At 64.5% G+C, this 56,709-nt stretch carries 54 protein-coding genes, 1 tRNA gene and 1 pseudogene (2 of these 56 running past the window's edge); 41 read left to right on the top strand and 15 right to left on the bottom strand.

Annotation, left to right across the window (positions count from 1 at the left end; translation table 11 throughout):
* Together H9Q09_RS15175 and H9Q09_RS15180 are read left to right on the top strand one after the other, a co-directional pair.
* A protein-coding gene (locus H9Q09_RS15175; protein WP_187391724.1) for a PAS-domain containing protein crosses the window boundary here: on the top strand, positions 1-1,228 show its 3' portion. It extends 704 nt beyond the left edge of the window; only the last 1,228 of its 1,932 coding nucleotides appear in the window; its start codon lies off the left edge, out of view; it ends in the stop codon at positions 1,226-1,228.
* A gap of 39 nt (positions 1,229-1,267) precedes the next feature.
* Positions 1,268-2,002 carry a response regulator transcription factor gene (locus tag H9Q09_RS15180; protein ID WP_187391725.1) on the top strand — a complete coding sequence of 245 codons (735 nt, stop codon included), beginning with the start codon at positions 1,268-1,270 and terminating at the stop codon, positions 2,000-2,002.
* Between the two features lie 22 nt (positions 2,003-2,024).
* Here the strand turns inward: H9Q09_RS15180 and doeB are convergent, their stop codons facing one another.
* From doeB to H9Q09_RS15205, 5 genes are read right to left on the bottom strand one after another with little or no spacing between them, the layout of a single operon-like run.
* Positions 2,025-3,029: a N(2)-acetyl-L-2,4-diaminobutanoate deacetylase DoeB gene (gene doeB / locus H9Q09_RS15185; RefSeq protein WP_187391726.1), complete on the bottom strand. Its 1,005-nt coding sequence runs from the start codon at positions 3,027-3,029 to the stop codon at positions 2,025-2,027.
* Between the two features lie 3 nt (positions 3,030-3,032).
* Complete coding sequence (gene doeA, locus H9Q09_RS15190; protein WP_187391727.1) at positions 3,033-4,214, bottom strand: ectoine hydrolase DoeA; 1,182 nt, start codon at positions 4,212-4,214, stop codon at positions 3,033-3,035.
* A gap of 23 nt (positions 4,215-4,237) precedes the next feature.
* On the bottom strand, positions 4,238-5,230 hold the full coding sequence (gene eutC, locus H9Q09_RS15195) for an ectoine utilization protein EutC (protein WP_187391728.1): 993 nt from the start codon (positions 5,228-5,230) through the stop codon (positions 4,238-4,240).
* Positions 5,230-6,216 (bottom strand): hydroxyectoine utilization dehydratase EutB, encoded by a 987-nt coding sequence (gene eutB, locus H9Q09_RS15200; RefSeq protein ID WP_187391729.1) that lies wholly within the window; start codon positions 6,214-6,216, stop codon positions 5,230-5,232. Before eutB ends, eutC begins: the two co-directional genes overlap by 1 nt.
* 4 nt (positions 6,217-6,220) lie before the next feature.
* Positions 6,221-6,997: an ectoine utilization protein EutA gene (locus tag H9Q09_RS15205; protein WP_187391730.1), complete on the bottom strand. Its 777-nt coding sequence runs from the start codon at positions 6,995-6,997 to the stop codon at positions 6,221-6,223.
* Between the two features lie 617 nt (positions 6,998-7,614).
* Between H9Q09_RS15205 and dctP the strand changes: the two genes are divergently transcribed.
* The 7 genes from dctP (at position 7,615) to H9Q09_RS15240 (ending at position 14,907) form a co-directional block, all read left to right on the top strand.
* Entirely contained in the window at positions 7,615-8,667 is a 1,053-nt protein-coding gene (gene dctP / locus H9Q09_RS15210; protein WP_246716166.1) for a TRAP transporter substrate-binding protein DctP, read from the top strand.
* A 107-nt stretch (positions 8,668-8,774) separates the two neighbouring features.
* Positions 8,775-9,434, top strand: a complete 660-nt coding sequence (locus H9Q09_RS15215; RefSeq protein ID WP_187391731.1) for a TRAP transporter small permease — start codon at positions 8,775-8,777, stop codon at positions 9,432-9,434.
* A 63-nt stretch (positions 9,435-9,497) separates the two neighbouring features.
* Positions 9,498-10,775 carry a TRAP transporter large permease gene (locus tag H9Q09_RS15220; RefSeq protein WP_024351109.1) on the top strand — a complete coding sequence of 426 codons (1,278 nt, stop codon included), beginning with the start codon at positions 9,498-9,500 and terminating at the stop codon, positions 10,773-10,775.
* A gap of 55 nt (positions 10,776-10,830) precedes the next feature.
* Positions 10,831-11,274 carry a universal stress protein gene (locus H9Q09_RS15225; RefSeq protein WP_187391732.1) on the top strand — a complete coding sequence of 148 codons (444 nt, stop codon included), beginning with the start codon at positions 10,831-10,833 and terminating at the stop codon, positions 11,272-11,274.
* Positions 11,275-11,353: 79 nt separating this feature from the next.
* Entirely contained in the window at positions 11,354-11,848 is a 495-nt protein-coding gene (locus H9Q09_RS15230) for an Lrp/AsnC family transcriptional regulator (protein WP_187391733.1), read from the top strand.
* 127 nt (positions 11,849-11,975) lie between these two features.
* Positions 11,976-13,463, top strand: coding sequence for an NAD-dependent succinate-semialdehyde dehydrogenase (locus H9Q09_RS15235; RefSeq protein WP_187391734.1), 1,488 nt, complete (start codon positions 11,976-11,978; stop codon positions 13,461-13,463).
* Positions 13,464-13,524: 61 nt separating this feature from the next.
* The gene (locus H9Q09_RS15240) at positions 13,525-14,907 is read left to right on the top strand and encodes an aspartate aminotransferase family protein (protein WP_187391735.1); all 1,383 of its coding nucleotides are present in this window, start codon (positions 13,525-13,527) and stop codon (positions 14,905-14,907) included.
* Positions 14,908-14,990: 83 nt separating this feature from the next.
* Here H9Q09_RS15240 and H9Q09_RS15245 read toward each other — a convergent pair whose 3' ends face one another.
* The 5 genes from H9Q09_RS15245 to H9Q09_RS15265 all read right to left on the bottom strand — a co-directional run bounded on the left by H9Q09_RS15245 (position 14,991) and on the right by H9Q09_RS15265 (position 20,321).
* Positions 14,991-15,767, bottom strand: coding sequence for an ABC transporter ATP-binding protein (locus tag H9Q09_RS15245; RefSeq protein ID WP_009209845.1), 777 nt, complete (start codon positions 15,765-15,767; stop codon positions 14,991-14,993).
* On the bottom strand, positions 15,764-16,519 hold the full coding sequence (locus H9Q09_RS15250; protein WP_024351115.1) for an ABC transporter ATP-binding protein: 756 nt from the start codon (positions 16,517-16,519) through the stop codon (positions 15,764-15,766). Before H9Q09_RS15250 ends, H9Q09_RS15245 begins: the two co-directional genes overlap by 4 nt.
* Positions 16,520-16,530: 11 nt before the next feature.
* Positions 16,531-17,616, bottom strand: coding sequence for a branched-chain amino acid ABC transporter permease (locus H9Q09_RS15255; RefSeq protein ID WP_246716171.1), 1,086 nt, complete (start codon positions 17,614-17,616; stop codon positions 16,531-16,533).
* A gap of 144 nt (positions 17,617-17,760) precedes the next feature.
* Positions 17,761-18,774 (bottom strand): branched-chain amino acid ABC transporter permease, encoded by a 1,014-nt coding sequence (locus tag H9Q09_RS15260; RefSeq protein WP_187391736.1) that lies wholly within the window; start codon positions 18,772-18,774, stop codon positions 17,761-17,763.
* A 188-nt stretch (positions 18,775-18,962) separates the two neighbouring features.
* Positions 18,963-20,321: a substrate-binding protein gene (locus tag H9Q09_RS15265; protein WP_187391737.1), complete on the bottom strand. Its 1,359-nt coding sequence runs from the start codon at positions 20,319-20,321 to the stop codon at positions 18,963-18,965.
* Between the two features lie 432 nt (positions 20,322-20,753).
* Here H9Q09_RS15265 and H9Q09_RS15270 point away from each other — a divergent pair, with 432 nt between their 5' ends.
* Genes H9Q09_RS15270 through H9Q09_RS15300 form a run of 7 tightly spaced genes read left to right on the top strand, consistent with a single transcriptional unit; the run spans position 20,754 to position 28,070 of the window.
* Positions 20,754-21,917, top strand: coding sequence for an isovaleryl-CoA dehydrogenase (locus tag H9Q09_RS15270; RefSeq protein ID WP_024351119.1), 1,164 nt, complete (start codon positions 20,754-20,756; stop codon positions 21,915-21,917).
* Positions 21,918-23,525 (top strand): carboxyl transferase domain-containing protein, encoded by a 1,608-nt coding sequence (locus tag H9Q09_RS15275; RefSeq protein ID WP_187391738.1) that lies wholly within the window; start codon positions 21,918-21,920, stop codon positions 23,523-23,525.
* Between the two features lie 19 nt (positions 23,526-23,544).
* Positions 23,545-23,712, top strand: a complete 168-nt coding sequence (locus H9Q09_RS15280) for a hypothetical protein (RefSeq protein WP_187391739.1) — start codon at positions 23,545-23,547, stop codon at positions 23,710-23,712.
* Positions 23,709-25,727, top strand: coding sequence for an acetyl/propionyl/methylcrotonyl-CoA carboxylase subunit alpha (locus H9Q09_RS15285; protein ID WP_210315383.1), 2,019 nt, complete (start codon positions 23,709-23,711; stop codon positions 25,725-25,727). The genes H9Q09_RS15280 and H9Q09_RS15285 overlap by 4 nt, the downstream gene beginning before the upstream one ends.
* Entirely contained in the window at positions 25,724-26,386 is a 663-nt protein-coding gene (locus tag H9Q09_RS15290) for a glutathione S-transferase family protein (RefSeq protein ID WP_187391740.1), read from the top strand. The genes H9Q09_RS15285 and H9Q09_RS15290 overlap by 4 nt, the downstream gene beginning before the upstream one ends.
* Positions 26,383-27,255 (top strand): hydroxymethylglutaryl-CoA lyase, encoded by an 873-nt coding sequence (locus tag H9Q09_RS15295; RefSeq protein ID WP_187391741.1) that lies wholly within the window; start codon positions 26,383-26,385, stop codon positions 27,253-27,255. The genes H9Q09_RS15290 and H9Q09_RS15295 overlap by 4 nt, the downstream gene beginning before the upstream one ends.
* A gap of 32 nt (positions 27,256-27,287) precedes the next feature.
* Positions 27,288-28,070, top strand: coding sequence for a crotonase/enoyl-CoA hydratase family protein (locus H9Q09_RS15300; RefSeq protein ID WP_187391742.1), 783 nt, complete (start codon positions 27,288-27,290; stop codon positions 28,068-28,070).
* A 49-nt stretch (positions 28,071-28,119) separates the two neighbouring features.
* Here H9Q09_RS15300 and H9Q09_RS15305 read toward each other — a convergent pair whose 3' ends face one another.
* Positions 28,120-29,196, bottom strand: a complete 1,077-nt coding sequence (locus tag H9Q09_RS15305) for a zinc ABC transporter substrate-binding protein (RefSeq protein WP_187391743.1) — start codon at positions 29,194-29,196, stop codon at positions 28,120-28,122.
* Positions 29,197-29,310: 114 nt separating this feature from the next.
* Here H9Q09_RS15305 and H9Q09_RS15310 point away from each other — a divergent pair, with 114 nt between their 5' ends.
* The 9 genes from H9Q09_RS15310 to H9Q09_RS15350 all read left to right on the top strand — a co-directional run bounded on the left by H9Q09_RS15310 (position 29,311) and on the right by H9Q09_RS15350 (position 34,805).
* Entirely contained in the window at positions 29,311-30,228 is a 918-nt protein-coding gene (locus H9Q09_RS15310; protein WP_187391744.1) for a metal ABC transporter ATP-binding protein, read from the top strand.
* Positions 30,218-31,042, top strand: a complete 825-nt coding sequence (locus H9Q09_RS15315) for a metal ABC transporter permease (RefSeq protein WP_187391745.1) — start codon at positions 30,218-30,220, stop codon at positions 31,040-31,042. Before H9Q09_RS15310 ends, H9Q09_RS15315 begins: the two co-directional genes overlap by 11 nt.
* Complete coding sequence (locus H9Q09_RS15320; RefSeq protein ID WP_187391746.1) at positions 31,039-31,452, top strand: Fur family transcriptional regulator; 414 nt, start codon at positions 31,039-31,041, stop codon at positions 31,450-31,452. The genes H9Q09_RS15315 and H9Q09_RS15320 overlap by 4 nt, the downstream gene beginning before the upstream one ends.
* Before the next feature lie 137 nt (positions 31,453-31,589).
* A tRNA-Pro gene (locus tag H9Q09_RS15325) sits at positions 31,590-31,666 on the top strand.
* A gap of 145 nt (positions 31,667-31,811) precedes the next feature.
* Complete coding sequence (locus H9Q09_RS15330) at positions 31,812-32,090, top strand: hypothetical protein (protein WP_187391747.1); 279 nt, start codon at positions 31,812-31,814, stop codon at positions 32,088-32,090.
* Positions 32,091-32,165: 75 nt separating this feature from the next.
* Positions 32,166-33,776, top strand: a complete 1,611-nt coding sequence (locus H9Q09_RS15335; protein WP_187391748.1) for an AAA family ATPase — start codon at positions 32,166-32,168, stop codon at positions 33,774-33,776.
* Positions 33,773-33,961 carry a hypothetical protein gene (locus H9Q09_RS15340; protein WP_187391749.1) on the top strand — a complete coding sequence of 63 codons (189 nt, stop codon included), beginning with the start codon at positions 33,773-33,775 and terminating at the stop codon, positions 33,959-33,961. The genes H9Q09_RS15335 and H9Q09_RS15340 overlap by 4 nt, the downstream gene beginning before the upstream one ends.
* On the top strand, positions 33,958-34,131 hold the full coding sequence (locus H9Q09_RS15345) for a hypothetical protein (RefSeq protein WP_187391750.1): 174 nt from the start codon (positions 33,958-33,960) through the stop codon (positions 34,129-34,131). Before H9Q09_RS15340 ends, H9Q09_RS15345 begins: the two co-directional genes overlap by 4 nt.
* Entirely contained in the window at positions 34,128-34,805 is a 678-nt protein-coding gene (locus H9Q09_RS15350; protein WP_187391751.1) for a metallophosphoesterase, read from the top strand. The genes H9Q09_RS15345 and H9Q09_RS15350 overlap by 4 nt, the downstream gene beginning before the upstream one ends.
* Positions 34,806-35,116: 311 nt before the next feature.
* On the opposite strand, the gene H9Q09_RS15355 is transcribed toward H9Q09_RS15350, so the two are convergent.
* Complete coding sequence (locus H9Q09_RS15355; protein WP_188077115.1) at positions 35,117-35,389, bottom strand: hypothetical protein; 273 nt, start codon at positions 35,387-35,389, stop codon at positions 35,117-35,119.
* Between the two features lie 145 nt (positions 35,390-35,534).
* Here H9Q09_RS15355 and H9Q09_RS15360 point away from each other — a divergent pair, with 145 nt between their 5' ends.
* The 5 genes and pseudogenes from H9Q09_RS15360 to H9Q09_RS15380 all read left to right on the top strand — a co-directional run bounded on the left by H9Q09_RS15360 (position 35,535) and on the right by H9Q09_RS15380 (position 39,010).
* Positions 35,535-35,999: a hypothetical protein gene (locus H9Q09_RS15360; RefSeq protein WP_187391803.1), complete on the top strand. Its 465-nt coding sequence runs from the start codon at positions 35,535-35,537 to the stop codon at positions 35,997-35,999.
* Positions 36,000-36,343: 344 nt separating this feature from the next.
* Positions 36,344-36,727: pseudogene (locus tag H9Q09_RS15365) on the top strand (copper oxidase); the annotation flags it as partial.
* Positions 36,728-36,776: 49 nt separating this feature from the next.
* Complete coding sequence (locus tag H9Q09_RS15370; RefSeq protein WP_228240817.1) at positions 36,777-37,265, top strand: plastocyanin/azurin family copper-binding protein; 489 nt, start codon at positions 36,777-36,779, stop codon at positions 37,263-37,265.
* Positions 37,266-37,305: 40 nt separating this feature from the next.
* A complete protein-coding gene (locus tag H9Q09_RS15375) occupies positions 37,306-37,587 on the top strand; it encodes a copper-binding protein (protein ID WP_187391753.1) in 282 nt (93 codons plus the stop codon).
* 697 nt (positions 37,588-38,284) lie between these two features.
* Complete coding sequence (locus tag H9Q09_RS15380) at positions 38,285-39,010, top strand: L,D-transpeptidase (protein WP_187391754.1); 726 nt, start codon at positions 38,285-38,287, stop codon at positions 39,008-39,010.
* Positions 39,011-39,443: 433 nt separating this feature from the next.
* On the opposite strand, the gene H9Q09_RS15385 is transcribed toward H9Q09_RS15380, so the two are convergent.
* The 3 genes from H9Q09_RS15385 to H9Q09_RS15395 form a co-directional block, all read right to left on the bottom strand.
* A complete protein-coding gene (locus H9Q09_RS15385; RefSeq protein ID WP_187391755.1) occupies positions 39,444-40,721 on the bottom strand; it encodes a hypothetical protein in 1,278 nt (425 codons plus the stop codon).
* A gap of 73 nt (positions 40,722-40,794) precedes the next feature.
* A complete protein-coding gene (locus H9Q09_RS15390; protein ID WP_187391756.1) occupies positions 40,795-41,847 on the bottom strand; it encodes a type II glyceraldehyde-3-phosphate dehydrogenase in 1,053 nt (350 codons plus the stop codon).
* 185 nt (positions 41,848-42,032) lie between these two features.
* Positions 42,033-42,920 carry a DMT family transporter gene (locus tag H9Q09_RS15395; protein WP_187391757.1) on the bottom strand — a complete coding sequence of 296 codons (888 nt, stop codon included), beginning with the start codon at positions 42,918-42,920 and terminating at the stop codon, positions 42,033-42,035.
* A gap of 770 nt (positions 42,921-43,690) precedes the next feature.
* Between H9Q09_RS15395 and H9Q09_RS15400 the strand changes: the two genes are divergently transcribed.
* From H9Q09_RS15400 to H9Q09_RS15450, 11 genes are all read left to right on the top strand, one after another.
* Positions 43,691-44,038: a hypothetical protein gene (locus tag H9Q09_RS15400; RefSeq protein ID WP_187391758.1), complete on the top strand. Its 348-nt coding sequence runs from the start codon at positions 43,691-43,693 to the stop codon at positions 44,036-44,038.
* Between the two features lie 135 nt (positions 44,039-44,173).
* Positions 44,174-44,434 carry a DUF2933 domain-containing protein gene (locus tag H9Q09_RS22785; RefSeq protein WP_187391759.1) on the top strand — a complete coding sequence of 87 codons (261 nt, stop codon included), beginning with the start codon at positions 44,174-44,176 and terminating at the stop codon, positions 44,432-44,434.
* Positions 44,400-45,119 (top strand): isoprenylcysteine carboxylmethyltransferase family protein, encoded by a 720-nt coding sequence (locus H9Q09_RS15410; protein ID WP_246716167.1) that lies wholly within the window; start codon positions 44,400-44,402, stop codon positions 45,117-45,119. The genes H9Q09_RS22785 and H9Q09_RS15410 overlap by 35 nt, the downstream gene beginning before the upstream one ends.
* On the top strand, positions 45,116-45,769 hold the full coding sequence (locus tag H9Q09_RS15415; protein WP_187391760.1) for a hypothetical protein: 654 nt from the start codon (positions 45,116-45,118) through the stop codon (positions 45,767-45,769). The genes H9Q09_RS15410 and H9Q09_RS15415 overlap by 4 nt, the downstream gene beginning before the upstream one ends.
* A gap of 50 nt (positions 45,770-45,819) precedes the next feature.
* Positions 45,820-48,099 carry a heavy metal translocating P-type ATPase gene (locus tag H9Q09_RS15420; protein ID WP_187391761.1) on the top strand — a complete coding sequence of 760 codons (2,280 nt, stop codon included), beginning with the start codon at positions 45,820-45,822 and terminating at the stop codon, positions 48,097-48,099.
* Positions 48,100-48,265: 166 nt separating this feature from the next.
* The gene (locus H9Q09_RS15425; protein WP_187391762.1) at positions 48,266-48,922 is read left to right on the top strand and encodes an isoprenylcysteine carboxylmethyltransferase family protein; all 657 of its coding nucleotides are present in this window, start codon (positions 48,266-48,268) and stop codon (positions 48,920-48,922) included.
* An 8-nt stretch (positions 48,923-48,930) separates the two neighbouring features.
* A complete protein-coding gene (locus H9Q09_RS15430; protein ID WP_187391763.1) occupies positions 48,931-50,280 on the top strand; it encodes an APC family permease in 1,350 nt (449 codons plus the stop codon).
* 146 nt (positions 50,281-50,426) lie between these two features.
* Positions 50,427-50,690 (top strand): hypothetical protein, encoded by a 264-nt coding sequence (locus H9Q09_RS15435; protein ID WP_187391764.1) that lies wholly within the window; start codon positions 50,427-50,429, stop codon positions 50,688-50,690.
* The gene (locus H9Q09_RS15440) at positions 50,687-53,917 is read left to right on the top strand and encodes a beta-phosphoglucomutase family hydrolase (protein ID WP_348646310.1); all 3,231 of its coding nucleotides are present in this window, start codon (positions 50,687-50,689) and stop codon (positions 53,915-53,917) included. Before H9Q09_RS15435 ends, H9Q09_RS15440 begins: the two co-directional genes overlap by 4 nt.
* A complete protein-coding gene (locus tag H9Q09_RS15445; protein ID WP_187391797.1) occupies positions 53,917-55,137 on the top strand; it encodes an acetate/propionate family kinase in 1,221 nt (406 codons plus the stop codon). Before H9Q09_RS15440 ends, H9Q09_RS15445 begins: the two co-directional genes overlap by 1 nt.
* A 4-nt stretch (positions 55,138-55,141) precedes the next feature.
* On the top strand, positions 55,142-56,709 hold the 5' portion of the coding sequence (locus H9Q09_RS15450) for a phosphoketolase family protein (RefSeq protein WP_187391765.1). 817 nt of this gene lie beyond the right edge of the window; the window shows 1,568 of its 2,385 coding nt (coding positions 1-1,568); it begins with the start codon at positions 55,142-55,144; its stop codon lies beyond the right edge, outside the window.

Genomic DNA, 56,709 nt, shown 5'->3' on the forward strand with positions numbered 1-56,709 from the left:
GATCGCCTTTCCGGACGGGCGGATTCTCGACACGCGCACCTTCCTCCGGCCCGACCGCGACCCGGACGGCACGCCGCGCGGCTTCTACGTGCTGACGGTGAACGTCACCAAGGAGAAGGAGGCCGCGGCGGCGCTCCTGCAGGCCCAGAAGATGGAGACGCTCGGCCAGCTTTCGTCCGGCATCGCCCACGACTTCAACAATCTCCTGACCATCATTCTCGGCAATCTGACGCCGCTGGTCGCGAAGATCGACGATCCTGCCCTGAAAGCGGAGATGCTGGAGCCGGCCATCCGCGCCACGCGGCGTGGCGCCGACCTGATGCGGCGGCTTCTGGCCGTCGCCCGACGCCAGCCGCTGGAGCCCGCCGTGGTCGATATCGGCGAGACGATCCGCACGATCGTCGAACTGGTGCGCCCGTCGCTGCATGACGGCACCTGCATCGCGGTGGAGATCGACTGCACGCCTTACGCCTTCGTCGACCCCGCCCAGCTCGAAGCCAGCCTGATCAATCTCGTGGTCAACGCCGCCGATGCCTGCCTGGCCGGCGGCCGTATCCGGGTGGCGGCGGAAAGCGACGCGGCGAGCGGCACAGTCGTGATCGTCGTCGCCGACGACGGCAAGGGCATGGACGAGGCCACGCGGCGGAAGATCTTCGAACCCTTCTTCTCCACCAAGACCGGCACCGAACGCTCCGGTCTCGGCCTGACCATGGTGCAGGGCTTCGTCACCGCCTCGCATGGCACGGTGGCGCTCGACACCGCCCCCGGCGAGGGCACGATTTTCACCCTGCGTCTGCCCGCCGCGGAGGTGCCGGCAGAAGACGGGACGGCGGCCGGAAGCGATGCGGCCCTGGACTGCACCGAGGGGCTGAAGGACCGCTTCGTGCTGCTGGTCGACGACGACGAAGAGGTGCGCACGGTGCTGCGGCGCGATCTCCTCGGCTGCGGGGCCCGTCTGATCGAGGCGAGCGGCGGGGCCGAGGCATTGCAGCTTCTCGAAGCGGTGGACGGCATCGACTTCGTCCTCAGCGACATCACCATGCCGGGCGGCATGTCGGGCGTCGACCTCGCCGCCGAGATCGAGCGCCGCCATCCGGGCAAGCGGATCGTCCTGATGACCGGCTTCGGCCAGGACGGCGTAAGGGCCGATCTCTCGCCGCGGGTGCGCGTCCTGCAGAAACCGTTCGAGCGGCGGGCCATCGTCTCCGCCTTCACGGCGGGAGCCTGACGATGCCGGACGCGAGCCGTCCCCGCAGGGTGCCGACGGATGCATGAGCGCATCTTCATCCTCGAGGACGACCGCGATCTTGCCGCCGTCTTCGCCCGCGAGCTGACCGAGCAGGGCTTCGTGGTCGCAACCTTCCAGCGGATCGCCGAGTTCCGCCGCCAGCTCGGCGCCGCGCCGCCGGATCTGTGCATCGTCGATCTCGGCCTGCCCGACGGCGACGGCCTGGCGCTCCTGAAGGACGAGCTCGGCCGGCACGGCCTGCCGATCGTCATCGTCAGTGGCCGCGGGGCGCTGGACGACCGGTTGCAGGGGCTGGAGAGCGGCGCCGACGATTATTTGACCAAGCCTGTCGAGCCCTTGGAACTGGCGGCCCGTATCCGCAGCGTCCTGCGGCGCACGTCGCGCAACCGGGAGGCAACCCCGACGCCGCGCGCCAGCGCGACGGCGCGGACCGACATTGCCGAATTCGCCGGCTGGCGGGCCGACTTCGGCTCCCTGACCCTGCGCGCGCCCGGCGGCGCCGAGCAGCCGCTGTCACGCTCCGACGCCGAGCTCCTGCGCGCCTTCCTGGAAGCGCAGGGCAGGGTGCTCAGTCGCGACTTCCTGCTGGAGCTGTTCTCCGCCAGCGGCGAAGAGGCCTTCGATCGCAGCGTCGACGTGCGGGTCTCGCGGCTTCGCAAGAAGCTGGACGAGGATCCGAAGAGGCCCGTCCATGTGCGCACCGTCTATGGTGCGGGCTATGTCTTCGCGACGCGGGTCGACTGGATCGGCTGATCGCGGGGCCGTTCGCGCGCCCTCAGTCGGTGACGCCGAGCACCGCAATGCAGTCGCCCGCCTTGACGAGGCCGGGGAAATGCCGGGCCGCCAGGATGCCGTCCATCTTGGCGGTATATTCGTAGGGCGCGACGCCGGTGCGGTCGATCGGCCAGGCCCGCCCGATGGGCTGGCCCTTGCGGACCGCGTCGCCCAGATCCACCAGCGGCTCCATCATCCCGTCGATCTCGGAGAAGGTGAAGCAATCGTCCGACGGCATGTCGAGCCAGCGGGTCGGCCGTTCCTCGATAGCGCCCGACAGGATGCCGGCATGGCGCAGGAGATTGGCGGTGCCGCGCTTGGCGATGCCGGCGCTCTGGGCCGTCGCCGTGCCGCCGCCGCCGAGTTCGGTCGTCACGAACACCTTGCCGAGCTGTTCGACCGTGGTGTCGAACATGCCCACCGCATCGATCTCGCGCATCTTTACCGACCAGGGGGCGCCGAAGGCGGCGACGGCGGCGATGCACTCCTCTTCCTGCCGGCTGTCGTCCAGCGCATGGGCGGCGGCGAAGGGCAGGAAATCCAGCGTCTTGCCGCCGGAATGGAAGTCGAGCACGACATGCGCCATCGGCAGCAAATAGCGGGTGACGTAGTCGGCGATCTTCTGGCTGGGCGTGCCGACGGGGGAGCCGGGAAACAGCCGGTTCAGATTGCCCTTGTCGATCGGCGAGGTGCGCGTGCCGGCGCGAAAGGCCGGATAGTTCATCGCCGGCAGGATGATGACCCTGCCGGTGACTTCCTCCAGGGTCAGCCGCTGGGCGAGGTCGAAGAGCGCGATCGGCCCCTCATATTCGTCGCCGTGATTGCCGCCGGTCAGGAGCGCCGTCGGACCGTCGCCGTTCCTGGCGACGGTGATCGGGATCAGCACCGAGCCCCAGGCCGAATCGTCGCGGCTGTAGGGCATCCGCAGGAAACCGTGCTGGATGCCGTCGGCCTGGAAATCGACCGTCGCCACCACCGGCGAGGGCGCCAGATTGTCCTGCCGCATGGCTCAGTCCTTCACGAAGAGCTGGCGCGGCACGTCGGCCAGAAGCTCGTAGCCGGTCTCGGTGATGGCAATCGACTCGGTGATCTCGATACCCATGTCCTCCTGCCAGATGCCGGTCATGAAGTGGAAGGTCATGCCGGGCTTCAGCTCGGTGCGGTCGCCGGGGCGCAGGCTCATGGTCCGCTCGCCCCAGTCCGGCGGATAGGACAGGCCGATCGGATAGCCGGCGCGGTTGTCCTTGATGATGCCGTAGGTCTTGAGCACCGCGAAGAAGGCGTTGGCCAGATCCTCGCAGGTGTTGCCGGGCTTGGCCGCCTCGAGGCCCGCCTCCATGCCCTCCAGCGTCGCCTTCTCGGCGTCCAGGAAGCTCTGCGGCGGCTTGCCGAGGAAGATCGTGCGCGACAGCGGGCAGTGATAGCGGTTGTAGCAGCCGGCGACCTCGAAGAAGGTGCCTTCGCCGCGCTCCATCGGCAGATTGTCCCAGGTCAGGTGCGGCGCCGAGGCGTCGAGGCCCGACGGCAGCAGCGGCACGATGGCCGGATAGTCGCCGCCATAGCCGTCCACGCCACGCGTGCCGACGTCCCAGATCTCGGCGACGAGATCGCATTTGCGGATGCCCGGCTCGGCCTTCTCCAGGATGCGCTTGTGCATGGCACCGACGATACGCCCGGCGATGCGCATATATTCCAGTTCCTGCGTGCTCTTGACCGCGCGCTGCCAGTTGACGAGGCCGGTCGCGTCGACGAAGCGCGCCTCGGTCAGATAGGTCTGCATCGAGAGGAAGGCGGCGGCGGAGAACCAGTAATTGTCCATCTCGACGCCGATCGAGAGGTTAGCCCAGCCGCGATCCTTGATCACCGTGGCGAGGTAATCCATCGGGTGGCGCTCCGACGACTGCACGTAGTGATCCGCATAGCCGACGATGTTGTCGTTGCCGATATAGGCGGTGCGCCGCGCACCGTTGGCGTCCTGCGAGCGACCGAACCAGATCGGGTCGCCCTCCGGCGGTACCAGCACGCCCTGGTGGACGTAGAAGGACCAGCCGTCATAGCCGGTGAGCCATGCCATGTTCGACGGGTCGGACACGAACAACAGTTCGATGTCCTTCGCGGCCATCGCCGCTCGGGTCTTCTCCAGCCGCTCGGCATATTCGGGTCGGGTAAACTTGAATCGCGGCTCACGCATGGGTGCACCTGTGGTCGGAGGGGTCAGCTGGTAATGGATGTGCCGGCAGAGGCCGCGACCGCCCGGTCGCTGGCCAGTGTGGCGATCGCGGTGTCCTGGACGCCGGTGCCGGTCAGATCGCAGATCGTCAGGGCCTCGGTCGAAGGACGGCCCACATTGCGGCCGGAGAGGATGGCGCCGAGTTCCGCGAAGGGCGCATCCGCAGAGACCGCGCCGGCGGCGATCGCGTGGTGCAGTTCGCCGAGCCGCCGGGTCTGCGACAGGCTGTCGGCGACATAGAGGTCGGCGCGTGCGATGGCGGTGGGATCGAGCTCGTTCTTGTGCTCGGCGTCGGAGCCCATGGCGGTCACATGCTGCCCGGGTGCCAGCCAGCCCGCCATCAAGATCGGCGTTTCCGAAGGGGTCGTCGTCACCACGATGTCGGCGCCGGCAACGGCCCGCTCGCCGTCGGCGACAGCAGTGACCGCGATCCCCAGCTCCGCCGAAAGCTCGGCCGCCGCTCTATCCGCCTTGCCGGCGTCGCGGGCCCAGATCCGCGCCTCGGTGATCGGCCGCACCAGCGTCAGCGCCTTGAGCTGCAGCCGCGCCTGAACGCCGGCTCCGAAAATCGCGGCGACGCTGGAATCCGGCCGGCTGAGATGCCGGGCGGCGACCGCACCGGCCGCGGCCGTGCGCACGTCGGTCAGATAGCCGTTGTCCAGCAGCAGCGCCTCGACCAGCCCGGTGGTGGAGGACAGCAGCACCATCATGCCGTTGACGCTCGGCAGGCCCAGCTTCGGATTGTCGAAGAAGCCCGGGCTGATCTTGACGGCAAAGCCCGACAGGCCCGGCACATAGGCGGTCTTCACGTCGACCTCGCCGTGATGCTCGGGAATGTCGAGCCGCAGGATCGGCGGCATCGCCACGGCCTTGGTCGCCAGCGCCTCGAAGGCGCCCTCGACGGCGGCGATCGCCTCCAGATCGAGCGGCACCAGCCCGCGCAGATCGGTTTCGGTGAGGATGCGCATCTGCGGCATCAGGCAGCCTCCTCCAGCGTGTTCGCCCCATTGAGGATGGCGCGATGCAGCTGCATGTCGATGTTGCGGCCCGACAGAAGCGCCAGCGTCGGCCCGTTCGGCTGCACCTTGCCGGCCAGAAGCGCCGCGATGCCGACGGCGCCGCCGCCCTCGACGATCTCGCGCTCCTCGGTATAGGCGTGGCGGATGCCGGCAGCGATCTCCGCCTCGTCGAGCAGCACCACCTCGTCGACGAGGTTGCGCACGGCCTCGAAGGTCCAGGCGTTGCCAAGGCCGATGCCGCCGCCGAGGGAATCGGCGAAGGTCGGCAATTCCTCTACCTCGACCGGATGGCCGGCGGCGAGGCTCGCCTGCATGGCAGCGCCGCGGCTCATGGAAATGGCGATCACCCGCACATCCGGACGCAGGCCTTTCACCGCCGCGGCGATGCCGGCGACGAGACCGCCGCCTGACAGCGGCACCAGCACCGTCTCGACCTCCGGCAGGTCGGCGACGATTTCCAGCCCGATCGTGCCCTGGCCCGCGACGATGGCCGGATGATCGAAGGGCGGCACGTTGGTCATGCCGTCTTCGGCAACCAGCCTGTCGACCTCGATCTGGGCCTCGTCCTGCGACCGGCCAACGATCCGGGTCTCGGCGCCCAGTGCCGCGATGGCATCGAGCTTGTTGCGCGGCACCAGCGCCGACATGCAGACGATGCAGCGCACGCCCTCGGCGGCCGCCGCATGGGCGAGCGCCCGGCCGTGATTGCCGGTCGAGGCGGCGGTCACGCCCTTCGCGCGTTGTTCGGGCGTCAATTGGAGCAGGGCGTTGGTCGCGCCGCGCAGTTTGAAGGCGCCGGTGATCTGCCGGTGCTCGTGCTTCAGATGCACCGGGACGCCAACACGGTCCGACAGGCTCGGCGAAAGATCGACCGGCGTGCGCCGGATCCGGCCTTCGATCCGGCGGGCCGCAGCTTCGATGTCGGTGAGCGTCACGATCCCCATGGCGTCACGCGGCGGCGGGCAGGGACCGCGCCATCAGGCGGCCGGCGTCCGGTCGTGCGGCGAGGGCGCCGCAATGGCCAAGTGTCGCCCAGACCGTCGCCAGATTGCTGGTGACGACGGGCCGGCCGATGCGCGCCTCGATCTCCGGCACCGCGGCAGCCGAGCGCAGGGCTGTGCAGGAGATGAACAGGGCCTCGGCGGACGAAGCGGTCGCGGCGACGGCTGCCTCGACCAGGCTGGCCCGCGACATCCGGGCCATGTCGCCGTCGTCTTCCATCTCGAGGCAGGTGAAGTTTTCCAGCGTGAAGCCGGCATCGACGAAATAATCCGCCATCAGTTCGCCGACCGGCACGACATAGGGCGTCAGGACGCTGATCTTCTGGGCGTCGAGGGCGCGCAGGGCCATGGCGGCGGCAGCCGGCGGGGTCACCACGGCAGCTTCGGGCTTGGAGGTATGGATCGCCGCGGCAATCTCGTCGTCGCCAATGAGCACAGTGCCGGAGGTGCAGGAGAAGCAGATCACGTCGAAGGCCTCGCCGGGCAGGAGCAGGCCAGCCGCGGCGGCGAGGCGCGGCTTCATCGCCCGCAGGTTCTCCGTCGTGGTGGGGTTGGCGAACTCGATCCGGGTGCCGAAGACGTGGATCGCGTCGGAGGCGACCATGCGCGTGAAATCGGCCTCGGTGGACTGGTCGGTCGCCAGAAGAATCAGGCCGACACGGCGCTCGCAGGCCCGCTCATCGAGAGCGAGAGGCAGGTCCGAGGTGGTGATCGGGACGCTCATGGCAGAAACTTTCAACAGGGAAAACAGAGTTTTGTCGCCATGGCCTGATGCTCTCTGCGAACCCGTCGCCGCCGGTGCATGCGCAAGGTGCCGAGGGTGGAAGCCGGACCAGGCGGCACGGAGCCGAAAAGGCGCATTTCCCTTCGCCCCGGTCAACCCGCGAACCGCTTGTTCCCCGACGTTACAGCGCTCAAATGATCACGCCTTGGGCATGCCCGGCAATTAGGCGAACCATCCTTTTTCGCTGGCGCCAGAAGTGTATTCTGCTGCCGGCCCGAACGCATTCGGGCGAACGCTCGCTCGACACGGCGCGATAATATTCGGAAGCTGATCTTCGGCGATCCAGAGGATGCGAACGTTGACTGACGGTCGTCGATGTGCAGGCTTGGGCTCCCTTCAAGCAGGAGCCCGGTGCTTCACGACGGTTCGTGCAATCGAACCCTGTGCTGAGCAGGCGAAATATCCGAGATCGACTGATCTCGCCGGCGATGATCCTGAATTCCATTGCCGATCGTGCGCCGTCGGCGGATTTTTCGCGGGCTACGCTTTTCCTGCTGATTTCGAATGCTATGGTTTGTTGACCTCCTGTCGTCGAACCGAGAAACGGAGATCGTTGAATGACCATTCCGATGAAGACGCGCCGCCGCAATCTGGTGGCCAAGACCCTCGCAGCCACGACCGCGCTGACCCTTTTGGCCGGCCCGGCTTTCGCCGCCGAGTGGAAATACGCCATCGAGGAAGCGCTGGAAGAGGTTCAGGGCGTCTACGCCACGAAGTTCAAGGAGCATATCGAGGCGAATTCGGACCACACCGTCGCCATCTTCCCGTTCGGCACCCTCGGCGAGTCCGCCGACACCACCGAGCTGGCCCAGATGGGCGCCATCCAGTTCGTCGATGCCTCGCCCGGCTTCACCGGCAGCCTGATCCCCGAGCTGCAGGTCTTCCTGATGCCTTACGTGCTGCCGGAAGACCCGGCCGTGCTGGCCGATTTCTACAAGACGTCGCCGACGATCAACGAGGATCTGGCCGAGCTCTACGAGGCGCAGAGCCTGCACCTGATCGACATGTTCCCGGAAGGCGAGGTCGTGATGACGACCAAGGAGCCGGTGACGTCGCCGGCCGATCTGGAGGGCGTGAAGTTCCGCGTGATGACCACGCCGCTGCTCGTAGAGACCTACAACGCCTTCGGCGCGACGGCGACGCCGCTGCCCTGGGGTGAGACCTTCTCGGGTCTGCAGCTCAACATGATCCAGGGCCAGGAGAACCCGATGTTCTTCGTGGAATCCACGAAGATGTACGAGGTGACCGATCATATCACCTTCACCGGCCACAACACCTTCACCACCGCCGTGGCGGCCAACAAGAGCTTCTATGACGGCCTGTCCGACGAGGACAAGGCGCTCGTCACGGAAGCGGCCGATGCCGCCTACGACTACATCATCGACTACCAGAAGGGTCTCGAGGACGAGGCGCTCGCCAAGATCCAGGAAGCCAAGCCGAGCATGACGGTGACGCGCCTGACCGACGAGCAGCGCGAGCCGTTCCGCAAGGCAGCCGAGCAGGTCCGCGAGAAGTTCGTCGAGATGACGGGCGACAGCGGCAAGGCCGTGCTCGACGGCTTCGAGGCCGACATCAAGGCCTCGCAGGAGCGGGTCGGCAGCGGCGGCTGATCCGACGGGAATCCGGCCGGCGGTTCGTTCCGCCGGTCGCCGAAAGCTGCTGCCGCGCTATCATCATGCGCGGCAGCATATGTGTGGCGCCATAGGATGGAACGCCGATGAACCGACCCGACCCGTCGACCGACCCGGACGCCCCCGCCGAAAGTCTGGGTGGCCCGAGGCCCTCCGAGGATTCCTCGACCAACAAGACGGACGCGCCCGAAAGCGGCTTTTCCGGCGTTCTCAAGCCCTTCCAGATTCTCGACCGGTCGATCGCGGTGCTGGAATCCGTCATCCTGACGGCCGGCATCCTGATGATGGCGGTCAATTCGGTCGCCAATGTCATCGGCCGGTTCGCCTTCGGGCGCAGCCTCTACTTCTCGCAGGAACTCAACCAGTTCCTGGTCATCCTGGTGACCTTCGCCGGCATCGGCTTCGCCGCGCGCCACGGCCGCCATATCCGCATGTCGGCGATCTATGACGAGCTGCCCGATCCGGCGCGCCGCGCCCTGATGATCGTGATCGCGCTGGTCACTGCCGCGACCATGTTCGTCCTCGCCTGGTTCTCCTGGTTCTACGTCGTCAGCGTCTTCGACACCGGCCGGATTTCGCCGGTGCTACGCCTGCCGATCTACGTGACCCTCGTCTGGCTGCCGATCGGCTTCGTCATCACTGGCATCCAGTACGTGCTGACGGCCCTGGCCAATCTGACCCGGCCGGAAATCTACCTGTCCGTCTCCGTGGTCGATTCCTACGAAGACACCGAAACCCAGATCTGACGCCGCCACCGCCGTCGACCTGCTTAAACATCCGCCGACGCGCGCTCTGACCAGAGGAAATCCATGGCAACTGCGATGCTCTCGACCATGGTGGTTCTCCTGCTTCTGGGGTTCCCGATGATGGTGCCGCTGCTCATGGCGACACTGGTGGGGTTCTTCTTCTTCCTGCCCATCGGGCCGGAGATCATGGTCCAGCAGATGATCGCCGGCATCCGGCCGGCGGCGCTGGTCGCCGTGCCGATGTTCATCCTGGCCGCGGACATCATCACCAAGGGCCATTCGGCCGACCGGCTGATCGACATGGTGATGCGCTTCGTCGGCCATATGCGCGGCGGTTTGGGCGTCGCGACGGCGATGAGCTGTACCCTGTTCGGCGCCGTCTCCGGCTCGACCCAGGCGACCGTGGTCGCCGTCGGCGGTCCGTTGCGGCCGCGCATGCTGAAGGCCGGCTACAGCGACAGCTTCACCCTGGCGCTGATCATCAATTCCTCCGACATCGCCATGCTGATCCCGCCGTCGATCGCGATGATCATCTACGGTGTCGTGTCCGGCACCTCGATTTCGGAACTGTTCATCGCCGGTGTCGGCCCGGGCCTTCTGATCCTGTTCCTGTTCTCGATCTATGCCGTGATCTATGCGCGGATGCACAATCTGGAGACCGAGCCGAAATCGACCTGGCGCGAGCGCGGCCAGGCGATGGTGGCGGCGATCTGGCCGCTCGGCTTCCCGCTGATCGTCGTCGGCGGCATCTATGGGGGCATCTTCAGCCCGACCGAGGCGGCCTCCGTCTGCGTCGGCTATGCGCTGCTTCTGGAGATGGTCATCTTCCGCTCGCTGAAGCTGAGCGACATCTTCGACATCGCCAAGTCGACCGGCCTGATCACCGCCGTGGTGTTCATCCTCGTCGCGGCCGGCGCGGCGTTCTCCTGGGTCATCTCGTTCCAGCAGATCCCGCAGATGCTCCTCGGGGCGATCGGCCTCACCGAGGCCGGGCCGGTGGGCGTTTTGATCGCAATCTCGATCGCCTTCTTCGTCGGCTGCATGTTCGTCGACCCGATCGTGGTCATTCTGGTGCTGGTGCCGATCTTCTCGCCGCTCGTCTCCGGTCTCGGGCTTGACCCGGTGCTGGTCGGCGTGATCATCACGCTGCAGGTTGCGATCGGGTCGGCCACGCCGCCCTTCGGCTGCGATATCTTCACGGCGATCGCGATCTTCAAACGTCCCTATATCGAGGTGATCCGCGGTACGCCGCCGTTCATCTTCATCCTGCTCCTGGTCAGTGCGTTGCTCATCGCATGGCCGCCGCTGGCGCTGTTCCTTCGCGATCTGGCCTTCCGCTAGGCCGCGAAGGGCCGGGGCCTGTCGACACGATCCGAACCGCTCCTGGAGGCGATGCATGTACAAGACGGTCCTCGTGCCCGTGGATGGCTCCCCCATGGCCACGCGCGCCCTCGACGTGGCATCCGAGATGTGCCGGCTCTTTGGCGCGCGCCTGATCACCTTGTGCGTCTATCGGCATCACTCGCCGCTGGAAGCCTCGCTCTCCATGGTCCGGGTCAAGCAGCCGGCCGAGCGACCGGACGATTCCCTCAAGACCTACGCCAGCGAGATCGCCGCGGCCGCCAAGGCCCGGGCGCTCGATTCCGGTGTCGAGGAGGTCACCGCCTATGCCAAGCGCGGCCAGCCCTCGCGCGCCATCGTTGCCTTCGCCAAGCAGCATGACTGCGACCTGATCGTGCTCGGCGCCCGCGGCAATGGCGACATCGAGGGCTTTCTCCTCGGTTCGGTGTCCCACAAGGTGGCCTCGCTCGCGCCCCAGCATTGCCTGATCGTGCGCTGACACCCATCACTCGGCGGTGGACGCCGGCCAAACCGGCAGTCTATTGAAGGGGATCGACCTCTTCGGACCAGGACTCGCCATGCCACCGGGCCGCATCAAGCTGGACGACCGCGATATCAAGATCCTGACCATCCTCCAGTCGGAGGGTCGGATCCCGAAGGCGACGCTGGCGGAGCGCGTGAACCTGTCGCCGACGCCCTGCTGGGAGCGGCTGAACCGGCTGGAAGAAGCCGGCATCATCGAGGGCTACGGCGCGATGATTGCCGAGAGCACCTACGGGCCGCTCACCGTCCTCTTCGTGATGATGGAGATCGAGAGCCACCGCACGGAGGATTTCGCGGCCTTCGAGGCGGCGATCCGCGACGTGCCGGAGATCGTCGAGTGCTTCTCGGTGTCGGGCGGCTTCGACTATCTCTGCAAGTTCGTCACCCGCGATCTCGCCAGCTACCAGGCGATCATCGACCGGCTTCTGTCGAACGGCTCCGGGGTCAAGCGCTACTTCAGCTATCCGGTGATGACGTCGATCAAGAAGGCGCCGATCCCCATTCAGATGATCGCCGGCACGGCGCGCTGAGGCGCGGGCGACGAGCCATCGCCGCAGCGGCCCTTCGGCAGGAGAGAATTCGCTTCCCGGGCCGATCTATGGCCGACGTCTCGCCTGCGAACGCGATAGCGTTCTCCTGACGGAACAGGAGAGCGCCATGTCTGCAGCGATACGCCATCTCGACACCCTTCACCCTCTGGCCGCGCTGGACGACGCGACGCTGTTCGTCCAGGCGGCTTTTCTGGGCGGGCGCTGGATCACCAGCGAAACGACCGTCGCCGTCACCGATCCGGCCACCGGCGAGACCCTCGGGTTCATCCCCGCTCTGACCGGCGATGACACCGGCCGGGCGATCGACGCGGCCGAAGCCGCGCTGCCGGCCTGGCGCGCCCTGCTGCCGCAGGAGCGGGCGCGGATCCTCAAGCGCTGGCATGACCTGATCCTGGCGTCGCGCGAGGATCTGGCGCTCCTGATGACGCTCGAGCAGGGCAAGCCCCTGGCCGAATCCCGGGGCGAGATCGACTATGCCGCGTCCTTCGTCGACTATTATGCCGAGGAGGCGCGACGTATCGCGGTCGAGGGGCTCACCAGCCATCTGCCGAACGCCCAGATGACGCTCTCCCGCGTGCCGCTGGGCGTCGTCGGTCTGGTGACGCCGTGGAACTTCCCGGCCGCCATGCTGACCCGCAAGGCGGCCGCGGCGCTGGCCGCCGGCTGCACGACAGTGGTCCATCCCTCGTCGGAAACCCCGTTCTCCGCTCTGGCGCTGGCGGCGCTGGCCGAACGCGCCGGCATGCCGGCCGGCGTCTTCAACGTCGTCACCGGCAATGCCGCGACGATCGTCGGCCGCCTCTGCGAGGACCGCCGCGTGCGGGCCATGAGCTTCACCGGCTCGACCGAGATCGGACGGCTGATCGCGGCGCAGGCCGCGCCGACGGTCAAGCGGCTGATCATGGAGCTCGGCGGCCACGCGCCGCTGATGATCTTCGCCGACAGCGATCTCGACCGGGCCGTCGACATCGCCATGGACGCCAAGTTCGCCACCTCCGGGCAGGACTGCCTGGCGGCCAACCGCATCTATGTCGAGCGGTCGATCTACGAGCCGTTCCTCGCCGCCTTCAAGGCGCGGATCGAGGCGCTGGCTGTCGGGCCAGGCCTCGATGCCAGCACGGAGATCGGCCCGCTGATGCACGCCCGCGCCATCGCCAAGGTCGAGGCGCAGGTGCACGACGCGGTCGGCCGCGGCGCCCGCTGCCTCGCTGGCGGTGGCCGCGATTCGGCCGGGCCGCTGTTCTACCGGCCGACGCTGCTGGCCGACGTGCCGGAAGATGCGCTGATCATGCACGAGGAGACCTTCGGCCCCGTTGCCGCCGTCACCCCCTTCGACGCGGAGGACGAGGTTCTGGCCCGCGCCAACGACACTGAATACGGCCTCGTCGCTTACCTGGTGACGCGTGACGCCGCGCGGATCGCCCGCATGACCGCGGCGCTCGAATACGGCATGGTCGCCGTCAACCGGGTCAAGATCACCGGCGCGCCGATCCCCTTTGGCGGCGTCAAGCAGTCGGGCATCGGCCGGGAGGGGGCCCGCCACGGCCTCGAAGCCTTCACCGACCTCAAATATGTCTGTCAGGACATCGGCTGACCGCCGCTTTCGACAGAACCGCATTCAGTCACGACGCATACAGTCAGGAAAGGAGCAGATAATGCTCGACCGGAACAACGAACTCGCCGCCTTCGACCGCGATCATTTCTTCCACCCGTCGACCCATATGGGCAGCCATGCCCGCGGTGAGACGCCGACCAGGGTGATCGCCGGCGGCAAGGGCGCGACCATCGTCGACACCAATGGCCGTGAAAGCCTCGACGCCTTTGCCGGGCTCTATTGCGTCAATGTCGGCTACGGCCAGACCGAGATCGCCGACGCGATCGCGGCGCAGGCGCACAAGCTGCCCTATTACCACGCCTATGTCGGTCACGGCTCCGAGGCGTCGATCCAGCTTGCCAAGATGATCATCGACCGGGCGCCGGACCACATGAGCCGGGTCTATTTCGGCCTGTCGGGATCGGACGCCAACGAGACCAACATCAAGCTGATCTGGTACTACAACAACATTCTCGGCCGACCCGAAAAGAAGAAGATCATCTCGCGCTGGCGCGGCTATCACGGCTCGGGCGTGATGACCGGCTCGCTCACCGGCCTGAAGCTGTTCCACAACGCTTTCGACCTGCCGCGCGCGCCGATCCTGCACACCGAGGCGCCGTATTATTTCCGCCGCGAAGACCGCTCGATGAGCGAGGAGCAGTTCTCGCAGCATTGCGCCGACAAGCTGGAGGAGATGATCCTCGCCGAGGGGCCGGACACCGTCGCCGCCTTCATCGGCGAGCCGATCCTGGGCACCGGCGGCATTGTCCCGCCGCCGGCCGGCTACTGGGAGAAGATCCAGGCGGTGCTGGCAAAATACGACATCCTCCTGGTCGCCGACGAGGTGGTCACCGGCTTCGGGCGTCTCGGCACGATGTTCGGCTCCGAGCATTACGGCATCAAGCCGGACATCATCACCATCGCCAAGGGACTGACCTCGGCCTATGCGCCGCTGTCGGGCAGCATCATCTCCGACAAGGTCTGGGAGGTTCTCGTGCGGGGCTCCGACGAGATGGGCCCGATCGGCCATGGCTGGACCTATTCGGCGCATCCGCTCTGTGCGGCCGCCGGCGTCGCCAATCTCGAACTGATCGACAAGCTCGACCTCGTCGAGAATGCCGGCTCCGTGGGCGCGCATTTCCGCAAGGGCCTCGCCGACGCGCTGGCAGGCCACGCCCATGTCGGCGAGGTGCGCGGCGACGGCCTGATGGCCGCGGTGGAGTTCGTCGAGGACAAGGACGACCGCAAGTTCTTCGATCCGTCGCTGAAGGTCGGACCGCAGATCGCGGCGGCGCTGCTGGAGCGCGGCGTCATCGGCCGGGCCATGCCGGAAGGCGACATTCTCGGCTTCGCGCCGCCCTTCGTCCTGACCCGGGAGGAAGCCGACACGATCGTCGCGCGCACCGCCGACGCGGTCGAGGCGGTGACGGCCAAGCTCACCTGACCCCATCGGCGCCCGTTGCCCAAAAACCGAAAGCGCCCGGCGTTGCCGCCGGGCGCTTTTCGTTGTCGGCTTGAGGCGACGGGTCAGACGGCGAGATATTGCAGCCGCATTTCCTTGTCGTCGATGATCTGCTGCGCGGTACCGTCGAAGACGATCTCGCCCATCTCCAGGATGATCGCGCGGTCGGCCAGATGCAGCGCGGCGATGGCGTTCTGCTCGACCAGGATCGTGGTGATGCCGATCTGCTTGATCTCTTCCAGGATGCGCTCGATTTCCTGCACGATGACCGGCGCCAGCCCCTCATAGGGCTCGTCCAGCAGCAGCAGCTTCACATCCCGGGCCAGTGCCCGGGCGACGGCCAGCATCTGCTGCTCGCCGCCGGACATGGTGATGCCTTCCTGGGTGCGGCGCTCGGCCAGCCGGGGAAAGTGCTCGTAGATCCGCTCCAGCGACCAGCCGATGGGCGGCTCGATCTGCGCGAGCTTGAGATTCTCCTCCACCGTCAGGCCGGCGATGATCCGCCGGTCCTCGGGCACCAGCTGCACGCCGAGCCGGGCCGCTTCGTAGCCCTGCATGGTGTGGAGCGGCTGGCCGTCGAGCCAGATTTCGCCATGCTTCAGCTCCGGCGAACCGGCCCGCGCGATGGTGCGCAGCGTCGAGGTCTTGCCGGCACCGTTGCGGCCGAGCAGGGCGACGATCTCGCCTTCCCGCACCTCGAAGGAGACGCCCTGGACGATGTAGCTCTCGCCGTAATAGGCATGCAGGTCGCGGGCGGCGAAGAAAGGCTGGCCCTCGGACCGGACGGTCTCGGCCCGGGCGCTGCGACCATGCGGCCGGACGGCGTCGATCGTGTCGCTCATAGATGGGCTCCCCCCAGATAGGCTTCCTGCACGCGCGGATCGGCCTTGATCGCCTCCGGCGTGCCTTCGGCGATCACCGTGCCCTGCGCCATCACGCTGACGGTCGAGGCCAGCGAGAACACGACATGCATGTCGTGCTCGATGATCACCTTGGTGATACCGCGCTTGGCGATCGCCTTGAGGAGATCGACCGTATTGTTGGTGTCGGCCCGCGACATGCCGGCGGTCGGCTCGTCGAGCAGCAGCAGCTTCGGCCGCTGGACGAGGCACATCGCCAGCTCCAGCCGCCGCTTGTCGCCACGCGACATGGAATCGACCCGCTGGTGGCGCTGGGCGGCCAGGTTGAGGTCCTCGAGGATCTCCTCGGCCTCTTCCAGCACGACACGCCGGTCGTTGGCGCGTCCCCAGAGATTGATCTTGAAGGCGCCGTCCTTGCGGGCGAAAGCCGGGATCATGACGTTTTCCATGACCGTCAGCTCGGCGAAGGTCTCCGGCGTCTGGAACACCCGCGCGATGCCGGCCTGGTTGATCTCGTACGGATTGTGCCCGAGCAGCGGTGCGCCGTTGAACTCGACGGTGCCTTCGTCCGGCACGATCCGCCCGACCAGCGTGTTGAGCAGGGTCGACTTGCCGGCGCCGTTCGGCCCGATGATCGCGTGGACCGTGCCTTCCTTGACCCTGAGATTGACGTCGTCGAGGGCTTTCAGGCCGCCGAAGCGCTTGCTGACGCCGTTGATGGTGAGAATGTCCATGCCGGCTCTTTCTATTCGTGGTTCGCGCGGGCAGCGGCGGTGTCGCCGGTGGTCCCGTCAGCCGGTTTGGGCTTGTGGAACAGGGCGCCGATGCGGCGCAGCCCCTCCATGATCCCGCCCGGCAGGAAGATGACGATGACCATGAACAGGAGGCCGAGCGTCAGGTGCCAGCCTTCGCCGACGAAGGGGCTGGTGATCTCGACCGCCAGGTTCTGTGCCCAGCCGGGCAGGAAGTCGAAGCTGCGATAGAGGAAGCCGTCATTGAAGGACGAGAAGATCTGCTCGAGATACTTCATCACGGCCGCGCCGATCACCGGACCGAGCAGCGTGCCGACGCCGCCGAGAATGGTCATCAGCACGACCTCGCCCGACGCCGTCCACTGCATCCGGTCGGCGCCGGCGAGGGGATCGGTGACCGCCAGGAGGCCGCCGGCGAGGCCGGCATACATGCCCGAGATGACGAAGGCGGTGAGAAGATAGGGGCGGGCGGCAAAGCCGGTATAGCCCATGCGGTTCTGGTTCGACTTGATGGCGAACAGCATCATGCCGAAGGTCGAGTTGCGGATCCTGAGCGCCAGGAAGAAGCCGAGGACCAGCAGGATCGCGCAGAAATAGAAGCCCGGATAGCCCTGCAGCTCGATGCCGAAGAAGTTCGGCTTGGGCAGGCCCGCGCCGACTTCGCCCAGCGCCCGGTCGATCAGCCGCGGATCTGAGCGGGATATCTGCAGTCCGGTCTCGCCGTTGGTGATCGGCGTCAGCACCGAATAGGCGAGATTGTAGGACATCTGCGCGAAGGCGAGCGTCAGGATCGAGAAGTAGATGCCGGCGCGGCGCAGGCAGACGAAGCCGATGACCAGCGCCAGGAGCCCGGCGACGATGATCGCGAAGGGGATCGCGAAGATCGCGTTCATCGACAGGAGCTTGAACATCCAGACCGCGGCGTAGGATCCGGTGCCCAGGAACGCCGCATGGCCGAAGGACAGATAGCCGGAGAAGCCGAACAGGATGTTGAAGCCGATCGCGAAGATCCCGAAGATCGCGAATTTCTGCAGGATGTCCGGATAGCCCGCGCCGATCGGCGTCAGCCAGATCGGCATGGTCAGGACGGCCGCCGCGAAGATCGCGGTGAAGGCGTAGTCGCCCATCGTGGTCGCGAAGAACGGCCGCGTGTCGCGGGTCTTGCGGGTGGTCTCGTGCGGCGTGCCGCCGAGGTCGGTCGAGGTGATGGCGCTGTTCATCGATCAGGCCTCCATGACGCCCTTGCGGCCCATCAGTCCACGCGGGCGGACCAGCAGGACGACGACGGCAACAAGGTAGATGATGATCTGGTCGATGCCCGGCAGGATCGCCTTGATCTCGGTCATCGAGGAGAAGGACTGCAGGATGCCGAGCAGGAAGCCTGCGACCACGGCGCCGCCCAGCGACCCCATGCCGCCGACGACGACGACCACGAAGGACAGCACCAGGAAGTCCATGCCCAGATGGTAGTTGGGTGATAGGATCGGCGTGTACATGACGCCCGCCAGCCCGGCGACGACGGCGGCAAGGCCGAAGACGATCGAGAACTTGCGGCCGATATTGATGCCGAGCAGGCCCACCGTCTCGCGGTCCGCCATGCCGGCCCGCACCACCATGCCGAAGGTGGTGAGCTGCAGGAAGGCGAAGACCGCGCCGATGATGGCCAGCGAGAACAGGAAGTAGACGATGCGCCACATCGGATAGCTGAGGCCGGGAATGCCGAACCACTGGCCGATATCCGCGCTGCCGGCGAAGGCCGGGGGAGCGGTCATCGGGATCGGATTGGCGCCGAAATAGTGCTTGACGATCTCCTGCAGGACGATGGCGAGGCCGAAGGTCACGAGGATCTGCTCGGCATGGCTGCGCTTGTAGAAGAAGCGGATCAGGCCGCGCTCCATCGCCAGGCCGACGAGCAGCATGAAGGGGATCGCGACGAGGATCGACAAGGGAACCGACCAGTCGAGGATCGTGCGGCCGGTCTCACCGAACCAGATCTCCAGATAGGGGACTTCCTTGTAGGCCTCGAAGAAGGTCACGCTCTCGTCGCGCACGCGCTCGGAGATCGACAGGACCATGGAGAAGGCGACGGCGCAGAAGGCGCCGAGCATGAAGAGGGCGCCGTGGGCGAAATTGACCACCCCGAGCGTACCGAAGATCAGGGTCAGGCCGAGGGCGATGAGCGCATAGGCCCCGCCCTTGTCGAGACCGTTGAGGATCTGAAGAATGATGGCGTCCATGTGCCCCTTGGTCGCTCCTGGCATTGCCGCTTTGAATTGTCGGGGTCGATACGCGCGGCCCTGGCGAGCGGCAGTTCGATTGCCTCGTGTCGCCGTCGCCCGCTGGGCCGGCGCCTGTCGTCTTGATGTCTGCGATGCTGGACGGTCGCCGGCATGTCTGCCGGCGACCTGATCGGATCAGGATGCGATCAGCATTCCTTGGCGTCGTAGGGACCGAGTTCGCCGCCGAAGATCGACGCGTCGTAGGTCACGTCGTCGCGCGGCACGACCTTGACGATCTCCATCAGGTCGAACTGGTTGGTCGGCTCCTGCTTGCCGCGCACGACCAGCACGTCCTTGAAGCACTGGTGGTCCTCGGCGCGGTAGAGCGTCGGGCCATTGCCCATGCCATCGAACTCGAAGCCTTCCAGCGCCTTGATCAGCTCCGGCGGATAGAAGGTGCCGGCGGTCTCGGCGGCGTTGGCGTAGAGCAGCGTCTGGACGTAGCAGGTGTGGGCGGCCTGCGACGGCGGGCTGCCATATTCCTCGCCGAAGGACTTAGAGAACGCCTTGGTGGCGGCGTTGTCGAGCTTCCAGTCCCAGTTGGCGGTGCCCAGGATGCCCTTCACGGCTTCGCCCGCACCCTGTGCCATCAGCTCGGAGAACAGCGGCACGACGATCTGGAAGTCCTTGCCGTTGACCTGCTTGGAGCGCATGTCGAACTGGGTGACGGCCTGGCGCAGCGAATTGACCATGTCGCCGCCGTAATGGTTCAGGATCAGGACGTCGGCGCCCGAATTCAGGACCGGCGTCAGATACTGCGAGAAGTCGCCGGCGCCGAGCGGGGTGCGAACGGCCTCCACCGTCTCCCAGCCGAGCCCTTCGGTGGCGTTCTTGATCGACTCTTCCTGGGTCCAGCCCCAGGTGTAGTCGGCGGTCAGATGGTAGGCGCGGCGATCCTTGCCGTATTCCTCGGCCAGGATCGGGCCGAGCGCCTGGCCGGACATGTAGGCGTTGAAGAAGTGGCGGAAGCCGTAGCGCCGCTTGTCCTTGCCGGTGGTGTCGTTGGAGTGGGTCAGGCCGGCCATGAACATCACGCCCATGTCCTGGCACAGCGACTGCACCGCCACGGCGACGCCCGAGGACGAACCGCCGGAGATCATGATCGCCTTGTCGGCCTCGATCATGCGCTTGGCCGAGGCGCGGGCCGCGTCGGACTTGGTCTGGGTGTCGCCGGTCACGAAGGCGACCTTCTTGCCCAGGATGCCGTTGCCCTTGAGGTTGGACGGCTGCATCGTCGACAGCATGCCGCCGTCGCCTTCGCCGTTCAGGTGCTTGACCGCCAGCTGGAAGGCGCGCAGCTCGTCGGCGCCTTCATCGGCATACGGACCAGACTGCGGCACGTTGAAGCCGAGCGTCACGGTGCCACCGGACGGGTTGTTGCAGAATGCCTGATCCTGCGCCCAGGCTCCACGCGTGAAGACATGCGGCATGGCGAGACCCGCCGTGATGCCGGCGCCGGTCGTCAGCAGTCGACGACGGCTCCATCCGTCCTTGTAAAATGCCATTGGTCACCTCCCGATTATCCCATTCCGGCCGTAGCGGCAGACAGCACGACATATCGATCGCCCGCCCCAGATCCCGCCGGATGACGCGCATCGTCCACGAGTCCGCGGTTTTCGACTATAGTACTTTCGGATGAACCGGCTTCGACGTCTGTCCTATATTGTCCCTCCGCGCGATAATGCAGTGCAATATTGCAATGCAGCAATATCAATCTGCGCCATGACTGGCCGGTTGCTGGCGGGGCGCGAGCCGGTGTCGGGCCGGGCTTGCCGGATGACCATGGCGGGCGCTGCGACCGGCTGGCGAGTTGACCTTCGCACGGGGAGGGGAGACCTTCGCCGCCAACGCCGGCAGCCGGGATGAGACCGGCACGATTCGCGGTCGATCCCGAACGCCCGTCCTGCGGACGGTCGGGGTCAGGGAGGAACAGGACGATGTTCGACAAGAGCATGAATTTCGCGCTTGGCGAGGAGATCGACGCGCTGCGCGACATGGTGCGCCGCTTCGCGCAGGAACGGATCGCCCCCCGCGCGTCGGAGATCGACCGGACCAACGAATTCCCGAACGAGCTCTGGAAGGAGCTCGGCGCCCTCGGGCTCCTCGGCGTCACGGTGGAGGAGGAATATGGCGGCTCGGCCATGGGCTATCTCGCCCATTGCGTCGCAATCGAGGAGATCTCGCGCGCCTCGGCCTCGGTGGGCCTGTCCTATGGCGCCCATTCCAATCTCTGCGTCAACCAGATCCGGCGCAACGGGACCGCCGAGCAGAAGGCGAAATACCTGCCGAAGCTCGTCTCGGGCGAGCATGTCGGATCGCTCGCCATGTCGGAATCCGGCGCCGGCTCGGACGTCGTCGGCATGAAACTGCGGGCCGACAAGCGCAACGACCGCTTCGTCCTCAACGGCACCAAGATGTGGATCACCAACGGTCCCGACGCCTCGACCCTGATCGTCTACGCCAAGACCGATCCGGATGCCGGCCCGCGCGGCATCACGGCCTTCCTGATCGAGAAGGACATGGCCGGCTTCTCGACCGCCCAGAAGCTCGACAAGCTCGGCATGCGCGGCTCCAACACCTGCGAGCTGGTGTTCCAGGATTGCGAGGTGCCCTACGAGAATATCCTCGGCGAGGAGGGCGGCGGCGCCAAGGTGCTGATGAGCGGCCTCGACTACGAACGGGTGGTGCTCTCGGCCGGGCCCCTCGGCATCATGGCCGCCTGTCTCGACGTCGTCGTGCCCTATGTCCACGAGCGCGAGCAGTTCGGCCAGCCGATCGGCGAGTTCCAGCTGATGCAGGGCAAGCTCGCCGACATGTATGTCACGATGAATGCCTGCCGGGCCTATGTCTACGCCGTGGCGGCGGCCTGCGATCGCGGCGAGACCAGCCGCAAGGATGCGGCGGGTTGCATCCTCTATGCCGCCGAGAAGGCGACCCAGATGGCGCTGGAGGCGATCCAGGCGCTGGGCGGCAACGGCTATATCAACGACTATCCGACCGGCCGGCTGCTGCGCGATGCCAAGCTCTACGAGATCGGCGCCGGCACCTCGGAAATCCGCCGCATGCTGATCGGCCGCGAGCTGTTCCGGGAGACCGCGTAGGTGGCGGTCCTCACCTCGTCCATCTCGCCGCGCTCGGACGCCTTCGCGGCCAATCGCGACGCCATGGCCCGGCAGATGCAGGCAGTCGAGGCGGCCGCCGAAGCCGCCATGGCGGGCGGCGGCGACAGGGCCCGCGAGCGGCATCTGTCACGCGGCAAGCTGCTGCCGCGCGACCGGGTGGAGGGCCTGCTCGATCCCGGCTCGCCGTTTCTGGAGGTCGGTCTGTTCGCCGCCCACGGGCTTTACGAAGGCGCGGTGCCGGCCGCCGGCATGATCGCCGGCATCGGCCGGGTGGCGGGCCGCGAGGTGATGGTGCTCGCCAACGACGCCACGGTGAAGGGCGGGACCTACTTTCCCACGACGGTGAAGAAGCATCTGCGGGCCCAGGAGATCGCCGAGCAGAACGGCCTGCCCTGCGTCTATCTGGTCGATTCCGGCGGCGCCAACCTGCCGAACCAGGACGAGGTCTTCCCGGACCGCGATCATTTCGGCCGCATCTTCTACAACCAGGCGCAGATGTCGGCGAAGAGCATCCCCCAGATCGCCGTCGTCATGGGCTCCTGCACCGCCGGCGGCGCCTATGTGCCGGCGATGAGCGACGAGACCATCATCGTGCGCAACCAGGGCACGATCTTCCTCGCCGGCCCGCCGCTGGTGAAGGCGGCCACGGGCGAGGTGGTCTCGGCCGAGGATCTGGGCGGCGGGGACGTCCATACGCGGCTGTCCGGCGTTGCCGACCATCTCGCCAATGACGATCTCCACGCGCTGGAACTGGCTCGCCGGGCCGTCGCCAATCTGAACCGGCCGAAACCGTTCACGGTGGAACTGCAGGCGCCCGAGGCGCCGGCCTACGATCCGGAGGAACTGCTCGGCATCGTGCCGGCCGACCCGAAGACGCCCTACGACGTGCGCGAGGCCATCGCCCGCATCGTCGACGGCTCGCGCTTCGACGAGTTCAAGGCGCGCTACGGGCCGACGCTGGTCTGCGGCTTTGCCCATGTCTGCGGCATCCCGGTCGGTATCGTCGCGAACAACGGCGTGCTGTTCGCCGAGAGCGCCGTGAAGGGCGCGCATTTCGTCGAGCTCTGCTCGCAGCGCAAGATCCCGCTGGTCTTTCTGCAGAACATCACCGGCTTCATGGTCGGCCGGGCCTATGAGGCCGGCGGCATCGCCAAGCACGGCGCCAAGCTGGTCACCGCCGTCGCCACCACCTCGGTGCCCAAGGTGACCATGCTGATCGGCGGCTCCTACGGCGCAGGCAATTACGGCATGTGCGGCCGGGCCTACAGCCCACGTTTCCTGTGGACCTGGCCGAACAGCCGCATCGCCGTGATGGGCGGCGAGCAGGCGGCCGGCGTGCTGGCGACGGTCAAGCGCGACGGCATCGAACGGCACGGTGGCGGATGGTCGGCCGAGGACGAAGCCGAGTTCAAGCGCCCGACCATCGAGATGTTCGAGCGCCAGAGCCATTCGCTCTACGCCTCTGCGCGCCTGTGGGACGACGGCATCGTCAATCCGGCCAAGACCCGCGAGATACTGGCCCTGTCGCTCTCGGCCTCGCTGAACGTGCCGATCCCGGAGACGCGGTTCGGCCTGTTCCGGATGTGATCTGACATCGGAGGCGACGATGAAACACCCGGTCAGTCTGCAGCTCGACGAGACGATGCTCGAAAGCCTCGGTGTGGGTGCCGGGCGGAATCTTCGCCCTGTGAATATGGCATTCGGCACGAACTTGGCTGCCGCCGCACCGCGCGCACTCAAGAATAGCTGGTCCAATCTGCCGGAGATCGCATGATGCCTGCACCAATCCGATCTCTCCTCATCGCCAATCGCGGCGAGATCGCCTGCCGGGTGACCCGCACGGCGAAGCGGCTCGGCGTCCGGACCGTTGCCGTGTTCTCCGACGCCGATCGCGATGCCATGCATGTCGCCATGGCCGACGAGGCGGTGCGGATCGGACCCGCGGCGGTGGCCGACAGCTATCTGCGCGGCGACCGGATCATCGAAGCCGCCCGCCGTACCGGCGCCGAGGCCATTCATCCGGGCTATGGTTTCCTGTCCGAGAACCCGGATTTCGTCGATGCCGTCACGGCGGCGGGGCTGATCTTCGTCGGCCCGTCGGCGTCCGCTATTCGGGCGATGGGGCTGAAGGATGCCGCCAAACGGTTGATGCACGAGGCCGGCGTGCCGGTGGTGCCCGGCTATCACGGCGACGCGCAGGACCCGGAGTTTCTGGCCGGCGAGGCCGACCGGATCGGCTATCCGGTGCTGATCAAGGCGCGGGCCGGCGGCGGCGGCAAGGGCATGCGCCGGGTCGACGATCCGGCGGAGTTCCGCACCGCGCTGGAGGGCGCAATGCGGGAAGGGCAGGCGTCCTTCGGCGATCCCCACTGCCTGATCGAGAAATATGTCGAGAAGCCGCGGCATATCGAGATCCAGGTCTTCGGCGACAGCCATGGCAACGCCGTGCACCTCTTCGAGCGCGACTGTTCCCTGCAGCGGCGCCACCAGAAGGTGATCGAGGAAGCGCCGGCACCGGGCATGCCGGACGATATGCGCGCGGCCATGGGCGAGGCGGCGGTCACCGCGGCCAAGGCCATCGGCTATGCCGGCGCCGGCACGATCGAGTTCATCGTCGACGCCTCCGACGGGCTGCGGCCCGACCGGTTCTGGTTCATGGAAATGAACACCCGCCTGCAGGTCGAGCATCCGGTCACCGAGGCGATCACCGGGCTGGATCTGGTCGAGCTGCAATTGCGCGTCGCCTCCGGCGAGCCGCTGCCCTTCGCCCAGTCCGATCTGGCGATCGACGGCCACGCCTTCGAGGCGCGGATCTATGCCGAGGATGCGGCGCGCGGCTTCCTGCCGGCGACCGGCACGCTGACCCAGCTTCGGTTTCCGGCGGCAGGCGCCCGCATCGACACCGGGGTGCGGGAAGGCGACCGGATCACCCCGCATTACGACCCGATGATTGCCAAGCTGATCGTCCACGGGCCCGACCGCGCGAGTGCGCTGGGGCTGTTGCGCGCCGCGCTGGCCGAGACACGCATTGCCGGGTCGGTGACCAACGTCGCCTTCCTGTCGCGGCTGGCACGCCATGCGGATTTCGCGGCCGGCGACGTCGATACCGGCCTGATCGGCCGCGACCAGGAGGCGCTGACCGCGCCTGAAGCCCGCTCCGCCGAAGCCGCGGCAATTGCCGCCCTGGCGCAGCTCGGCCATGTCCCGGCAGCCGGCGAAGGGTCGGGCGATCGGGACGCCGATCCCTGGGCACGCTTGCGCGGCTTTCGCGCCTGGGGCGTTGCCCGGCAGGCCGCGCGCTTCGAAGGCGAGGGGAACACCCGCCACGACCTGATCGTCTCCGATCTCGGCAGTGGCCGCTTCTCGGTCGCAGCCGAGGGGGAGACATTGGAACTGGCGCTGGCCGAGTCTCCCAGCGGCGACACGATCCGCGTCGAGGCCGATGGCCGCGTCTTCGGCGCCGCAATTGCCCGTGAGCCCGACGCATTGACCGTCTTCCTCGACGGGGCGGCGCATCGTTTCGCCGATTACAGCGCCATTGCCCATGCCGACGAGGGCGCCGGGGGAGACCGCGTCGCCGCGCCGATGCCCGGTCTGGTCAAGCTGGTCGCCGTGAAGGCCGGCGCCATTGTGACGAAGGGCGAGGCGCTGATCGTGCTCGAGGCCATGAAGATGGAGCACACGCTGAAAAGCCCGCGCGACGGCACGGTCGCCGAGCTGCTGGTGGCCGAGGGCGATCAGGTCGAGGATGGCGCGCTGCTTCTGGCGCTGGAGCCGGAGGCCGGATGACCCTCACCCTCCACCATTGCCACGAGGCGCGCTCGATGCGCTCGCTCTGGCTGATCCAAGAGCTGGGGCTGGACGTGGACGTGATCGTCCATCCCTTTGGCCGCGAGTTGCGCGATCCCGCCTATCTTGCGGTCCATCCGCTGGGCCGGGTACCGGCGCTGGTCGACGGGCCGGTGACTTTGTTCGAGAGCGGCGCCATCGCCGAATATCTCTGTGAGACCTATGGACGCGATTCCGGCCTCTGGCGGGCGCCTGGCACGCCGGAGCGGGCCGAATGGCTGCAATGGCTGCATTATGCCGAGACGGTCTCGGTGCATGTGGCGAGCCTGACCCAGCAGATCCTGGTCATCACCGATCCGGCGCTGCAGTCGCCGACCCTTGTGAAACTGGAGACGCGGCGTCTGGAAAAGGCGCTCGGCGTCGTCGAGGACCGGCTGGAGGGCCGCGACCACCTGCTGTCCTCGGGCTTCTCGGCGGTGGATGTCGGGGTCGGCTACAGCATCCACATCGCGCGGCTGTTCACCGACCTCGCCGCGTTTCCGCAGGTCGCGGCCTATTACGCGCGTCTGGCTGAACGGCCGGCCTTCCGTGCCGCGCTGCCAGCCCCGGATGCTGCCTATCGCATCTATACGCGCGAACGCTATATCGAGCCGTCATGACAGCGCCCGACATCACCCTTTTCGAGATGAGCCCGCGCGACGGGCTGCAGAACGAAAAGCGCCTGATCGCCACGGACGACAAGATCCGGCTCGTCGATCTCCTGTCCGCCTGCGGCTTCGCCAAGATCGAGGTCACCAGCTTCGTTTCGCCGAAATGGGTGCCGCAACTGGCCGATGCAGCAAGCGTGCTGGCCGGCATCGCCCGGCAGCCGGGCATCGTCTATACGGCGCTCACTCCCAACCTGCGCGGCTTCGAGGCGGCGCTTGCGGCGAAAGCCGACGAAGTGGCGATCTTCGGGGCAGCCTCGGAGAGCTTCAGCCGGAAGAACATCAATTGTTCGATCGCCGAGAGCCTCGAGCGGTTCCGCCCGGTGGCGGAGGCGGCGAAGGCCGCAGGCGTGCCGGTGCGCGGCTATGTCTCCTGCGTCACCGACTGCCCCTATGAGGGACCGGTTGCACCCTGCGCGGTGGCTTCCGTCACCGAGGCGCTCCTCGCCATGGGCTGCTACGAGGTCTCGCTCGGCGACACGATCGGCCATGGCACGCCCGAGACCATCGCCGCGATGCTGACGGCGGTGCTGGACGTTGCGCCGGCGGAGCGGCTCGCTGGCCATTACCACGACACCACCAACCGCGCGCTCGACAACATCACCGCCAGCCTGGAATTCGGCCTGCGGACCTTCGACGCCGCCGTCGGCGGGCTGGGCGGCTGCCCCTATGCGCCCGGCGCCAAGGGCAATGTCGACACGCTGAAGGTCGACGCGCTGCTGCGGGAGCGCGGCTTCGAAACGGGGCTGGATGCCACTGCGCTGGCAGAGGCCGCCGCCTTCGCGCGCACGCTGCGACCGGCCGATCCCGCGGACGCCTGATCGCATGACGGCCGGCAGGCCGGGGAGACACCATGACCGACACGATCCGCATCGACACCGACGACAGGGGCGTTGCGACGCTCACTTTGGCGCGACCCGAGCGCCACAACGCCATGGATGCGGCGATGATCGGCGAATTGAACGCGGCGGCGCATCAGCTCGGGGGAGATCCGGCGGTGCGGGTGATCATCCTGACCGGTGAAGGGCGCAGCTTTTCGGCCGGCGCCGATCTCAACTGGATGAAGGCCCAGTTCGCCGCCACCCGGGAGGACCGCATCGCCGAGGCGATGAAACTCGCCGGTATGCTCAGGGCGCTGAACGAATTGCCGAAACCCCTGATCGGCCGGATCAACGGCCAGGCTTTTGGCGGTGGTCTCGGGCTGATCTCGGTCTGCGACGTCGCCATCGCCAGCGACGCGGCGCGCTTTGCCTTCACCGAGGCGAAGCTCGGCCTGATCCCGGCGACGATCTCGCCCTACGTCCTGGCCCGCATGGGCGAAGGCCGGGCCCGAAGGGTCTTCATGTCGGCCCGCCTGTTCGGCGCGGCCGAGGCTGTCGATCTCGGGCTTCTGGCGAAGGCGGTTCCGGCGGATGAGCTGGATGCGGCGATTGCCGCCGAAGTGACGCCCTATCTCGCCTGCTCGCCCGCCGCGGTGGCCGCGTCCAAGGCCCTGGCCCGGTCGTTGGGGCCGGTCATCGACGATGCGACGCTGGAGGAGACTGCCCGCCGGCTGGCCGACACCTGGGAGACGGCCGATGCCCGTGAGGGTGTCGGCGCCTTTTTCGACAAGCGGGCTCCCACCTTCGCCGGCTGACGCCGTCCGGTCTGCAGCCGCAAAGGGGTGCGGCCGCAGAATGATCGGTCTATTCGCCCGCGAGGCAGCTCCGCAGCGAGCCCGCCAGATTGCCGATCAGGGTGAAATACAGCTCCGGCCCCTCGGGGATGTCTGCGCCCTCCGGGTCGAGCACGCCGGAACGCGCGCCCGATCCCTCGATCGCCACGTCGACGAGCTGCGGCTCGAACTGGGGTTCGGCGAAGACGCAGGCGGCGCGGCTGTCGCGTACCTTCGCCTGGATCTCGGCGATTCGCTGGGCGCCCGGAAGTCGGTCGGGACTGACGGTGATGGAGCCTGCCGCCTGCACGTCGAAGCGTTGCTCGAAATACTGGTAGGCGTCATGGAAGACGATGAAGGGCGTGCCGCGGACATCGGCGAGCTGCCCGTCGATGTCGGCGATCAGCCCCGCCAGCCGCGCATCGAGCTCCTTGGCGTTGTCCCGGTATCTGGCGGCGTTCTCGGGGTCGGCATCCGCCAGGACGCTGGCGATATGAGCGGTCATGGCGCGGGCATTCAGCGGGTCGAGCCAGACATGCATGTCCAGTTCGCCATGATCGTGGCCATGCGCATCGGCGCTGTGTTCGGCCTCGTGATCGGCATGGTCGTGCGCTTCGCTGGCGTGCTCCCCGTCCTTGTGGTCGCCGTCGGCCTGCGCATCCTGTTCATGGCCGGTCTCGCCGTGCCCGTTGCCCTCATGCCCGGCCTCGTCGTGACCGTCTTCCTCGTCCTCATGCTCCTCGAACGGGCCGCCCTCGCGGAAGGGCAGTGTTTCCAGGCCCGGCGTGTCGATCAGCTCGACGCTGGTGGCGTCGCCGGCCATCGTCCCGATCGGCTTGACGAGGAACGTCTCCAGCGCATCGCCGACCCAGAAGACGATGTCGGCGTCCTGCAGGGCTGCGGCATCCGACGGCTTCATGGCGTAGGTATGCGGCGACGCCGAACCCGCGACCAGCAGCGTCGGCTCGCCGACGCCCGCCATGACCGACGAGACGAGCGAATGGACCGGCTTGATCGACGCGATGACCTTGGGCGCCTCGGCCTGTGCCGGCGCGAAGGATGCCAGCGACGTGGCGCTGGCGAGAAGCAGGAGGCGAAGCATGCGCATGGGGAGAACCTTCCAGTTTCGAGGCGAAGTGATATGTTATGTCATAACGTCTGGCTTGCGTAATGCTATAACGTCTGCCATATCGCTCGACAAGCCCTCATTCGCAGGTATCGCATGCGCCACCAGCCTCCGACGAAACCGAATGCCCTGGTTGAAATGCGGGGGGTCGGCGTGCGCCGGTCCGGCCGCTGGCTGGTGCGCGGCATCGACCTGACCTTGCGGCGCGGCGAGATCGTCACCCTGATCGGGCCGAACGGCTCCGGCAAGTCGACGACGGCCCGCAGCGCCATCGGCGTGCTGACCCCGGACGAAGGCACTGTGCGCCGCGCCGCGAAGCTGACCATCGGCTATGTCCCCCAGAAGCTGTCCATCGACTGGACCTTGCCGCTGAGCGTCGAACGGCTGATGACGCTGACCAAACCGGCCACACGCCCCGCCGTCGAAGCGGTGCTGGGGCGCGTCGGCATCGGGCATCTGGCACGCTCGGAAGTGCACCATCTGTCCGGGGGCGAGTTCCAGCGGGCACTGCTTGCAAGAGCCATGCTGCGCAAGCCCGATCTCCTGGTCCTCGACGAGCCGGTGCAGGGCGTCGACTTTTCCGGCGAGGTGGCACTCTACGATCTGATCTCCGACATCCGGGACAGCGAGGGCTGCGGCATCCTGCTGGTCTCCCACGACCTGCACGTGGTGATGGCCAAGACCGACACGGTGGTCTGCCTCAACGGTCATGTCTGCTGCCAGGGCTCGCCCCAGTCGGTCGCGTCCTCGCCGGCCTATCAGCGCATGTTCGGCCCGCGCGCCGCCGAGACGCTGGCGATCTACGCCCATCATCACGATCATGCCCATCTGCCGGACGGGCGGGTGCGCTTCGCCGACGGCACCATCGGCGACGAATGCACCCCCGTCGCCGGGCACCATGGCGCGCACGATCACCATGCCGGCCATGACCATCATCACCACGGGCCGCACGCAACGACGGCTGAAGCCGAGGAAGCGGGCACGATTAGCAAGGAGCCCGTCGATGCTCGATGATTTCTTCGTCCGCGCGGTGCTCGCCGGCATCGGCATCGCGCTCGTCGCGGGCCCCCTCGGCTGCTTCGTCGTGTGGCGGCGCATGGCCTATTTCGGCGACACCATGGCCCATTCGGCGCTGCTCGGCGTCGCGCTGTCCACCGCCTTCGAGATCGACCTGATGCTCGGCGTCTTCGGCGTCGCGGCGATCGTCGCCGCCGCGTTGGTCCTCCTGCAGCGGCGTGGCGGGCTCTCCACCGATGCGCTGCTGGGTATCCTGTCCCATTCCACTTTGGCCCTCGGACTGGTGCTGATCGCATTCATGACCTGGGTGCGGATCGACCTGATGGGCTTCCTCTTCGGCGACATTCTCGCCGTCTCCCGCGTCGATCTCCTGGCGATCTATCTCGGCGGCATGGTGATTCTCGTCGGCATGCTGTTCCTGTGGCGTCCTCTCTTGGCGTCGACGGTCAGTGCGGAGCTCGCCGAGGCCGAGGGCCTGTCGCCCGAGCGGACCCGCTTCCTGTTCATGCTTCTGATGGCGCTGGTCATCGCCATCGCCATGAAGATCGTCGGCATCCTGCTGATCACCTCGCTGCTGATCATCCCCGCCGCCACCGCCCGGCGCTTCGCCGCGACGCCGGAACTGATGGCGCTGCTGGCCGCCGGCATCGGTGCGGCCGCGGCGGCGGGGGGCCTGTTCGGCTCCTTGCATTTCGACACGCCGTCGGGCCCGTCCATCGTCGTTGCCGCGCTCGCCCTGTTCCTTGTCAGCCTGCTGCCGTGGCCATTGCGCGGCGCGGCGCGCGACCCGGCCGCGGAGGCATCGCAATGAGTGCCCGACCGAATCTCACCCGCAATCAGAGCCTGGTCTTCGAGACGCTTGACGGGGCCGACGAACCGCTGAGCGCCTACACCATTCTCGATCGTCTGCGAGACGAGGGGTTTCGCGCGCCGCTGCAGGTCTATCGCGCCCTCGACAAGCTGATCGATTGCGGCCTGATCCACCGGATCGACAGCCGCAAGGCCTTCGTCGCCTGTACCCATCCGGGCGAGCATCACGGCAGCGCCATGATCGCCTTCGGCATCTGCGAATCTTGCGCCCGCGTCTGGGAATTCTCCGACGATGTGATCTGCGAAAGGCTGCAGGGCTGGGCGGAATCGGAAGGCTTCCGGCCGGTCCGCACCTCGATCGAGATCAACGGCCGCTGCGCGGAATGCAGCCGGAACGAGGCCGGGACCTGAGCCGTCCGGCGCCGGATCGCGAGAGCGCAAGCAGGCCGTCGGCACCGCCGGCGGAAAATACGAAATTTGCACGACAGAATGCGTGATCTGCGCTTGCAGGCGAAGGACACCGTCGCTATACACCGCGGCGCAGGTCACGGAGTGTAGCGCAGCCTGGTAGCGCACCTCGTTCGGGACGAGGGGGTCGCAGGTTCGAATCCTGCCACTCCGACCAGCATCTTCAGGGGTTTGCGAGAGGTTCCCGGCCTCGATGATCCGAACCCCGACAGTTTCCCCGACAGATTGGTTCCTGGTAGCGTCGGGCAAGCTGGGAACGCTAGGGTTCTTTTACCCGATCCCCGACGGCAAAGGCCGACCGCATGTTCCTCGCTCACTGGACCCAGGCACGGCTGATGGACCGCATCGGGGCAGACGTGCGGCGCCGCACGGACCTCCTGCAGGATCTGTTTGGTGTCGGTGAACGGACGGCGCAGCGATGGGCGACGTGCAAGCAGGATATGAACCGGGATGTGATCATCAAGCTCGGGACCGCCCTCAGCCAGATGGACGCCATTCGCAAGGAGATGGAAGCGGACGAACGGCCCAATGTTCTGTTGAAATGGGCCGCTGCAAAGCTAAAAGTTGAACCAATCGACTGACGGGTTCCTAACGGGTCTCTGCTAGTGTCCTGACTCCCCGGCGGTACTGACCGCCATACAGGTCAGGACCTCGATATGACACAGGACGCGCAATCCGCGCCGCTTTCCCCTCACGACGGCATCGGTGGTTTCCAGGTGCGCCTCCGGCGCAATGAAGAACTGTCCGCACGTATTGTCGCGGGCGACCACTTTCCCTCCATTGAAGAAATCGCCAGCGGCCTGCCGATGTTTCGCGAATCGATCCGCGAAGACGTACGCAAGCTGGCCGAGGTTTTGGAAGTTCGAGGCGACACGACGGCTCGCTTCCGCAAGCTGTTGCGGCTTTATGCCGACACCGGCACCGAGCGGGATCTCGATTCCGTCGTCGCAGCCAGCGAGAAGACGCTGTCGCCGCTCGACATGATCCACGCCCGGATCTGGCTGTATAATCTCACGCAGCGGTGGCCTGCCGCGATCGACGACTGTCCCGCGCCGGTCCGGTATGCCTGCGAGAGGGGCCTTGCTCGGGTCTGGCTTGAGGGCCTCATCTCCGATTTCCCGTCCACCGACGACAGGATTTTCGACGTCGGCCGCCAGAAGGCACGCCTGTCGCAGGGCGTGACCGCTGGTGTCCTGCAGGCCATCAACACGCTGATTGTCGGCCTGTCGATCCGCCGCGAGCATGGGATCGTCACGGACGCATCGCTCGCTCCCATCGTTTCTCTTTTGAAGCAGGATGGCTGGTTCGAACGGCGCGAAGAGCAGGCCGCGACGCCCAGCAATTTGAGCAAGCTCCGCAAGTCCGCGCCGGACGACGAGGGCAACATCGGCAAGCCCCGCGTGCCGAAGGGCATGCCGGCGGTCATCGTCTACGACAAGCAGACGACACTGAGCGGTAGCACGGCGTCGCGGGATCTGCGCAAGAGCCTGGATCGGATCGCCGGCAACCCGGTGCCGATCCGCGAGGTCATCCAGGACGTGCGGCAGATGCTGCTCGACGAATGGCCGCACGCGGGCCCGGTCATCAACCGGCTGATCGGCAAGATGCGGGTCGGCGATCCGATCCGTATCCGGCCGCTGCTGCTCGTCGGGGAGCCGGGAACGGGCAAGACCAGTCTGCTGCAAGCGTTTGCAGCGTTTCTGGAGTTGCCTTACGTCGTGTTCGGCTGCGCTTCGTCGTCTGACAACGCCTTTGGGGGAACGCCAAGCCGCTGGAACACGGCGTCTCTGTCGATGCCCGCGGAGCTGATCCGGCAGAAGGAGATCGCCAACCCGCTCGTGGTCCTCGACGAGATCGACAAGGCCGCGAGCAGCCCGACGAACGGCGCCTTGGTGGATTCGCTGCTGCCTATGCTCGAGCCGCACACGGCGGCCGAATATTTCGAGCACGGCGTCGATGGCACGTTCAATCTGGCCCACGTGAATTTCGTCGCGACGGCGAACACTCTGAGCATCCCGGCGCCGCTGAAGGACCGCTTCACGGTGATCCGGATGCCTGATCCGGGGCCGGAACATGTGGGATCGATCGCTCGCCGGATCGTCGAGGAGATCGCCGAGAAGCGCGGGGAGGAGGGCATGATCGCACCTCTGGCTCCCGACGAAGAGGACATTTTGCGCCAGACCTGGAAGAGCGGGTCGCTGCGCAAGCTGCAGCGTGTCGTCGAGACGATGATCGACACCCGCGAACGTCACGAGGTGCGCCAGTGATAATCTTCTTCGACAAGCACGTCCAGGAACGTCTCGAGCGCATCGAAGAGGTCGAGGGAATTCCGCAGGACGAATTCGTGCGCCAGGCCGTCTCGGCCTGGGCCTACACCCATCCCGAACAGCGCCAGGCCTTGGCCCTGCAGATCATGAGCGCGGTCATGCGCAAGAGAGTACCCCACGAATGAACAAGGACAGGCTGACTATCGATATTCCGTTCGAGCAGGTTTTGCAGAACCGGATGAAAGAAATCGCCGACGAGGACGGGCGGGACGTGGAGGCGGTGGTCATCGAAGCGCTTGCGACTTTCGTCCTCGAGCGCTCCCTGGCAAAGGTCGCGAGGGAGAGGGCACGATGAAGTTCTATACAGCGGACACGCACTTCAACCACGCCGGCGTGATCGACATGTCGAAGCGTCCGTTCCGGTCTGTCCACCAGATGAACGAAGCGATGATCACTCGCTGGAACGAACGGGTGACAGACAAGGACGAAGTCTTCTTTCTCGGGGATTTTTCGTTCAAAGCCCTGGACGCGGCACGCGAGATCTTCGTCCGCCTTGCCGGACAGAAGCACCTGATCGTCGGCAACCACGACAGGTCCGGCATCCACGACTGGAGCTGGGTTTCGATCAACCAGACCCAGATGGTCCACGACGGCGACGAGCGGATCTTCCTGTCGCACTACCCCGTCCTGGAATGGCCCGGCTACTACCGAGGCGTCCGGCATTTCTTCGGCCACGTCCACGGCAACAAAACGGTGCCCGGGGCCACGGATGTGGGCGTCGATCTGTGGGATTACCGGCCCGTCACCGCGAAGGAGGCGATCGCTGGCATGACGCCGCTGGAGCCTGACGAGAAGAAGGTCACGATGGCCGACTTCGGCGGCGAGGCGACCCGCCAGATCCTGAAGCGGGCGGACGACTGGATGGCGCCCTGGGAGCGGTCGGTCCTCGCCGACGCTCTTGATCGGGCCGCCAACCAAGCGCTGGAAGACATCCTGAACCAGCGCATCGATCAGGCCGGCTGTTGGTGATCTCCATTATGCCGATGTGCGGCTTTCGGGTACTTCGGCATAATAAGAAGAGGTGCCATTTGGCCCAGCCGCAGCGCCATATCAATCTGTTCGTCCTTTGAAAGTTGCTGCGGGTTAGGCTTTTCATGCCACTATGGATTCAGCGATCCGCGCCGTCGGCAAGGGTTAAGGCCATCACTCTTTCCCTCCCTTCGCCAGACAGGGAATCACGAACGCCCAGCACAAGAAAATCACAGCTGAGTCAGATCAAGCGCAGGCAGGTATGCGGGGCCGATTAGGCGGGGTAGCTGGTATGGCGAGAGTTATGCTCGTCATTTAATGTCAAATCCAGGATAACCCTTTCCAGCGACATCGTCGCAAATCGCTGCGTACCGAGCCATTCCACCGGCATAGGGCATGAAAACTCTGGGTTTGCCCGGCACATTGGCTCCGAGATACCAAGAGCTGCTCGCCATCGGCAGCAATGTTGCGTCGGCGGCTTCGTTGACATGCGCAACCCAGTCGTCGGCCGCTTCAGCCTTGGCCTCGATGCGTGTGGCGCCGTTTTCCTGCATCTGGCGAAGGCATTCGGCGATCCAGTCCACATGCTGCTCTATCGGCACAGGCATGTTGCACAGGACAGAGGGACTGCCGGGTCCGGTGATCGTGAAGAGATTAGGAAAGCCTGGTGTCTGCAAACCCAGATAGGTTCGCGTTCTCGGTGCCGCAGATCTGCCGGGGTGGCGTGACGTGGCAGCAACACGACGAACCTCGCGAGCGTCCTTCGACGATTTCGGATGGACAGATTCAAGGTCCTTCGATATCCAGCAGGGCATGGTGAACGCGAACCTACTTTCGAAGCCGATGAGAAAGCTGCTGGCAGCAGCTCTCCTGTGCTTTGCAGTCGTGGTTTCCCAGTTCGCCCACGCCGACGTACCGCCGAGCCTTCATGCGCCTGCGGCAGTTCAGGCATCCGCCGTCGATGCAGATGTCGGGCATTCTCATGCCGCGCCCGGAGACGAAGAGCCGGACACGCAGCATCAGCACGAGAAGGCTGTCGACGGAAAGTGCGCGAGTCACTGTCCGTCGATTTTCGTCGCCACCTCGGGGGGTGTCGTCGCCGACATCTTGTCCAGGGACACGAAGGCACCCTTGCTCGCGTCGGCCATGAGCGACAGCATCGTCGCCGGCCCCAAAAAACCCCCTCGATCCTGAGACACTGGGGCAGCGCTTCCTAGCGCTGCTATCGCGTCCACTGCTGTCGTCCCGGCAGTAGTGCGCGGAGGACGCTGGACCAATCCGCTCGCATAGCCGCGAGGGGTGCATTTCCGGCCCTTGATCTCAGGCATGGCCTTTCGCGGAGCGCCCGACAGGACGCGGCGATGGCTGGCGAGCACCAGGTTTCGATATGACCCGCCTTCTACTTGTCGGCTTGCCCAGCCTCGCGCTGGCCGGCTGTACCGTCAGTGCGCCCTTGGGCCTGCCGGACGCCGTTCCGTATACCATGCCGGCCGATCCGACGATCGCTACGGGCGGAAGTCACTATTACCCCGTCATAGGCGGCTAAGAGCAGCGTGGCACGCAAGATCAAGGTCGTGCAGCCGGACTACATGCCGATGGGCACGGACGGTATGGCCGACATGGCCGGAATGTCGATGCCGATCCCCGCCAACACGATCCCGATGATGACCGGCTGGGGGCAGTTCGGCTCGCTGGAGATGGGCGGCATGTTCACCGTGGTGAAGGTGCGCCAGCGGATCCAGCCCGGCGACTACGAAGATCCGGGCGACTACGAGCATCCAGCCAGCACGGTCGCCTACGAATGGACCGGATCACTGCCGACGGCTGCGGCAGCTCCCCAGGGGAGCGAAGCGGGCAGCTCGATGAAATCCACCCCCGTGCGGCAGGTGGTGCCCAGCGGCGGCGGACACTCCGGCCACTGATGGCCGGGAGCCGAGGAATGATTTCCAACCAACATAGAAGGAAGAACTCATGCAGAACCGACTGATGATCGGCGCGGCGTTCGTCGCCACGCTTCTTGCGGCACCGGCCTACGCTGCCGGCAGCCACGCCGGGGGCCACGACGACGAGATGGCGCTGGGCAAGGCGGGCGAGGCGTCGCAGGTTACCCGCACGGTGGAGGTCTCCATGGTGGAGACCGACGACGGCCGGATGGTCTTCGAACCGAAGACGATCGACGTGAAGGAGGGCGAGACGGTTCGCTTCACCTTCCAGAACAAGGGGGAGCTTCCCCACGAGTTCGTCATGGACACCTCCGGGTCGATCCAGGAGCACAAGGAGGTCATGGAGAGGTTCCCGGAGATGGAGCATGCGGACCCGAACTCGATCAGCCTGCAGCCGGGCGAGACGGGCGAGATCCTCTGGACCTTTACCAACACGGGCGACTTCGAGTTCGCCTGCCTCATTCCCGGACACTACGAGTCGGGGATGCACGGGCCCCTGACGGTGGCCACCAAATAAGCCGTCTCAGACCTCACGATCACACACGAAGGATATTCCGATGAATGTCTCCAAGATTGCGCTTCTTTCGGCCTTCGTGCTGGCCGTTGCCGCGCCCGCATCAGCTGCCGAGTTCACCAAGGGCCAGGTTACCAAGGTCGATGCCAAGCAGCAAAAGGTCACCGTGAAGCACGAGGAACTGACCAACCTCGACATGCCGGCGATGACGATGGTGTTCAACGTCGCCGACGAAGCGATGCTCGAGAAGGTCGCCGAGGGCAGCAAAATCGAGTTCGTCGCCGACCGTCTCAGGGGGAAGATGACGATCATCGAGCTGAAATAATGCGCAACACCGCCGGGCGATGGACGTCCGACCCGGCGGGCGGTAGCGGAAGGCGCCTGTGCCGGCCACGCCAGGGCGTATGGAACCCAGATCGGCCGAGATTTCATCGTCCCAGGCTCGGATGTTGGCCCGCAGATTACACTTACAGGCCTGTGCGGCGTCCTGCATGACAACCCGAAACATCGAGTTCGTTACCGGCCGTTTAAGGGAAAGAAGCAGATGGTCGAACTGAAATAACAGGCGTCCGAATTTCTACCCGACCGAAATGCCCGACCCAGGAGGACAATGTCATTCCGGGTCGGTCTGGCAGGGTCGGCAACGCCCCCACGGAGAGCGCCGGCAAGAAACACACTTCAACTGGAGTGGGGGGCTCAGGACGTTCCGCTTTGCCACTCGCCTTTTCGACCTTTGGGACTGCACGTCCGTAGCCAAGTTCAACGCTGCGTAGCGTGCGGGTCGTCCTTTCAGGAGAAAGGTGGTCTTGAAAGGCCACGGTGTAAAGGCCGGGCAGCCGACAGCCGGAGTGTCCACCAGGCTCTTCTGCCCAACGCAGACAGAGCGAAAGGAAAGCTTTGAAGCGGGCAGGGGGATCAGGTGCTTGTCTCACTCGTTCCAGTTGTATCACCCCTTCTTGCTGCTGACCGCAATCCCAATCTTCCCCAACAAGTGTCGCAAATGACTGCAAAGAGAGCCAACAATGAACAAACCGATTTACATGGGCCTGCCGCGCCGTAGCGTGTTGATTGGCCTCGCCGGTCTTGCCCTCGCGGGATGCAACTCGAGAAACCGCGTGCTGTCATCACCGGTAGTTCCCTTGGCGCCAGCTGCGCCGCCTTCGCCGTCCCTGGCGGTTCGCCCGGCCATGTACGACGCGATGCCGGAGGAGCGCTTCCCGATCCCGGCGGTGGACGTCACGCAGGTCGAGGAACGGTTCTGGAGGACGGTGGTCGACGATCCGACGGGTGAGGCTCCGGGGACGCTGGTGGTCGATACGCCCGCCAAGTACCTCTACTTCACCCTTCCCGGAGGATCTGCCGTCCGCTACGGCATCGGCGTCGGGCGGGAGGGATTCGCCTGGTCGGGCCGCGCAAAGGTCCAGTACAAGCGCGAGTGGCCGCGATGGACGCCGCCGAACGAGATGGTCGCACGGCAGCCGGAACTGGAGCCGTACTCCATCGATAATGGCGGCATGGATCCCGGTCTCAAGAACCCTCTTGGCGCCCGGGCCCTCTATATCTTCCAGGATGGACGGGACACGCTCTATCGCCTGCACGGCACGCCAGAGGCATGGTCGATCGGCAAGGCGGTCTCCTCAGGCTGCATTCGCCTGCTAAACCAGGACGTCATCGACCTGTACGAGCGCGTTCCCGACGGCACGCTGATCAGAGTGATCCAGGATATGTCCATCCAGGCGACAGCGTGAGGTGTCACGAGTGGCAGTAATGCGCAGTAGCGAGTTCGACCTTGCCTTATAACCGCCACCGCCGGTTCTCCCGTCTGATGCCGCGCAGGTTCCTCGGATGCAGTATGGAGGAGGACCTCGGAACGAAAGCGTTTCACTTTAGGCTGGGCGTGAAACCGTGGTCCCTTCACCGAGGGGTCCGGGGCAAGTCCTGGTCCATGGCGGGCCGTGGTGACGAGGTTGGCGTCCTCAGTGAAGTCGGTCTGGATAGCGAAGCCGGCCATCACACGACCTGCGGTGCTGGCGGGCCGGGCGATGAGTGCGGGCGGGCTGTGCCGTACCGGCGGCGCCCTGGTACGTTCGCGACCTGGGCTACAATCAGGGAGCCGAAGGTCCCGCGGCGTTTCGGGCACTGGGCTTCCTTTTCCAGGGTCTGCCGGTCTTGCTGTCGATTTCAGATCACGAACACTGGAGCGAACCCACCTCCAGGACTCCTGAAGTTCGTGGTCTGGCCTTGATAAAGGCGCGCGGCCACCAGGAGCACCTGCCCGTCATAGGTATAGAGCCGGACGTCCATCTTTCGCGCCTGGATCCCCTCGTCGATGCTGATCATGCGCTCGCTGGGCTTGACCAAAGTCTGGGCAACGTAGCCACCCCGCTCGATCTCTGCCCAGACCCCTCTCGTAACCTTGTCGCCGCGATACACCGCCTTTCCGCCATGTCCGCCCGTTGGCTTGAAGAACAGGCCCTTGCGCGACTTCCATAGTTCGTTGGCGTTTCCAGGGGTAACGAGGATCGTGCGTGGGATGGAACTGAGCTGGGCCAAGTGGGTCGGTTCCAGGCCCCAGGCCTCAAGTATCGCAGGGTCCGATAGCAGCGACAGGTTCCGCTTGTCGGCGAGCAGGGCGTGGTTATGCGGATTCGGCGTGACGACCACCGCACCGTCCCGGTAGGCGTCCCGCAGCGCCTTGTGTTCCGGCCGATCGAACGCGAAATCTGTGACCCGGTTGTAGACGAGATCGATGGGATTTCCGTCGAACGTGAGCCGTCCGGCTTCATGGCGAAGATGGCTGGCATCCGCGATGGCCGCTTCTATGCCCCGAGCTTCGAGAACTTGCCGCGCCAGCACGAACTCGGGATAGAGAAACTGTTCCTCCGGCCCGTCGTCGACGATGGCAATTCGACGTGCGGTACCGGTTCCCCGCTGGCGAATCCATTCTTCGTGAAACATGCGAAACGCGGCGTCCTCGAACGCATACGGCTTCACCGGCATGTCCCTTTCGAGACAGCAAGCGCGCTGCGCCCTTGCGAGCAAGGCGTTGAGGAACCCCCCGCCCGCGTTGGTGTTGATCTCGATAAGCCGGGGGCCATCTCTGCCGAGGTGGAAATCGTAGCCCATCAACGCGCCAATCGGGCCGTGATCCTCCCGCGAGATTTCGGGAGCCCACGAAAGGACTGCCTCTCGGTATGCGGAATGCCGTGCCGCCTTTTCTATAGCTGTGACTACGTCCTGCATCTCGGCCACTTCGCCGGCCGAGATGAAAACCGGTACGTTCGAAAACAAGTGAGCCTTGGGGCGGATGAACGTCTCGCAGAATTCCGGATCGCCAGCCTCTTGCTCCAGTGCGTCGCACAGCGATCGACGGTCAAGCGTGACGCAGAAGCAATTCTGGTTGAGCCGATCCGAGAGAATTTGTACTGAATCAGAGGAAGTGGAGTTTGAATTGCTCATCGCTCGCAATACCATAACGGCATCGAGAATAGACGCGCATTGAGGCCCAGGGAGACGTGGAATCGGTCGACGATCATCGGTTCCCCAAGGTTTCGGTCAGCAAACCGATGCCGAGCGTTGCATCAGTCTTGGCGATCGATTCCTTGGCGCTGACTGTCCCAGTTAATGCCCTAATCGCGTCGATCGTTTCAGGGATGACGATCGCCTGATTGTCGACCATGTAAGCGTAGAACAGCTCGTCTCCCTCGACTTTCAGCATGTCTGACCACAGCGCCACTTCGTAGAGGTTGTCATTTGGGCGACCCAGGTCGGCCATGAGTTCCTTTACGGTGTTGAGGGCCGTCAAACCGGCATCCATTCGGATCAGAGCGATCCGAGACGACGCGGAAAATGCGTCGAGTACTTCTTCCCGGGCAGCCGGTCGGGTCAGTTGCACCGACCAATAATGTAAATGCGCAATCGTCTCCGGTACCTTGACTGCCATCGTGATCACATCGAGTTCGGGGTCGACGCTCTGCGCATCCGGCCCTTGATGGCTCGGAATTTCAGGCTCGGGGACAAGCGTGTTCATGATCCCCCCGAGGTGACTTTCCCACGGGTCGGTTGCGCGGCGCAGCAGCGTCCCGCGTGCGCGATGTAGCAGACCCGCGTGTTTCAAGACCGTGAGGGTTCTGACGATCGACGTGGTGTTACAAGAGACGACACGCGTGCTGACCCGATTCAGAGCGCTCGCATAGCTGGCCTCGGCGACGAAGGAGTGTCCGGTCACCTCGTGCTTTTCGCCACCCTGGACGATGAACTTGATGCCCCTTTGCCGATAAATGTCGACGTTCACCGCCGCGATCCGCTTCGGCGTGCAGTCAACTACCAGATCACTGGCACCTAGCAGATCATCGAGGCTTCCGGTGATGTCGAGACCGGCCTTCCGCATCGTCTCCGCGTGGTCCTTCGTGGCACCAAAAAGGCGAAAGCCCCTCTGAATCACTACCCGCGGCCGCCAGTCGAGACTGATGTCTGCCACCCCGGCGAGTTCCATATCGTCCTGCCGGACCACAGCGTCAGCGACACGCTTTCCGATCACCCCGTAGCCGTTGACGGCGACCCGGATTTTCTTCGCCAAACTCATCTGATCCTCCTTGTGCCGGAAGTGCTCCGCTGATGGTTAAAGGTCTATGTCGCCCATCGTCCCGACAATCTGACCGAGTATTCATGCGAAGTCGCTCAGGTTCGGTTTCTCACCTGCTGCGTCTGCTCCCATCTAGTACAACGCCTGCTTTATGAAGGCTTCTCCTAGGACCATACTCGTATCAGCTATCCCCGTGAGGATGAAGCGGCGCTTCGCTGCACTAGGATAATCCCGGACAGCACCAGCACGACACCTGTGGCTTGGATTGTCTCGAGGCGCTCGCCGAAGAAGGCCGCGCCGAACATAAGACCGAATATCGGCACCAGAAATGTGAAAGCGTTCGCATGATTGAGCGAGACACGCTCCAGCGCTTCAAACCAGAGCCAGAAGGCAAGCGCTGATCCGAAGACCGCAAGAGCCAGGAGAACGAGTAGGAATTCCGTCGACCACGCCAGCGAAGAGACATCTTCCGTCAGCACGGAAAGGAGAGCCAAGGGTACCGCACCGATGAGCAGTTGGCAGCCCATTGCCATGATCGGATCAACCTGGCCGGTGAGGCGCTTGATGGCGACGTTGCCCACGGAGACACCCGTTGCGGCGAGTACGACATAGGCGATGCCGAGGGAGTAACCCTGGATATGGTCTGCGGCGAGGCCGGGCAGGGCGATGACGGTAATTCCGGCCAAGCTGACTGCCAGCCCGAACTTTCCCATCATTTTCAGACTTTCACCAAGGAAGACGTGCGCGAGAACCGCGGCAATGATCGGCTGCACGTTCGCAATGACTGTCGCGAGACCCGGCGCCACGAACTCGGCCGCGTGGAACATGCCGAGGAAGCCCATGCTTGTCGCCCCAAGCCCCACCACAACGATCAGGGTCCAGGACCGAACGCCGACAGGTGCCCGCCGATGACAGAGGAACCCGAGGGCGATCAGGCAGACCCCTGCGAGGGCTGCGCGCAGAGCCGCGAAGGCAATATGGGGCGCGAGATCCAGACCTATGGTAATAAGGGGATAGCAGGCGGCCCAAAGCACCATAACCGTCAGAAGGCGTATAGAGGCATCAATGCTCATTGCCTGAGCTCCCAGGCTACGTTCACTCGCAGAGATTTGGCACGTGTATCTGATCGTATTTTGGCCTATCGTCGCGGTCTTGATATAAATCAATGCCGAAGCTGCGTTGACTTCCTACATGACGGTCACTCGAAGCCCTTCGGAAAGGTCACGCTATCAAATGTCGCAGGCGAGCACATGCCGACGCAGAAAGGATCCGCAGTTTGCGATGTGGAGCCTGAGGCGTTGGATTGTCTTGCTGCTTATGCTGATCTTTGCAACCTCAGGACTCGTTAACGGATCGAAGGGCGACCACGTCGCATCCCCCGCTTCGCTTTCGCATGATGTCGCATCTTTGGGGCCCGCATCGACCGGGGAGCGACCTTGTGCCGGCGGTGCCGATGATGCCCATGGCGCAACCTGCTGCATAGGCAGCCTCTGTTCGTTTTGTGTCCCGCTGCCGGCGTCAGCGGCCATCGCGACTCTAACCGTCGCTGAAGTTGTCTTGGCTCTGCCCGGGCAGGTTTACCGCGGCCTCACAACATCTCCCGGTTTCCGACCCCCGAGTCTCTCCGCCAGCGGCTGAGCCCCGCGAGCCTCTCGCGGTGTATCGGGCTGATCCGATCGGCATTGGTCCGATCCGGTCCTGACACGTTTTCCGAAAATTACTGTCCGTCGCTTCGCCAGTTTCTGCGTCCACTGCGGATGCAGGCTGCAAAGTCACCCTGTGCCAGATCGCGGGCCGCATAGTGACATCTCACCAAGATCGATCTCGATCCAAGCCGGAGATTATGGCAATGATGAATAGATTTCCAAATTATCCTAGTAGCAAAACGATTGCGTTACCGGTGCGCGGCGTTCAATTTTACCAACATGGACTGGTGGCACTTGCAGCTTCAGCTTTGATGGTGTCGAGTTTTGACATTGCACAAGCGAAGACGGCGCCGTTCGATCGCGGAAGCTTTGTTTATACTGCTGGCGAACATGGTAACACCATCAGCGCGATTGATCTCGCCGCCGGCAGCGTTGTGACAACGCCGATCCCCGTCTCGCCGCACGATATTCAGATCACGGCAGACGGCACGCGGTTTCTAGCCGTGGGTGAGCCCGAGGAAGGGCACGGGCATGGCGAGAGTTGAGATGCGCACGACGGCGACGAAGCCAAAGGGCGACTGCTGGTCCTTGATCCGGCAGGCCTGGCCAGCGGAGTTCTGGACTAGATCATCGTCGGCGCAATCGGTTCAGAAAAATAGCTGAAGGGAGATTTGCAGGTCATGACATTTCACGAACACGGTCCCGTCGACCCAAAGATCCACGATGGTGTGCGGCGGCCATTTCTCAACACTCCAGCGGGATTTGCGTTCTGCGTTTTCCTCGCCGTTGCGGGCGTGTTTCTCTGGGTTGAACATCGTGCGCACGTCCTCGGCGCAATGCCGCTTCTGCTGCCACTTCTGATCTGTCTCGGCATGCATTTCTTCATGCATAGAGGTCACGGCGGCCATGGTGGGAAAAGTGGTGGCCGTGATGAACGGTGACGTTCCCGCATACGGTCTGTGGTTTCTGGCGGCTGTAAACGCGGGCGTCTTCATCCTGTTCGCGTTCAGCTTCTTTAAGCCAACCACTGCGCGGGACTGGCGCTCGCTCGGGGCCTTCTCGGCCTTCGTCGTTGCCTTATTCGCGGAGATGTATGGCTTCCCGCTGACGCTCTATCTGCTGGCGGGCTGGGTCGGTAGCAACTTCCCGGCTCTTGATCCACTCTCACATGACGCAGGACACCTTTGGCCAGCCCTGTTCGGCTGGTCCATGGATCCACACTGGTCGCCTTTCCACCTGCTGAGCTTCGTCTTTATCGGCGGCGGCTTCATGCTGATAGCTGTCGCCTGGCGGGTACTGCATGACGCGCAGAGCAAAGGAAGTCTCGCGACATCCGGTCCATATGCCCGACTGCGGCATCCGCAGTATCCCGGTCTTGCACTGATTATGATCGGGTTCTTCCTGCAGTGGCCCACGCTGGTTACGGGACTGATGCTGCCTGTTCTACTGGTCATGTACTGGCGCCTCGCAAAAAGCGAAGAGCGCGAGGTGGAGGCGGCATTCGGTGACCGATATCGCCGCTATGCCCGCGCGGTTCCGGCTTTCCTGCCACGCCCAGCCAGTCGGCTCATTCAAGCAGGGGGTGATCGTGGCGTCTTATTTTATCAACCAGGAGTACGAACATGAGAACGCGAAATTTCCCGAGGGCCTTCTTTACTGGTCTGGTTATTTTTGGAACCGCGACAACGGTCCTAGCCCAAACCGACGCACCGGAGCATGACGCTCACCATCCCGTGGAAGCGCAGGCATCACCGCCGGCGGCCGCGATGCCGGGTGACAAGCCCGCAGCCGCCGCACCGGAGTCCATGCCCGGCATGGGCATGATGACGCCGGAGATGATGCAGATGATGCAGCGCATGATGGGTCAGGGTGGAACGCCCGACATGATGGGAGGCATGTCCGGTCAAGGGGTGCGCGAGGGCGGTGCTGCTCCGAGCGCACCGGGTCAGAAGCCCATGGCAGGGATGATGACGTGCCCGATGATGCGAACGATGATGAATGGTCAGGCAGCGATGGGCATGCCTGGCATGGTCGGCGGTCAGGGCGCTCTTCTCGGAACGCCGCTTGGCTCACCGGAGGAGATGACGGAGGACCGCGTCCGCGCTCTCCTGGAGCAGCAACTGACCAGCCTTGGCAATCCGCGTCTGAAGATCGGCGAGATCGGCACGGCAAGTGATGGAAGCATAACTGCGGAGATCCTTACCGTCGACGGCTCTCTGGTTCAGCGGCTCGCGTTCAACCGCTATCCCGGTCTGGTCCGTCAGATCGTCGATTAAACCGGGCAGCGACCTGACGTCGCTGTCGGCATTCGCGCAAGGAAAGCACGATGAGAACGAGCGTTATCGAAGTGGGCGACTTGCTGACGGCGTCGAGCCCGGACGAAGTAGGTAAGCGGATCGGCGAGGTACCAGGCGTCGAAAGCGTCTCGGTGGATCACGCGGCAGAAAGCGCCACGGTCCGCTACGACGAAACCCGCATCGAGGTGGCCGAGATCAAGTCCTTGGTGCAGCGGTCCGGGCGCATCGTCGCCGCCCCGCCTGCTGCTTCGACGGGCGGGGATCACGAAGGCCATGCAGCGGCGGAGGCGTTGCCAGCCAAGTCGGAGGTTGCGTCCGGCCATTCAGGCCACGGGAACCATGACAAGCACGCGGGCCACTCCCCAGCGATGTTCCGGGACCGCTTCTGGCTCTCGCTCGCTCTCACCGTGCCGGTGGTCATATGGTCCGTCCACATCCAGGAACTTCTCGGCTACCGGGCCCCGACGTTTCCCGGATCTGACTGGATCGGCCCCGTGCTCTCCACCGTGGTTTTCCTATACGGTGGTCTGGTCTTCCTGCAGGGCGCGTTGCGAGAGCTTCGGTCCCGGCTGCCGGGAATGATGACCCTCATCTCGCTCGCCATCACGGTGGCCTTCCTGTTCTCGTGGGTCGTTCAGCTCGGGCTGATCGAGGCGGACGCGCTTTGGTGGGAACTGGCCACGCTGGTCACGATCATGCTCCTCGGCCACTGGATCGAGATGCGGTCCATCAATCAGGCAGAGGGAGCACTGAAGGAACTCGCGAAACTCCTTCCGGACACCGCGACGCGAATTACCGACGGGGGGGAGGAGAAGGTTGCCGTCAGCGCGTTGCGGAACGGTGACCTGGTGCTGGTTCGCCCGGGCGAGAGCATTCCTGCGGACGGCGTGGTGCGAAAGGGGGAGAGCGACATCGACGAGGCGATGATCACCGGGGAGTCGAGGCCGGTGAAAAAGCGCGAAGGCGACGAGGTGATCGCCGCCACGATCAACGGAGAGGGCTCGCTGCGCGTCGAAGTAACCGGGACAGGCGACAAGACCAAGCTGTCCGGCATCATGCGGCTTGTGGCCGATGCGCAGACTTCCAAATCGAGAGCGCAGCATCTCGCGGACCGGGCAGCCCGGCTTCTGACCGTCGCGGCGATCGGGGCTGCTGTCGTCACCTTCGGGGCGTGGCAACTGGCAGGAGCGGCGATGGACTTCTCCGTAGTACGGATGGTGACGGTGCTGGTCATCGCCTGCCCGCACGCTCTCGGGCTGGCCGTGCCCCTGGTGGTGGCCATCTCCACCACGCTTGGGGCCCGTAACGGGCTTCTGGTGCGGGACCGGCGCGGGCTCGAGGAGGCCCGGAACCTTGACACCGTGATTTTCGACAAGACTGGAACATTGACGCTGGGCGAGTTCCGGGTCGTCGCGATGTCCGTGGCCGAGGGTCTGGCGGAGGACGAGGCCCTTCGCATCGCTTCCGGCATCGAAGCTGAGTCCCAGCATCCGATTGCCCGGGGGATCGTAAAGACCGCCGAAGACAAAGGCATCGCGGTTCCGTCCGCCGACGGCTTTCGCTCTATCACCGGCAAGGGCGTCGCGGCCACGATCGACGGCGTGGAGTATCATATGGGCGGTCCGGCGCTCCTCAAGAGCGAAGACGTCCAGGTGCCGCCGGCGGTTATAAAGACAGCCGGAGCCGCGGCCGACCGCGGGCAGGCGGCGATCTATCTGGTTCGGGAAGGCAAGGCCCTGGCCGTGTTCGCCGTAGCGGACGCGATCCGCGAAGAGAGCCGCGAAGCCATCGCGGCGCTGCACGAACGGGGGATCGAGGTCGCCATGTTGACCGGCGACGCGCAGGCCGTGGCGGATGCCGTCGCCAAGGAACTCGGCATCGACACCGTGTTCGCGGAGGTGCTGCCCGAGGACAAGGCATCCAAGGTTCGCGAATTGCAGGCGCTGGGCAAGAAGGTCGCCATGATCGGCGATGGCGTGAACGACGCCCCGGCTCTGGCTACCGCCGATATCGGGATCGCGATCGGCGCGGGCGCAGACGTCGCCGTCGAGGCCGGGCATATCGTGCTGGTGCGCTCGGATCCCCGCGACATCCCCCGGATCATCACGCTGAGCACCGCCACTTACCGCAAGATGGCGCAGAATCTCTGGCTGGCTGCGGGTTACAACATCTTCGCCATTCCACTCGCCGCCGGAGTGCTCGCGCCGTGGGGCATCCTTCTGACACCCGCCGTGGGTGCGGTGCTCATGTCGGCGAGCACTGTCGTCGTGGCAATCAACGCGCAACTTCTGAAGCGGGTCAAACTATGAATTCGTTCAGGATAGGTCGGTCGTCGTCCTGCGGACTTCCACACCGGGACCGTCACCCAATTCATCATGATCGAACGGTGAAAAGCGTCGCTCGCCTTGCCGGTGTCCTGTCGGCGACTTGCCGCACCCCCATTCCAAGCGAGACCCGACGGGCAGGATGTTCATCATGACAGAACCAATTTTTCATACCGGAGCCTGGGCGATCGCGCTGATCGCGATCGTCGTCGTCTCATGGTTCCTGTACCGCTACCTTGCGCCCAGTACGTGGAAGGAATGGGCCAGCGTGGGCGTGGTCCAGGCCTTCATCATCGCACTTTACGCCGAGATGTACGGGTTCCCGCTCACCATCTATCTGCTGGTCCGGTTCTTCGGCCTCGATCAGGGCTATCTTAGCGCCAGCCTCTGGTCGACGCTGCTGGGTCTAGGTGAGACCGGCATGATGATCGCGATGCTTCTCGGCTACACGATCTCATTTGCCGGCATCGGGATATTCCTGCAGGGCTGGCGTCAACTGCACAAGGCCCGGCAGGAAAATCGGTTGGTCACGGAAAGTCTCTACGGATTGGTGCGGCACCCGCAATATACCGGTCTCTTCATGGCGCTTGCCGGGGAGGGCCTCGTTCACTGGCCCACCGTCTTCTCCGTCGCACTGTTTCCCGCCATCGTGGCCGCCTACTACTTTCTAGCAAGAAGCGAAGAAAGAAAAGTCGAAGAGGAATTCGGTGATGCCTACCGCGTTTACCGGAGGCAGGTGCCGATGTTCATCCCGCGCTGGGATCAGTGGCGCACCATGATTGCTACGCGCGAGGATACGCCGAATTGAAACGAACCATGGACGCCACGCCAGACAGAACGTCGGACTACAAGGCCAACAGCCTTTCGCTGAGCGGCGCAGTCGCCATGGGGACCGGCGTGATGATCGGGGCGGGCATCTTCGCGCTCACGGGGCAGATCGCCGAGCTCGCTGGTCCGCTGTTTCCCCTCGCCTTCATCGCGGGGGCCGTGGTTACGAGTTTTAGCGCCTACAGCTATATCCGCATGTCAAATGCCTGGCCGTCCTCGGGCGGAATCGCGATGATCCTGCAAAAATGCTACGGTCAGGGTGCGATCGCGGCAGGCGCTGCGCTCTTGATGGCGCTCAGCATGGTCATCGCCGAAAGCCTAGTGGCGCGGACATTCGCAACTTATGTCTTGAGGCTCTTCGACATTACGGGCGGGCCGCTGGTGCCGGTGCTTGCTGTCGGGGTGATTCTCTTTGCCTTTGTCGTCAACATTGCCGGCAATCGGTCAGTCGGTCTGTTCTCGCTGGTCATGGCCTCGCTCAAGATCGGCGGGATCGCGCTCTTCGGGATCGCGGCCTTGTGGGCGAGCGGCTTCTCCTTCGCCGCCGCCTCCGAGACCGGCAGGGACTTCACCGCGACCGGTTTTGTCGCTTCGGTGGCGCTGGCCATTCTTGCCTTCAAGGGCTTCACCACGATCACCAACAGCGGTGCCGAAATCACCGAACCGCACCGCAATGTGGGCCGGGCGATCATGATCTCGGTTGCGCTGTGCGTCGTCGTCTATATGCTTGTCGCCTTCGGTGTCGGATCGAGCCTGACCATCGACCGGATCATCGACGCGCGCGACTATTCGCTGGCCGAGGCAGCAGAACCCGCGCTTGGCCAGGGTGGGTTCCTGCTGACCGTGCTTCTTGCGGCCGTGGCGACCGCATCAGGCGTACTGGCCAGCGTCTTTGCGGTGTCGCGGATGCTGGCGATGCTCACCGACATGAGGATGATCCCACACAGCCATTTCGGCATGTCCGGTCCGATCAAGCGCCACACACTGATCTACACCGTCGTCACCGCCTCGACCATGGCTGTTTTCTTCGACCTCGGCCGCATCGCGTCGCTGGGTGCGTTCTTTTATCTGTTTATGGACATGATCATCCAGTGGGGCGTGTTTCGTTACCGGCGACAAGAAGTCGGCGCGGCAGGGACTGTCCTGTTGGCGGCAATCGGCTTCGACGCGGTGGTGTTTGCCGCTTTCACTGTGATGAAACTGCAATCAGATAAGCTTATCGTGATCGTTGCCGCAGTAATTATTACTGCGATTTTCGGTATTGAGCGACTGTACCTAGGGCGATGGATAAAAGTGGTAGGAAATGGCCACACAGTCAATAAATTTGGCGCATCATGACCTTTCTCTATGCGAAACGATCAGTCGATTTGGAACCACACTGGAGGACGCAATTAATAGCCGATCCTGTCGAACACTTTCAAAAAAGAGATGAAAGTCGATGGGGGCAGGCTTCGGGCAAAAAGGGGGGAAAGAAGACTGCGCTGTTGGCCACCGCCGATGTCGTGCTGGAGCGGTCCCATCCCCGTGCCACCCGCCGGATCATCATGGCAAGCAGAACCACATATCGGAAGATGGTGCAAAATCTCAGGTGGGCGGCGGGCCACAACATCTTCGCTGCTTCCCTCGCGGCCGGTTTCCTTGCGCTCTGCGGTGTCCGGCTCACGCTCGCCGTGGACGCGGTGCCCACGTCGGCGAGCAAGGTCGCGTTGGCGATCGACACGCAACTGTTGAAGCGGATCAAATTGTGAACTCGTCGGTGGGCGCTTCCGCTCCGTCTTGCACGCTCTTCCCACGGGATTACGACGCTGTTCTGTTCGATCTCGATGGCGTCTTGACCAAGACAGCGACCGTGCACGCCGCTGCCTGGAAAAGACTGTTTGATGAATTCCTCAATAAGCGCTTCGGTGACCTGGGCGAGCCTTTCGTTCCCTTTGACATCAAAACCGACTATCGACGGTATGTCGACGGCAAGCCGCGCTTCGATGGCGTGATCACTTTTCTCAAGGCACGCGGCATAGAACTGCCGCAGGGGACGCAGGCAGACGGACCCGAAGTCCAAAGCGTGCACGCCCTAGGGAATCTCAAAGACAAGTATTTTCTGGAGCACCTCGATCAGCGCGGTGTCGAGCTCTTTGAAGCGGCAATCGCGCTAGTGCGAGCACTGCGGGCGCAGCAGATCAAGACGGCCGTCGTCTCCTCGAGCAACAACTGCGCGAAGGTGCTGGAGACGACTGGCATTGCGCACCTGTTCGATACGCGAGTGGATGGGAAGGACATCACTCGGCTCGGGCTCAATGGTAAGCCGGCGCCAGATGCCTTTCTAGAAGCGGCGCGGCGCCTCGGGATCGAACCCTCCCGAGCGGTCGTCGTGGAGGACGCGATTGCTGGCGTCGAGGCGGGGCGGGCGGGCCGGTTTGGCTGCGTCATTGGGGTCGATCGCGGGGGGCAATCGTTGGCGCTGCGTGAAGCCGGGGCCGATGTCGTGGTCACCGATCTGGCTCAGGTCCAGGTCGCGGCGGATTCTCCGTCGGCGTGGTCACTGGTGTTCGACGGGTTTGCACCGGCGCACGAGGGTATCCGCGAAGCCCTATGCACCCTGGGGAATGGCTATTTCGCGACGCGGGCCTCCGCTGCCTGGGCGAGAGCGGACGGCACTCATTATCCAGGAACCTACCTCGCCGGCGGTTACAACCGGCTGCGTACCAATATCGCCGGGCGGGTGATCGAGAACGAGGATCTCGTCAATTTGCCCAATTGGCTCGCCCTCGAATTCCGCATCGCCAATCAGGATTGGTTCGATGCTAGGTCTGTCACACTGCTTTCCTATCGTCAGGAACTCGACCTGCGGCAAGGCATGCTGTTGCGGACGCTGCGCTTCGAAGACGAGCATGGGCGACGCAGCCAGTTGCGCGAGCGGCGCCTGGTCTCGATGAGCGACATGCATCTGGGCGCGCTGGAACTGGCGCTGACCGCCGAAAACTGGTCGGCGAGCGTAACGGTGCGTTCGGCGATCGACGGGCGCATCGTCAACGCAGGCGCCAAGCTGTACCGAAAATTCAACAGCAAACACCTGGAGCCGCTAGCGGGTGAGGCCGTCGGCGAGGACGGTGTCTGCCTGCTGGTGCGCACCAGCCAGTCGAACATCCATTTCGCCCAGGCTGCACGGACTCAGGCGTTCCTCGACGGACGGCCGGTCGATCTCCTGCGCCGGACCATCAAAGATCCGGGCTATATTGGGCATGAGTTGGAGATCGATGTAAAGCAAGGCCAGACACTGGTGCTGGAAAAGCTCGCCTCTTTCTATACTTCGCGCGATCACGCCATATCCGAGTGTGGGCTTGCGGCGCGCGAGGCCATCGGACGTGCGGGACAATTCGATGTCGTAATGGCGGATCATGTCCTGGCCTGGAAGCACTTGTGGCACCGCTTCGACGTGCATATTCGGCCAGCCGATCCCGGGTTCAAGTTGAACGTCTCAATGCTGCTTCGGTTGAACATGTTTCACCTGTTGCAAGCCGTATCGCCTAACTCCATCGGACTGGATCACGGCGTGCCCGCTCGCGGCTGGACCGGGGAGGCGTACCAGGGCCATGTTTTCTGGGATGAACTGTTCATTTTCCCCTTCTTCAACCATCGGATGCCCGAGATCACGCGGTCGCTTCTGATGTATCGCTACCGGCGCCTTGGTGAGGCGCGCGAAGCCGCCCGCAGCGCCGGTTTCAAGGGGGCGATGTTTCCGTGGCAGAGCGGAAGTGACGGTCAGGAAGAGACCCAGGCGGCCAACCTGAACCCTCGCTCAGAACGCTGGATACCGGACAATTCTTACCTGCAACGACATGTGGGAAGCGCCATTGCCTACAATGTTTGGCAGTATTTTCAGGTCACGCACGACCTTGAATTTCTGCATTCCTACGGTGCAGAAATCATTCTCGAAATCGCCCGCTTCTGGTCCAGCCTCGCTACATTCAGTGACGAACGCGGGCGGTACGAAATTCGCGGCGTGATGGGCCCCGACGAGTTTCACGACGGTTATCCGAATAAAGCAATGCCCGGACTCAATAACAATTCCTATACGAACCTGATGGCCGTGTGGGTGATGTGCAGAGCGCTGGAGGTGTTGGACCTGCTCTCCGACCTACGCCGCGCCGAGCTAACGACGCAGATGGGGCTGTCGGCGGAGGAGATTGCGCGCTGGGACGATATCAGCCGCAGGATGTACCTGCCCTTTCACGAGGACGGGATCATCAGCCAGTTCGAGGGCTACGACGAGCTACCCGAACTCGATTGGCAGCACTACCGAGCCCAGTACGGCAATATCCAGCGGCTTGACCTCATTCTCGAGGCGGAAAACGACAGCGCAAATCGCTACAAGCTTTCGAAGCAGGCCGATGTGCTAATGTTGTTTTATCTGTTCTCATCGGAGGAACTCAGGGAGCTGTTCGCGCGTCTGGATTATCCTTTCAACTACGAGACAATCCCGAAGAACGTCGCCTACTATTCCGCACGCTCATCCCACGGCTCCACGTTGTGTCGCGTGGTCCACGCCTGGGTCTTGGCGCGCTCCGACCGGCCCCGCTCGATGATATTTTTCGCCGAGGCGCTGCAAAGCGACGTGGCCGACATCCAGCAAGGCACCACCTCGGAAGGGGTGCACCTTGGAGCCATGGCAGGGAGCGTCGACCTGGTAGAGCGCGTCTCCACCGGCATTGAAGTACAGGCCAATGTTCTACGGCTCAATCCAGAGCTGCCGCAGGAGATGGAACGGCTCGATATGCGCATTCGCTATCGGGGACATTCGCTCGACTTGCGGCTTACCCGCGACGCCCTCACGGTCCGTGGGCGTGATCGCGAAGCGGCACCGATTTTACTGGGCGTCGCAGGCAAAGTGTACGAGTTCGCGGCCGGCACTACCCGAGTGTTCACCCTGCATGACGAGGCAGCCAAACGCGCGACTCTTCGGAAGGAGTCAGATTGATGCCATCCGGAGGGCGCATCCTGACGGTCAATGGCGGCTCCTCGAGCATCAGGTTCGCGCTGTATCAGATGGGCGCCCAGCCCCGGAAGGGGCTGCACGGCAAGATCGAGCGCATCGGCTCGCCCGGAACCCGTTTCGTTTTCGTTGACCCCGCCCGGATGCAACAGAACGAACTAGGCATCGGAGAATTCGATCATCGCTCAGCGGGAAATTTCCTGCTTGATTGGCTTGAAGAGCAGATTGGTTCCTCGTCGATCACGGCAGTAGGCCATCGCGTCGTCAACGGCGGCGACAGGTATCGTGAGCCACATCGGCTCACGCAAGAGGTTCTGGAGGAGCTGCGCCGTATTAGCGCCTATGCCCCGGAGCATCTGCCTTCAGAGATCGAACTGATTGGCATGGTTGACGAGCGGATGCCGGGTGTGCCGCAGCTGGCGTGCTTCGACACCGCCTTTCACCGGAATATGCCCCGAGTTGCCAAGATCCTGCCCATTCCCCGGCGCTTTGCGGCGAAGGGGGTCGAGCGCTACGGCTTTCACGGCCTGTCATATGAATTTCTCATGGAAGAGTTCGCGCGCGTGGCGGGTGTCGAAGCAGCAAAGGGGCGCGTGATTCTGTGCCATCTCGGAAACGGATCGAGCCTCGCAGCCGTCAGCGACGGAAAGAGCGTTGACACCAGCATGGGGTTTACGCCCGCGGCAGGCGTTCCCATGGCCACGCGTTCCGGCGATCTGGATCCCGGGCTGGTCTGGTATCTGGCGCAAACCGAGCACATGACCGCGCAGCAGTTCCACCAGATGATCAACAAAGAGTCCGGGTTGCTGGGCGTCTCGGAAACGAGCTCCGACCTACGGGACTTGTTGGCACGCGAGGCGAACGATATTCGGGCTGCGGAAGCCGTTGCTTTGTTTTGCTACCAAGTAAAGCAGCGGATCGGCGCTTTTGCCGCAGCGCTTGGCGGGCTGGACACGATCATCTTCGCGGGTGGCATCGGCGAAAATGCATCCGTGATCCGCGCGCGCATCTGCGAGGGCCTCGGCTTTCTCGGTGTCCATCTCGATGAGGACCGGAACGCAACCGGCGAGCCTGTCATTTCCGTCGACCACAGCAATGTCCGGGTGCGTGTCATTCGTACCGACGAAGACGTAATCATCGCGAAGGCCGTCTTCCGAATGCTCGCCGGCACCGAAACCAGCCAGCACGCCCAGCTCGAGGAATAGGCCCATGAACAAACCGCTTACGACTGATCTCCTACAAAAAATGAACGCCTATTGGCGTGCAGCCAACTATCTCTCGGTCGGCCAAATCTATCTGTATGATAACCCGCTGCTTAGAGTTCCCTTGAAGCTCGAACACGTGAAGCCGCGTCTGCTCGGCCACTGGGGCACAACTCCAGGGTTGAACTTCATCTATGTGCATTTGAACCGAGTCATCGACGAGCGTGACTTGAACATGATGTACGTCACCGGCCCCGGGCACGGCGGCCCGGGTCTCGTGGCCAACACTTATCTCGAAGGAAGCTATAGCGAGCTCTACCCGGACATCTCGCAGGACGAACTGGGAATGAAAAAGCTGTTCAAGCAATTTTCCTTTCCCGGCGGTATTCCGAGTCACGTCGCTGCGGAAACGCCGGGCTCCATCAACGAAGGCGGTGAACTCGGCTATTGCCTGTCACACGCCTACGGTGCGGCCTTCGACAATCCCAACCTTCTCGTCGCTTGCGTGGTGGGCGATGGTGAGGCGGAAACTGCCGCTCTCGCCACCAGCTGGCACTCGAACAAGTTTCTCAATCCGATACGCGACGGTGCGGTCCTGCCGATCCTGCATCTGAACGGCTACAAGATTGCAGGCCCCACCGTCCTTGCCCGCATTCCCCGTGACGAACTCGAGTCGCTGTTCCGCGGATACGGCTTCACGCCGCACTTTGTCGAGGGCGATGACCCGATGGAGATGCATCAGCTCATGGCTACGACGCTCGACACCGTGATCGAGAGCATTCAGCACATCCAGCACGATGCCCGCGCCAATGGATTCAAGAGGCGTCCGCTCTGGCCCATGATCATCCTGCGCTCGCCGAAGGGCTGGACGGGCCCGAAGGAGGTCGATGGCAAACAGACCGAGGGTACATATCGCTCGCACCAGGTGCCGATGGGCGACATGAGCCACCCTGGACACGTGCGTATTCTGGAAGACTGGCTGGAGAGTTATCGCCCGCGTGAACTGTTCGACGAGATCGGCAGGCTCCGGCCTGAACTCGCTGAACTGGCCCCGAACGGCCTGCGGCGGATGGGCGCCAATCCCCACGCCAACGGCGGCCTGCTGTTGCGCGACTTGCGCTTGCCGGATTTCCGCGACTACGCGGTTAAGATCCCGAAACCTGGCAGCGTGAGAGCCGAAGCAACGCGAATCCAGGGTGAGATGATCCGAGACGTGGTGAAACTGAATCCCGAAACGTTCCGCGTTTTCAGTCCGGACGAAACAGCGTCGAACCGCTGGGGCGCCGTGTTCGAGGTAACGAACCGCTGCTCGACCGCGGAAATTGTTCCTGGCGACGACCACGTTGCGCCGGACGGCCGGGTGATGGAGGTCTTGAGCGAGCACCAGTGCGAAGGATGGCTCGAAGGGTATCTGCTCACGGGCAGACATGGCTTTTTCTCATGCTATGAGGCCTTCATCCATATCATCGACTCGATGTTCAATCAGCATGCCAAATGGCTTGACGTGGCGAACCACGTCCCATGGCGACGGCCGATTGCTTCCCTGAACTACCTGCTTTCGTCACATGTGTGGCG

This window comes from Aurantimonas sp. DM33-3 (assembly GCF_014334315.1).
In the GTDB taxonomy this organism is placed as follows: Bacteria; Pseudomonadota; Alphaproteobacteria; order Rhizobiales; family Rhizobiaceae; genus Aurantimonas; species Aurantimonas coralicida.

Coding starts and splice junctions, on each gene's coding strand:
- H9Q09_RS15180 (WP_187391725.1), top strand. CDS start 1,268: ATGCATGAGCGCATCTTCATCCTCGAGGACGACCGCGATCTTGCCGCC.
- doeB (WP_187391726.1), bottom strand. CDS start 3,029: ATGCGGCAGGACAATCTGGCGCCCTCGCCGGTGGTGGCGACGGTCGAT.
- doeA (WP_187391727.1), bottom strand. CDS start 4,214: ATGCGTGAGCCGCGATTCAAGTTTACCCGACCCGAATATGCCGAGCGG.
- eutC (WP_187391728.1), bottom strand. CDS start 5,230: ATGCCGCAGATGCGCATCCTCACCGAAACCGATCTGCGCGGGCTGGTG.
- eutB (WP_187391729.1), bottom strand. CDS start 6,216: ATGGGGATCGTGACGCTCACCGACATCGAAGCTGCGGCCCGCCGGATC.
- H9Q09_RS15205 (WP_187391730.1), bottom strand. CDS start 6,997: ATGAGCGTCCCGATCACCACCTCGGACCTGCCTCTCGCTCTCGATGAG.
- dctP (WP_246716166.1), top strand. CDS start 7,615: ATGACCATTCCGATGAAGACGCGCCGCCGCAATCTGGTGGCCAAGACC.
- H9Q09_RS15215 (WP_187391731.1), top strand. CDS start 8,775: ATGAACCGACCCGACCCGTCGACCGACCCGGACGCCCCCGCCGAAAGT.
- H9Q09_RS15220 (WP_024351109.1), top strand. CDS start 9,498: ATGGCAACTGCGATGCTCTCGACCATGGTGGTTCTCCTGCTTCTGGGG.
- H9Q09_RS15225 (WP_187391732.1), top strand. CDS start 10,831: ATGTACAAGACGGTCCTCGTGCCCGTGGATGGCTCCCCCATGGCCACG.
- H9Q09_RS15230 (WP_187391733.1), top strand. CDS start 11,354: ATGCCACCGGGCCGCATCAAGCTGGACGACCGCGATATCAAGATCCTG.
- H9Q09_RS15235 (WP_187391734.1), top strand. CDS start 11,976: ATGTCTGCAGCGATACGCCATCTCGACACCCTTCACCCTCTGGCCGCG.
- H9Q09_RS15240 (WP_187391735.1), top strand. CDS start 13,525: ATGCTCGACCGGAACAACGAACTCGCCGCCTTCGACCGCGATCATTTC.
- H9Q09_RS15245 (WP_009209845.1), bottom strand. CDS start 15,767: ATGAGCGACACGATCGACGCCGTCCGGCCGCATGGTCGCAGCGCCCGG.
- H9Q09_RS15250 (WP_024351115.1), bottom strand. CDS start 16,519: ATGGACATTCTCACCATCAACGGCGTCAGCAAGCGCTTCGGCGGCCTG.
- H9Q09_RS15255 (WP_246716171.1), bottom strand. CDS start 17,616: ATGCCGATCTGGCTGACGCCGATCGGCGCGGGCTATCCGGACATCCTG.
- H9Q09_RS15260 (WP_187391736.1), bottom strand. CDS start 18,774: ATGGACGCCATCATTCTTCAGATCCTCAACGGTCTCGACAAGGGCGGG.
- H9Q09_RS15265 (WP_187391737.1), bottom strand. CDS start 20,321: ATGGCATTTTACAAGGACGGATGGAGCCGTCGTCGACTGCTGACGACC.
- H9Q09_RS15270 (WP_024351119.1), top strand. CDS start 20,754: ATGTTCGACAAGAGCATGAATTTCGCGCTTGGCGAGGAGATCGACGCG.
- H9Q09_RS15280 (WP_187391739.1), top strand. CDS start 23,545: ATGAAACACCCGGTCAGTCTGCAGCTCGACGAGACGATGCTCGAAAGC.
- H9Q09_RS15285 (WP_210315383.1), top strand. CDS start 23,709: ATGATGCCTGCACCAATCCGATCTCTCCTCATCGCCAATCGCGGCGAG.
- H9Q09_RS15290 (WP_187391740.1), top strand. CDS start 25,724: ATGACCCTCACCCTCCACCATTGCCACGAGGCGCGCTCGATGCGCTCG.
- H9Q09_RS15295 (WP_187391741.1), top strand. CDS start 26,383: ATGACAGCGCCCGACATCACCCTTTTCGAGATGAGCCCGCGCGACGGG.
- H9Q09_RS15300 (WP_187391742.1), top strand. CDS start 27,288: ATGACCGACACGATCCGCATCGACACCGACGACAGGGGCGTTGCGACG.
- H9Q09_RS15305 (WP_187391743.1), bottom strand. CDS start 29,196: ATGCGCATGCTTCGCCTCCTGCTTCTCGCCAGCGCCACGTCGCTGGCA.
- H9Q09_RS15310 (WP_187391744.1), top strand. CDS start 29,311: ATGCGCCACCAGCCTCCGACGAAACCGAATGCCCTGGTTGAAATGCGG.
- H9Q09_RS15315 (WP_187391745.1), top strand. CDS start 30,218: ATGCTCGATGATTTCTTCGTCCGCGCGGTGCTCGCCGGCATCGGCATC.
- H9Q09_RS15320 (WP_187391746.1), top strand. CDS start 31,039: ATGAGTGCCCGACCGAATCTCACCCGCAATCAGAGCCTGGTCTTCGAG.
- H9Q09_RS15330 (WP_187391747.1), top strand. CDS start 31,812: ATGTTCCTCGCTCACTGGACCCAGGCACGGCTGATGGACCGCATCGGG.
- H9Q09_RS15335 (WP_187391748.1), top strand. CDS start 32,166: ATGACACAGGACGCGCAATCCGCGCCGCTTTCCCCTCACGACGGCATC.
- H9Q09_RS15345 (WP_187391750.1), top strand. CDS start 33,958: ATGAACAAGGACAGGCTGACTATCGATATTCCGTTCGAGCAGGTTTTG.
- H9Q09_RS15350 (WP_187391751.1), top strand. CDS start 34,128: ATGAAGTTCTATACAGCGGACACGCACTTCAACCACGCCGGCGTGATC.
- H9Q09_RS15370 (WP_228240817.1), top strand. CDS start 36,777: ATGCAGAACCGACTGATGATCGGCGCGGCGTTCGTCGCCACGCTTCTT.
- H9Q09_RS15375 (WP_187391753.1), top strand. CDS start 37,306: ATGAATGTCTCCAAGATTGCGCTTCTTTCGGCCTTCGTGCTGGCCGTT.
- H9Q09_RS15380 (WP_187391754.1), top strand. CDS start 38,285: ATGAACAAACCGATTTACATGGGCCTGCCGCGCCGTAGCGTGTTGATT.
- H9Q09_RS15385 (WP_187391755.1), bottom strand. CDS start 40,721: ATGAGCAATTCAAACTCCACTTCCTCTGATTCAGTACAAATTCTCTCG.
- H9Q09_RS15390 (WP_187391756.1), bottom strand. CDS start 41,847: ATGAGTTTGGCGAAGAAAATCCGGGTCGCCGTCAACGGCTACGGGGTG.
- H9Q09_RS15395 (WP_187391757.1), bottom strand. CDS start 42,920: ATGAGCATTGATGCCTCTATACGCCTTCTGACGGTTATGGTGCTTTGG.
- H9Q09_RS15400 (WP_187391758.1), top strand. CDS start 43,691: ATGGCAATGATGAATAGATTTCCAAATTATCCTAGTAGCAAAACGATT.
- H9Q09_RS22785 (WP_187391759.1), top strand. CDS start 44,174: ATGACATTTCACGAACACGGTCCCGTCGACCCAAAGATCCACGATGGT.
- H9Q09_RS15410 (WP_246716167.1), top strand. CDS start 44,400: ATGGTGGGAAAAGTGGTGGCCGTGATGAACGGTGACGTTCCCGCATAC.
- H9Q09_RS15415 (WP_187391760.1), top strand. CDS start 45,116: ATGAGAACGCGAAATTTCCCGAGGGCCTTCTTTACTGGTCTGGTTATT.
- H9Q09_RS15420 (WP_187391761.1), top strand. CDS start 45,820: ATGAGAACGAGCGTTATCGAAGTGGGCGACTTGCTGACGGCGTCGAGC.
- H9Q09_RS15425 (WP_187391762.1), top strand. CDS start 48,266: ATGACAGAACCAATTTTTCATACCGGAGCCTGGGCGATCGCGCTGATC.
- H9Q09_RS15430 (WP_187391763.1), top strand. CDS start 48,931: ATGGACGCCACGCCAGACAGAACGTCGGACTACAAGGCCAACAGCCTT.
- H9Q09_RS15445 (WP_187391797.1), top strand. CDS start 53,917: ATGCCATCCGGAGGGCGCATCCTGACGGTCAATGGCGGCTCCTCGAGC.